This is a genomic window from Ruminococcus sp. AF17-1AC (assembly GCF_003461385.1).
Lineage (GTDB): Bacteria > Bacillota > Clostridia > Oscillospirales > Ruminococcaceae > Hominimerdicola > Hominimerdicola aceti.
Map to the genome: position 1 here is coordinate 1 of NZ_QTWZ01000013.1, position 57,671 is coordinate 57,671.

The window sequence follows — 57,671 nt, forward strand, 5'->3', positions numbered from 1 at the left end:
TCGCCTATCGAATTTCTTAATAATAGTGTCCAATATGATTGACAAACCTACAGTAAGGAAAATTTCTTTGAGATAGGGGGAGCGGAGGGTTTAAGTGAGGAGTGAGGAATGAGGAATGAGCATAGCTGAACAGAGTTGTGCACAAGCACCGAGCGTAGCGATTTTGCGGCATGACAAACTCTCCCGAATAATCTGTAGGGGCGAACAGTGTTCGCCCGTGCTCAGAATTTGCCATAATTCTGAATTGTAGATGCGGTGGGATAGTTATTACATCTACCGAACAATGTAATAATCAGGGTTTGCTACTTCGACAGGCGAACAGCGTTCGCCCCTACACATACATCGTGCAGATATCGCAAGTACAGCAAAACACCCCCTACAGGAACTTTGACAGATCAACATTCATGGCAAAGTCGTCATACCACGACAGATCGCAGCCTTGTTTGTTCTTGGGCTTTGCCGCAGTCTTTCTCTTTGAATCATTGTCAAGCCAGCCTGAGATTATGCGGTATGGGTCTGTGCAGTGCCTGCCCTTGGTAAACAGCCATTGAGATAATTTAGATATATAGCTCTCTAAAGACAGACCGACAGACCGACACCTGCTTTCAAGCTCGTTATACTGCTCTGATGTGAGCATTATATTTTTGTGTGTGCCGAAAGACCTGACGACAGACTCCGCTGTCCCTGCGTCTTTCTTTTTCTCTTTATCTATAGCTTTATCTTTATCTTTGTCTTTATCTATATCTTTATCTGTATCTATATCTATATCTGTATCTTTGTCTTTATCTATGTCTATATCTTTATCAGCTTTTTTTGCTTTTTCTGAAAACCTTTTGGTTTGTGAAAAAGCTTTTGGTTTTTCTGCGGTATCATTTATACCCTGAGGTTTTTCTTCTGCATTATCTGCTGATGCAGCTGTCTGCTCAGCTTTTTCATCAGTATTCCCTGACTCATCAGACTTTTTAGGTCTGCCGCCCTTTTTACCGCACTCGCTCCTTTGAGCACACGTCTCTTCCCATGCAATGCCGTCACGCTCGATAGCAGCCCTCATCATAAGAAACGCTATCTTTGCTCCCCCTGACAGCTTTGGTGATTCTCCCCTCTTTGCATAAGCAAACAGCGCCATGACAAGCTCCCCTATCTCTTCGCTGCTGTCAAGCGCCTGAAAAATGTCCTCCCAGTCTTTGTAAAGCATGAACGCTTTGTTGTCTGTGTGAAAATTCTTTGCCATTTTTATCGTCCTTTCTCTGTGAAGCAGAGGAAATTATCCCCCTCTACTTATCCAGAAAAAAGGGCGTTTTGTTGCATAAAAAATGCAACAATTGCAGAAATGTTGCCAAATTAAAAGATAAATCATTTGTTTGCACAAATCAAGCGGTGATATTTTATGCAATATGACAATAAAAATCATTGTCGCAGGCGGTACCTTAATTCCTCACTCCTAACTATAAAAAAAGAGCCGACCAAAGCCGACTCGTTTTTATAGAAAGAATTATCTGATAGCTTCCTTGACCTTAGCTGCCTTACCAACTCTGTCACGGAGATAATAGAGCTTAGCGCGGCGAACCTTACCGCTGCGTACAACCTCTACCTTTTCAACTACAGGTGAATGAACAGGGAAAACTCTCTCGATTCCACAGCCGTGAGCTACTCTACGAACTGTGAATGTCTCGTGGATTCCACCGTGCTTCTTAGCGATAACTGTGCCCTCGAATACCTGGATTCTGGACTTGTCACCCTCTGTAATTCTTACGTGTACCTTTACTGTATCACCAACATTGATAACAGGTGCCTCGGATTTAAGGCTTGAATTAGAAATCTGCTTTAAAGCGTCCACTTTAAATTCCTCCTTAATATTTTCAGACATTCATTCGCTTTATGGCAGCTATCGCTGCAAAGCCAGAGGACTGCCCGCTTTAATGTCGTGCCTTTCGTTCAAAGGCGTGGCATTAACTCTCGTCGGAAGAACCGACGGTAATTCAAATGCTTTAATATTATACCACATCTCAAAACCTTTTGCAAGGATATTTATATAAAATTTTCGCCGTTTGCCATGAGTATTTTTGTACGTTCTGTATAAATTTCCGATATTTCTATGCCATAACGCTCACAGAACGTGTCTATGACTACGTTCACATTAAGATTGAATGAGCTTCCGCAGGGCAGCTTTAATGTCACCTCAAAGCTGTCCTCTAGCTCTTTGCTGTCAAGCACTGTGATATGTGGCTTTATATCCACAAGATTGATAGTCTTTTTCTTGGTTCGCTTTTCTATCTCTATCTTGTCAAGTGCTATGAACTTGCCGAAAAGCTCCGCCACTTCATGTACGCTCTTATCTGTTTTCAGCCTTGCCACATACTCCGCCGCTGTAATATCGGTATGCTTATGCTCAGGCTTTGAAACGCTCACTATCTCCAGACCAACAGGCGTTTGTGCGTTCATTCGCTCCAAGACCTCGTTGTATGGGATATCCTCAGTGAGAGCAAAGTCCATTATCTCCACCCTGCTGTCAGTGCCAAGGGGCAATGCAAGCGGGAACATTATATACACATGAGGATTGAAACCCTGAGTGTGCCATATTGGCAGGTGCGCCCTTTTGAACACTCGCTGAAAGGCTCTCATAAGGTCAAGATGTGAAATGTATTTCGCCCTGCCTGTTTTTGAAAATACCGCTCTGTATTCAAATCTCTCCAAACGGAGATTTACATTCTTCGGCTCAGCGTTTGCCACAGTAAACACCTCCGTATTCGCATTTTATGCCACAGCCTGAACAGCCCTCTTTGCAGTTTCGTGTAGTCACTGCCTGATGTGCTTTCTTGTTCTCACGAACGAAAAACTCGTGGCTCACAAGATAATCAAGGTGCGACCATGGCGCTATCTCGTCATAAGAACGTCTGCGGTGAGCATAGAAGCTTGTATCAAGCCCGCACTCCTCAAATGCTTCCTGCCACTTGTCAGCCTTGAAATGCTCGTCCCAGCCGTCAAGATAGCAACCCTTTTTCCATGCAGTGTATATCGCCTTTCCAAGACGTCTGTCGCCCCTTGCAAGCACCGCTTCCAATATAGATGTATAGGATTGGTGAGTGCTAAGGCGTATCTTGCGGCTTGTAAGACTTTTGAAAAGGTGTTCCTGTTTCTCTTTTATCTCCTCGGGAGTTGCCTGTGGCTCGAACTCAAACGGAGTAAAAGGCTTTGGTACGAATGTTGCAGTAGAAACTGATATCTGCACGCTCTTGCCACGCTTTTCTTTTGGTGTTTCGTAATAAAGGTCAAGGACTTTCTGCGCAAGCTTTGCGATACCCTCAACGTCCTCCAGCGTTTCCTCCGGCAGACCAAGCATGAAATAAAGCTTTACAGTGCTGTAACCGCCCTCAAAGGCAGTGCGACAGGTACGCATTATCTCGTCCTCGGTGATGTTCTTGTTTATTACGTCACGAAGCCGTTGTGTGCCTGCTTCTGGAGCAAAGGTCAGACCGCTTTTTCTTACGGACTTTATTTTCTCCAAAAGCTCTTCGCTGAAATTATCTATTCTCAACGAAGGCAGTGAAAGGTTTATCTGCTCGCCGTCGGTGTATTCCACAAGATTTTCCAAAAGCTTGTTTATCTCTGTATAGTCGCTTGTTGACAAAGACGACAAGGACACCTCCTCATAGCCTGTCTGCTCACAAAGGGACTTTGTTTCGTTCTTTATGGTGTCGATGCTTTTCTCTCTGAAAGGTCGGTAGATAAAGCCTGCCTGACAGAATCGACAGCCTCTTATGCACCCTCTCAGTACCTCAACCACCGCTCTGTCATGGACTATCTGAGTGAACGGCACAACAAAGCCCTCAGGGTAATATACCTTATCAAAATCCTTTATAACACGCTTTTTGACCCTGGCAGGTGCCTCAGGAACGTTTGGCGTGATAGACTTTACAGTGCCGTCATCATTGTAATCAACGTCATAGAAAGACGGAACATAAACACCCTCCAGCTTTGCGGCTTCTCTTAGAAACTCCTGCTTTGAAGGGTTCAAAGGCTTCATTCTCTCGTAAAGTTCAAGAAGCTCCACGTTGACTTCCTCACCCTCGCCAAGAATGAACAGGTCGAAAAAGTCAGCCATAGGCTCAGGGTTGCAGGCACACGGACCGCCTGCGATAACAAGGGGCGTAAGCTCAGTTCTGTCCTTAGCAAGCACAGGCACGCCTGCAAGGTCGAGCATTTCCAATACATTATTATAAGAAAGCTCATACATGAGAGTAAAGCCGATGAAGTCGAAATCCTTTATAGGGTCAAGGCTCTCCAGTGCGTAAAGAGGGATATCGTTCTCACGCATGAGCTTGTTATAGTCCTCTTCAGGCATAAAAACACGCTCGCACCACCAATTTTCACGGGCATTTTTCAGACCATAAAGTATCTTCATGCCAAGGTGTGACATACCGACCTCGTAGGTATCAGGAAAGCAGAAGGCAAAGCGCACGTCCACCTTATCCTTATCCTTCACCACGCTGCCCACCTCGCCGCCGATATACCTTGACGGACGCTGCACTTTAAGCAGCAGCTTTTCTATTTTCTTTTTCAGTTCTTCCAAAGTTTTATCCTCCGATATTGAATGTCTGTACTATCTCACCGCACCCAGCAAAGCGAGAGCAATACACAAAGTGAGGTGAAACTGGCGAACACTGTTCGCCCCTACAGATACATAAGCATTTCATATTATTATACCAAAAATTTATTACAAAAGCAATAAGCAAAGTGTTAATATATGACTTCTGAGAGGACGATAAAACAAAAAGTTGCGGCGAAGGATATGCTTACGGTGCCGTGGAGTATCATATGTATCATAGCCACCGCTGTAAGCAGAATAAATACCGCTCTGAAAAACTCGCAGACCTTGCCATTGGCAAGCAAGGCGAGTATCCTGCCGCCGTCAAAATAGCGAAAGGGCAGTAGGTTCAGCGCACCAAGCAGAAAGTTTACCTGACAGAAAAAGCCACCACCATTTGCCATATATGACAGCAGGCAGAGGGCAAAATTTACTGCTGCACCACCGAAAAGCACAGCAAGCTCGTGGTATTTAGACAGCTGTTTATTATCGGGAGTAATGCGGATACCGCCTCCATAGACAACAATTTCCTGCGGCGAGCTTCCGAAAGCGGTCATGAGTACGAGATGACCCAGTTCGTGGAGTGCGCAGCACACAAGGGTCATGAGCAATTTTTCCGTTTGGGTCGCAGAGCATATCGTCACGAGGGCTATAACAAAGAAAAAGCTGAATGAAATTCCATAAGTCGTATTTTTGATTTTTAGCTTAAACAAGTTCATCACCGAAATATGTATATTCGGTATTTGCTCAAATAATGTGTAGGGGACGGCGCCCTCGACGTCCCGCTCGGAGAGATAACACCATAACTGTCATATCTTCGATATTGGGATTTTTTTGGTTGCTAAATGGAGGGGCAACGCTGTGATTATCACACCCCTGATGCCGAATTATTCGGGATACATTATTGTGACGTTTGCCAATAATTCCGCAGGCGAGGGATAGCGGGACGTCGAGGGCGCCGTCCCCTACATTTTGGCACTATGGTTTGCCATGCCGCAAAATCGCTACGCTCTTTGCGGGTTTACGTTATGCTGTAGGATAGAAAAAGCGGTGCAAAGTTTTTTCTCTGACACCGCTTTGATTATTATTTTGTTTGGTATTTTTCATTTCTGCACCCCTCTGCACCATATAGCAGAATAAACTCGGTGCATACATTTACCTCGTACTGAAGAGCCACAAGGGTCAGCTATGCCAATTCCTCACTCCTCACTTAAACTTGCCTACAGCATCTTCCTCAAATACTGTCCCGTATAAGACCTGTCGCAAGCCGCAATTTCCTCAGGCGTGCCTGTGCAGACGATAGTTCCGCCGCCGTCACCGCCCTCAGGACCTAAGTCTATGATATGGTCTGCGGTCTTTATTACATCAAGATTATGTTCGATAACAAGCACTGTATTTCCTCCGTCTGCAAGCTTCTGCAATACCTCTATAAGCTTATGCACGTCAGCAGTATGAAGTCCTGTAGTCGGCTCGTCTAGGATATATATAGTTCTGCCTGTGGCTCTTTTTGAAAGCTCTGTTGCAAGCTTAACTCTCTGCGCTTCACCGCCTGAAAGCGTTGTAGCCGCCTGTCCTATCTTCACATAGCCTAAGCCTACTTCATAAAGGGTCTCAAGCTTACGGCTTATTTTAGGGATAGCGCTGAAAAACTCAACGCCCTCTTCCACTGTCATTTCAAGCACGTCATAGATGTTCTTGCCCTTATATCTAACTTCCAGCGTTTCACGGTTATATCTCATACCACCGCAGACTTCGCACGGCACATACACATCAGGCAAAAAGTGCATTTCTATTTTGATTATTCCGTCGCCCTCGCAGGCTTCACATCTTCCGCCTTTGACGTTGAATGAGAAACGTCCTGCACCGTAGCCTTTCATCTTTGCGTCAGCGGTCTGAGCGAAAAGTTCTCTGATATCGGTGAACACTCCCGTATAGGTGGCAGGATTAGACCTTGGCGTTCTGCCTATTGGCGACTGGTCGATATCAATGACCTTGTCAAGATGCTCTATGCCCTGCATTTCCTTGAATGCTCCAGAGCGTATTTTCGCACGGTTTAATCTGCCTGCAAGCTCCTTATAAATTATCTCGTTCACAAGTGATGATTTGCCCGAACCTGACACACCTGTTACGCAGGTGAAAGTGCCGAGAGGTATCTCAACATCTATGTTTTTCAGATTGTTCTGTGTCGCACCGATAACTTTCAGATACTTGCCGTTGCCCTGTCTGCGTGTTTCAGGGACAGGTATTTTCTTTGCACCGCTGAGATACTGTCCTGTAATGGAACGCTTGCACTTCATTATATCGTCAACAGTTCCTGCGCAGACTATCTCGCCGCCGTGAATGCCTGCTCCCGGTCCAACGTCAACCACGAAATCTGCCGCACGCATGGTGTCCTCGTCATGCTCGACCACTATGAGAGTGTTGCCAAGGTCACGAAGCCTTTTCAGTGTGGCGATAAGCTTGTCATTGTCACGCTGATGAAGTCCTATAGACGGCTCGTCAAGTATATACAGCACGCCCACAAGTGACGAGCCTATCTGCGTTGCAAGCCTTATACGCTGGCTCTCACCGCCTGAGAGAGTACCTGCGGAACGTGACAGGGTGAGATATTCAAGTCCAACGCTTTTGAGAAAGCCAAGGCGTGACCTTATCTCTTTTATTATCTGCTCACCGATAAGCTTGTCACGGTCGCTTATCTCAAGGTTTTCAAAAAACTCCAGTGCCTTTGCCACCGACTTATGACAAAGCTCTGCGATATTTATTCCGCCAACTGTAACGCTCAGGCTTTCTTTTTTAAGCCTTTCACCATGGCAGGCAGGACACTTTTCATCGCTCATATACGCTTCTATATCAGCCTTTGCCCAATCGCTGTTGGATTCCTTATAACGTCTTTCAAGGTTTGGTATAACGCCCTCAAATTCAGCCTGATAGTCAGCCTTATAGAACTTATTGCCACGCTTTAGGTGAAGTTTCTGACCTTGAGTTCCATAAAGGAAAATGTCTATAGCGTCCTTGTCGAGATTTTTAACAGGCTCGTCAAGGGAAATGCCGTAAGTTTCTGAGATAGCGTTGAAATACATCATTGCGATAGAGCCTTCTTCAAGGCTGTTCCAGCCGCTTGCCTTTATCGCACCCTGCCTTATGGAAAGGTCTTTGTTAGGGATAATAAGCTCAGGGTCTATCTTTTTGAACACACCAAGACCAGTACACTTTTCGCAAGCACCGAAGGGATTGTTGAAAGAGAACATTCTCGGAGTCAGCTCGTCAATGGAAACGCCATGCTCAGGGCAGGCATAATTCTGAGAGAAAAGCATTTCCTCTCCGCCGATAACGTCAACGCCCACAAGTCCCCCTGTAAGCGAAGAAACAGTTTCGATACTGTCGGTAAGACGTGACTTTATGCCCTCCTTGATAACAAGTCGGTCAACGACTATCTCGATAGTATGCTTTTTATTTTTTTCTATCTTTATCTCTTCCGAAAGGTCATAGGTTATGCCATCGATACGCACTCTGACATAGCCTGACTTTCTTGCACGGTCAAGCTCTTTTGTATGCTCGCCCTTACGTCCTCTGACGATAGGCGCTAAAAGCTGAATCTTTGTACCTTCGTCAAGCTCCATTATCTTATCCACTATCTGGTCAACAGTCTGCTGACGTATCTCTCTTCCGCAGACAGGACAGTGAGGCACGCCTATACGGGCATAAAGCAGTCTGAGATAGTCGTATATCTCTGTGACAGTACCCACAGTAGAGCGTGGGTTTTTTGAGGTGGTCTTTTGGTCAATAGATATAGCAGGGGAAAGCCCCTCTATGCTGTCAACATCAGGCTTATCCATTTGACCCAAAAACATTCTCGCATAAGATGACAGCGACTCAACATAACGTCTTTGTCCGTCAGCGTATATGGTATCAAATGCAAGAGAAGATTTACCCGAACCCGAAAGACCCGTCATAACAACAAGCTTATCTCTCGGTATGGTAACATCAACATTTTTCAGATTATGCTCTCTTGCACCTTTTATAACTATCTCGTTAATTGGCATTATTAACTTTACTCTCCTTTTGGTATTGAAAAATCACATATTGGTATGCAGGTGGGCGAACGGTGTTCGCCACTACATTTTCTCACTAATTGTCATTTAGACCAAAATCTTTGGTCAGAAGTTTATTTTTCCACAAGGCTTCACAATTCAGTATTTTCTCTTTGCACTCATTCATTGAAAATATCTGAAGAATGGAAAACTGAAAATCTTTGTAGCTATCTGATGATATCGCAAGATAATCTCTTATACCGCTGTTTCCGCCGTGAAAAGTTTTTACATACTCTTTCCACCTACCGAAAAGTCCGTCAGAACCTGTGGCAGAGCCTATATATTGCTTGCCTGTTTTTCGGTCAGCGATAAGATAAACAGCTTTTACAGCACTCAGGGCTGAGATGTATTTATCATAGACATTAGGCTTTTCAACAATATCTTTAAGCTGTCCAAAGCTCAATATCAAGTTATCATAGCCCACAAAATCTTGTGAGTTCACAGCTATTATTTTCTTAGGGTTTGTGGCTTTTTGGTGCCATGCAACTGCGGCGTTGCCCCAATCTATGACTAATCTTCCCTGATAATCCGAAAGAAAATCGTTTGCTTCTAGGTCATATTGATAAACGTTTCTTTCAAACATCTCAGGCACAGGAAAACCTGTGGGCATATTATCAGGCGTGGCAGGGTGTTTGCCTTTTACTGTATAAGCCCCGAAAAATCTAGCACCTCTGCCCTTTTCGCCAATGAAAACCAGCCAATATTTAAAGCCGTCAGAAAAATGCTCCGCTTGCAGGCGTGTATACTGTTCAATGCTCTCAGAGCCGTTTTCATAGCATTTTGCAAATGCTATGTCGCCGACAGAGTGCCTTATAAGCACTGCTTCGTCAGGGTCGATACCGCCAAGCTTCATCAAATCGGATAAATAAAGCTCTGTCATTTCTTCTCACCCTTTAACTCCGCTATCTTATCACGCAGGAATGCGGCGTGCTCAAATTCAAGCAGCTTTGCCGCCTCTTTCATTTCCTTTGTGAGCTTTTCTATGAGCTTTGCAGTTTCCTGCTTTGAAAGCTTTGTTTTCTGCCTTGCCTCGTATTCCACCTCTTCCTTGGTGGATATTTCTATTACATCTCTTATATCCTTGACTATAGTTTTCGGAACTATGCCGTGTTCTTCGTTGAACTTCATCTGTATCGCACGGCGGCGTTCCGTTTCGGTGATAGCCTTTTCCATTGAGCGTGTCACCGTGTCGGCATACATTATTACCTTGCCCTCGGCATTTCGAGCGGCTCTGCCTATGGTTTGTATAAGTGCACTTTCAGAACGCAGAAAGCCCTCCTTATCGGCATCAAGTATAGCCACAAGAGTTACCTCTGGCAAGTCAAGACCCTCTCTCAGCAGGTTGATGCCAACAAGCACATCGAACTCGCCCAGACGTAGGTCACGGATTATCTCCATTCGCTCGATAGTGTCTATATCGTGGTGCATATATCTTACCTTGACATCAAAGCTCTTGAGATAATTTGTGAGATCTTCTGCCATTTTCTTTGTAAGAGTAGTAACAAGCACACGCTGATTTTTAGCTGTGCGCATATTTATCTCGCTGAGCAAGTCCTCTATCTGACCCTCAGTCGGCTTTACGATTATCTCAGGGTCAAGCAGACCTGTCGGTCTTATGACCTGCTCCACTATCTGCTGTGACTTTTCCTGCTCGATAGGTCCCGGGGTGGCGGACACGAACACCGCCTGATTGATATGAGAATAAAACTCATCAAAGGTCAGCGGTCTGTTGTCCATTGCTGAGGGCAGACGGAAGCCATAGTCAACAAGTGTCTGCTTTCTTGCCCTGTCGCCTGCATACATACCTCTCACCTGCGGCAGAGAAACGTGCGATTCGTCCACGAAAAGCACAAAATCATCAGGCAGAAAGTCAAGCAGAGTAAATGGCGTAGAGCCTGCGGGACGTCTTGCAAGCACACGGGAATAATTCTCGATACCGCTGCAAAAGCCTATCTCCTCCAACATCTCAATATCATAGTTGGTGCGCTGTGCAATACGCTGAGCCTCGATAAGCATATCGTTGTCTTTGAAATATTTGATACGCTCGTCAAGCTCCTGCTTTATCTCTTCGATAGCGTCGTGCATTTTATCACGGCTGACGATATAATGAGAAGCAGGGAATATCGCCGCATGGGCAAGTGAGCAAAGCACCTCGCCAGTCACCACGTTTATTTCAGTGATACGGTCTATCTCATCTCCGAAGAACTCCACTCTGATAGCTGTATCAGTAGAATTTGCAGGGAATATCTCCACCACATCTCCCCTGACACGAAACTTGTTTCTCACAAAATTTATATCGTTACGCTCATACTGGATACCCACAAGGTCAGCGATAAGTCTGTCACGGGATTTCTCCATACCACGACGTATAGACACCACCATGGACTTATACTCCTCAGGGTCGCCAAGGGAGTAGATACAAGAAACGCTGGCAACGATAATAACGTCACGGCGTTCAGCGATAGCGGAGGTAGCGGAATGTCGGAGCTTATCTATCTCGTCATTAACGGAGCTGTCCTTTTCGATATAAACGTCCTTGCTAGGCACATAGGCTTCAGGCTGATAATAGTCATAGTAGGACACGAAATATTCCACGGCATTGTTCGGAAAAAACTCCTTGAACTCAGAGCAAAGCTGAGCGGCAAGTATCTTATTATGGGCAAGCACAAGCGTCGGACGGTTTATCCTAGCAATAACGTTTGCCATAGTAAAGGTCTTGCCTGAACCAGTAACGCCCATAAGGGTCTGTTCTCTCATGCCGCTTTCGATGCCCTTTACCAGAGCGTCCACTGCTTCGGGCTGATCGCCTGAAAGTTTATAATCTGAAACAAGCTGAAACTTATCCATAAATGCCTCCTCAATCGAACAGTTGTTTTACTTATTATATTACATTTATTTTTAATTGTAAAGGCTTTTTTATCAATATTTTTTGAATTTGCGTATATGTACGATTTTTCGGACTGGTATTGTTACTCAACCTGCGGTATCAGCTCGATGTATGTGTAGGGGCGAACGCTGTTCGCCCGTCGAAGAAACAAACCCACGGTAACAACAAGGTTCGGCAGCAAAAAATTCACCCCGACAATTCTGAATTTACAGCAAATCCTGAGCACGGGCGAACGGTGTTCGCCCCTACAGATTATTCGGGAGAGTTTGTCATGCCGCAAAATCGCTACGCTCGGTGCAGGGGGCACAACTTTGGTCAGCTTTGCTCATTCCTCATTTCTCACTCCTCATTCCTCACTCCTCACTCCTCACTCCTCACTTAATACCGCTCCCCTCTTGCATTCTCCCACACTTTAGGTTATAATATCACTATAGTAATAATTTCAGGAGGACGTAACATGAATAGATCATATGACGAATACAACTACACCCTCTCAAAGCGTGAACTGGAAGAGCTTAAATTCTTGTTCATCTCTGATGATGTGGATTACAACGACACTGACAGCAACGGGCTTACTTTCCTGCTCACTGCGATCGAAAGTGCAGACCTCGTGGAGCAGGATGGTGTTCTCAAGCCTGACAAGCGAAGTGTTGATTTCATCAAATGGCTCATCGCTCAAGGCTCAGATGTGAACTTCCCTGCTGACAAAAAGCCTTTACAATATGCTATCAAATGTGAAGAGGAGATATCCCGCCGTAAAGGCAAAGCCTGCGATATGTCAGAAATTCTTCTGCTTCTCCGTGAAAGCGGTGCTGACAGCACGGGTCTTGACGAGCTTATTGACGGAGGATTCTCCGCTCGTGTGAAGCTCTGAGGTATGGCATGAGAGAATTTACCATAAATCAAAATGACGCAGGTCAGCGTGTTGACAAGTTTCTCACAAAGGCTGTGCCGAAGCTGCCTAAAAATCTGCTGTACAAATATCTGCGCCTAAAGCGTATCAAGGTCAACGGCAAACGCTGTGAGATATCCACACGGCTTGCTTGCGGTGACGTTATGCAGCTTTACATCAATGACGAATTTTTCGAGGGCGAAATTGCTGACAGACCTGCTTTTCTCAGTGCGCCAACGTCTTTGAATATTATTTACGAGGACGAGAATATTATCCTTTGCGACAAAAAGTGCGGACTTGTGGTGCATGAGGACGAAAGCGGTTCTGCGGACACGCTCATAAACAGGATACAGCACTATCTTTATAAAAAAGGCGAATATCGTCCTGAGGAGGAGCTGTCTTTTGCTCCTGCCCTTTGCAACAGGATAGACCGCAACACAGGCGGCATTGTAATATGTGCGAAAAATGCTGAAAGTTTGCGTGTGCTTAATCAGAAAGTTAAAGACAGAGAACTTGAAAAGCTTTATCTTTGCGTGACCGTTGGCATACCGAAGGAAAAGTCTGCTCGGCTCATGGCTTATCATCAGAAGGACGAGGCGACAAAGACCGTCAGGGTGTCTGACAAGAAATTTGAGGGCAGTCGCACTATGATAACCTCTTATCGTGTGCTTGCGGAAAACAAGGCTGATGACCTTGCACTTCTCGAAGTTGACCTTGTCACAGGCAGAACGCATCAGATAAGGGCTCACCTTGCTCACATCGGCTATCCACTTCTCGGTGACGGCAAATACGGAATAAATAAAGTCAACCGTGCATACAATGTGAAAACGCAGGCACTTTATTCGTACAAGCTTACCTTTAAATTCACCACCGACGCAGGTATACTTGAATATCTGAACGGCAAGAGCTTTCAGGTTAAAGACGTATGGTTTTGCGAAAAATTCTTCGGATATAAGCTCTGATATTTCGTTAAATCGCACTATTTCGACACTGTGGATTTGTCATATACGACAAAATAATATAATTTTCCTACAAATTTTGTGTAAATTGTTCAAAAGTGCTTGCAAATGTATATAAAATATGTTATAATTATTTAGTCAAATTTAACGGCTGTACTATATATACAGAAAATGACAGATATATTTTATAGATTTGGAGGAACAAAGGTATGACAGGAGATCTGCATTGTCACACAACACTGTCTGACGGCTCGCTTGGTATAGAAGAGGTCATTGTTCAGGCAAAAAGAATGGGACTTGACTTTCTTGCGATAACAGACCATGACACTCTTTCATCATCAAGCAGAGCGCAAATACTTGGTGAACGTTATGGGGTCAAGGTCATTCCTGCGGTAGAGCTTTCCGCATGGGACAAGAAGCGCAATTCAAAAGTACACATTCTTTGCTATGCACCGCAGAAACCTGACAGGCTGGAAGGTCTTTGCCTGAAGTCATGCCAGATAAGAAAAGACTGTGCAAAGGAAATGATAGAAAAGGTAATGGCAAGATATCCTATTCCTGCCGATGCTGTACTGCACTACACGAAAAGCTCAAAGAGCATTTTTAAACAGCATATCATGAGAGCATTGGTAAATTACGGCTATGCCACTGAGCTTTACGGCTCTGTGAACGACAAGCTTTTTGCATATCCAAACGGCGAATGTCTTGTGACCCGTGAATATCCTGACGTAAACTTTGTGCTTGATCTTATCCACTCCGCAAAGGGCATTGCTGTTATGGCACACCCTGTTATGTTCAACAACACCGAGCTGCTTCTTGAACTTATCGAGGCAGGCAAGCTTGACGGAATTGAAGCTTATCATCACTCTGCTACTCCAACTCAACAGCAGAAGCTTGTGGATATCGCAGAGGAACATGACCTGATAGTGACTGGCGGCTCTGACTTCCACGGTCTGTATAATGAGACTATGACACATATCGGAAGCATGACCACTGATAAGGAAAATCTTGATAAGCTGTTCAGGCTCATTCATATAAATTCACAAAAAGCTAACAAAGCGGCTGTGAAAACAGAGAAATAATATGGTATAATAAAGGGACATTATCATGCGGTAATGTTCCTTTAATGCGTAACAAAGCCTAGTTTGGCTGTAATAGAGAGGACTGTATAAAATGAACGTAATGGAAGAATCCCTACAAAAACACAGAGAATGGAAAGGCAAGATAGAGGTCTGCTCAAGAGCAAAGGTAAACAATGCAAAAGACCTGACGCTGGCTTACACACCTGGCGTTGCTCAGCCTTGCCTTGAGATACAGAAAGATCCTGACCTTTCATATGAGCTTACAAGACGTGCAAATCTTGTGGCTGTTATCACAGACGGCTCTGCTGTGCTTGGTCTTGGCAATATTGGCGGTCTGGCAGGTATGCCTGTTATGGAGGGCAAGTGTGCGCTTTTCAAGGAGTTCGCAGACGTTGACGCTTTTCCGCTTTGCATAAAGTCCAATGACGTTGACGAAATAGTAAACACTATCGCTATGATATCAGACAGCTTCGGCGGAATAAATCTTGAAGATATTGCCGCTCCAAGGTGCTTTGAGATAGAAGCTAAGCTTAAAGAAAAAGTTGATATCCCTGTTTTCCATGACGATCAGCACGGAACTGCTATCGTTGTCGGTGCGGCACTTATGAATGCCTGCAAGGTAGCAAACAAGAAGATAGAGGATATTACACTTGTTATAAACGGTGCAGGTGCAGCCGGCTGTGCTATCGGAAAGCTTTTGCTTTCTCTTGGTATCGGCAACCTTATCATGGTAGACCGTGAGGGCATAATCTGCGAGGGCGATGATTATCTTAACGAGGCTCACGCTGAAATGGCTAAGGTCACAAACAAGAACAAGCTCCACGGCTCTCTTGCTGACGCACTCAAGGGCGCAGACGCTTTCGTAGGCGTTTCCAAGCCAAAGCTCGTTACAGCCGAAATGGTCAAGTCCATGAATGACAAGCCTATACTTTTCGCAATGGCTAACCCGACTCCTGAGATAATGCCTGACGAAGCAAAGGCGGCAGGTGCGTTTATCGTTGGCACGGGACGTTCAGACTTCCCTAACCAGATAAACAACGTTATCGCATTCCCTGGAATTTTCAAGGGTGCGCTTGCAGTAAGAGCTTCTGACATCAACGAGGAAATGAAAATGGCCGCCGCAAAGGCTATCGCAGGCTGTGTGCCTGAGGACAAGCTCAGTGCGGAATTTATACTGCCTAACTCTTTTGACAGATCTGTACCGATCGCTGTGGCTGAGGCTGTGGCAAAGGCTGCAAGAGAAACAGGCGTAGCAAGAATTTAGGAGGTTTTTCAAATGGCAACGATAAGCTACACTCCAAAGGGAGTATGTTCAAGAAAAATAGATATCGAAGTAGAGGACGGTATCGTAAAGAAAGTGCATTTCACAGGCGGTTGCAACGGCAACACACAGGGTGTATCAAAGCTTGTTGAGGGCATGAAGGTTCAAGACGTTATTGACAGACTTGAGGGTATCGACTGCAACGGACGCGGCACATCATGTCCTGCTCAGCTTGCTGAGGCTTTGAAGTCTGCACTCTAAGCTTTCGTACTGAACATTACACGGATATAATAACGGGCGAACACTGTTCGCCCCTACAAAAGAAAACGGACTGCATTTTGCTTGCAGTCCGTTTTTTTGTACATATTCTAATTCCCTGACGCTGCGCCTTGAGTGAAACTCATTGATACAAATCCCGTTCCATTCACCGTAATATTGGTATGATTACCGTCAGACCACTGCTCCGCACTGTTAATGCCGTTCGTTCGATAGAACTGAATATCATATTGATTTTTCTCGGCAGAATTCACTTTCATAGTTGCAGTGGCAATTTTTGTATTTACATCTGTAGAAACATTTAGGCTGTAAGTGTTTTTAAACCATGGGCTGATATCAACATAGTTCGTATTCCAAGTCAGGGTGACAGTACCCTCGCCACTGCCTGACAGACGGTAGTTGAAGCCGTCAAGGTCTTTAGGCGAGGTAGCATTGTCGATGAATGTGCCTGTCCATGTTGATGATGTGTTATCATTTATATAGATAACGCCAAGCTTTGCGGAGAGCGTTTTCAACTCTGCCTGATCTGTAGGTGCGGCTGTCACTTTCATGTATATATCAGACTTTGTGAGCTGCGACTTATCAAAAGTCAGCACAAATTCATGCTTGTTGAAATCATCTGATTTAAGCACAAGTGAAGAAAATACAATTTTTGAATTACCTTCAAAAGTCTTATTTTCACCGCCATATTCAACCGAGTATTTAGCAGCTTCTTCTCCGGTAACGGCATTTCCGTCGCTGTCCACAAGCTCAACTGTAATGGTGTATGTGATATCCTTATCATTGTGCTTTATCATTGTTTGCGGATAGTTGCATACATTGACTGTCACACAAGGCGAGGTTTCCATATTGCTAAATGTTATCGTCCTTGGAAGATCATTTTCATCTGTTGTAAGATAATTAGATGAAAACAGCATACCTGCTCCCTTTTGTGTGGACACAACTCGCTTTACACTTGAAACGCTGGTATAAGCCGCCAAAACGCCAACAGTGCTGAGTGCGGCTGCCACAAAAGCTATCCATATTGCAAGCCACGATCTTTTAAGCTTTTTTATAAATTGGTCTTTCATAACAGCCACCCTCCTCTCTATTTTGTGATTTATTACTTTCTTTGAACTGTAAGGTAGACCATATCAGTTTCTTTATTGTTTTGGACATTTTCATTCCATTTTACTCTTATTATAAAATAATCGCAAAACGGGTCTTTATTGTCAATTACCGTCAGTGCGTCCGACTGCCAATAAAGTGCTTCGGCATTTTTCTGAACATTGCCGTAACTGTCATAAGACTTTTCATGAAGCGTGCTGTCAGCAATGATCTCCGAGCCTTGCTGATTGAGATATCTTCCTGAGATCTTACTGCCGTCTATATTGTAATAAAACGTTTTATTCTCTTCATCAGAAACATAAACTACAGTATCATTATTTTTATCAGCTTCCGGTACGTCTTTCGCACGGTATATCTCATACTCAAAAGGGATATTCGTTGTATGTGCAAGCTGTATTTGATATTGTTGCACGTCTGCCCCGCCTATTCCAAAAACAAAGTCTTTATATCTGCCGTTCTCAACGTCAATATCTGCCATTTCAAGATTTGCCACAGATTCTTTATTGCCTGCGGTGATATAAAGCTGAGTAGGGGCATTTATTTTTGTTGTAAGAGCAATAGAACGTTTGTGAGTAAACCACGCATAAACAGGCAGTGCCACAAGCAGTACCGCCGAGAGAGATACTGCTATGACCAGCTGGAGCTTCTTCTTTTTTTCTAATTTTCTGAATTTTCCAAAAATACTTTTTGTCATATTTTTCTCCTGAAAATGCCTGCTTATTATGAATTTATAAAGCCTGTTTCTATTTTTGCGTTTGTGTAAACAACATAGTCGCTTGCGGTAGTTCCATTAACAACTGAGTTGTTGTCATTAAGCAATACTGCGGTAAGCTCAACTCTGTAGTTCGCATAGGTAAGTCCCTGCTCCTCAAAAGCCTTGCCTGTTTTTACTGTAAATTTCGTAACGGCTGTGTTTTGTTCTTCGCCATTATAGTCAGTGGTAAAAACGCACTCCTTGCCATTCAGACCGCTGTTTGATGCGGCGTTTTCCAAAGTAAAGCTGCTGAGATATTTGCTAATATCGTTTGTCTGCTTATAATCGCCACTATTGTCCTTCACATACAACCTCATTGTATACTGTATTTTTTTGCCGCTGTCCCTTGTTGACCGACTCAAAGCAGACAGATCATAGATAGCATTTGCTGTTATTGCCATTTCTTCTGTAGTCATATCTTTGGCATTGATACCAAGCTGCGAAAATGGTGAATCCTTCGACTCAAGAACCGTTGACTCTGCAACGTTATAGTTTAGCTGTGCCACCGTCATTGCCTTTCTATAGTAGCGTCTGGCAGGCATATCTCCACTTTTAGAGATAGAGCTGTTCTCAATATTGTTCTGACTATATGCAACATAAGACGCCGCATTTACGCCGATACCGGTTTTTGTATCCCCGTCCTTACGCTCAGGAAACTGATCTATGATCCCCGCAGTACCGTAAGTTAAGCTGATATCAGCCTTGACAGTTATAGAGCCATTTGTGTCATTGTTGATATAATCGTAGACCGAATCGGGATACATCAGCATATAGCTGTCTTTAGCTTCTGAAAGTGTCTCAGTCTTGCTTATTTTTGCGTTTGATAACTCTGTGTCTGAACTGTTTAAAATGCTGTAATCAACATTCACCGATGTTCCTGCAATGATCTTTGCATTAGCTCCCGCATCGTTTTCATCAAAGCTCTTCATAGAGAATTTAAACGCCTGATACATATTGAAATCGTCACTCTTATAGCCATTAAATGTATCTCTAAGACTCTGATCAATGCTTATCTTTGACGTCATTGTCGCACGGACAAAATTATTTGACGCTGTTATCTCCTCTGGGTCATGAGCCGTCACACTTACTAGCTGTGTAAAAAAGTTTGCAATAACATATGCACCAGTGTCATTATTTGTCACTTGGACAAGATTTGTAGGAATATTGCCATTGAGCTTTCTTGGCTTATTACCGCTATAATAATTCACAAAGTTCTTGATGACCTTTTTTGAACCTTCATTTTCCGGAATGATGATAGTGAGATAATAGCTTTCGCTTATTATCATTTCGTCATTAGCATTTTTCGGTGTATCACTGTTCGCTGAAACAATTATCTTATAAGTGCCTGTTTCACCCTCGCCGGCAGGTCTATAATACATGCCGTCGCTTGTTTTCACGGTAGCTGTAGCTTCATCAGCTGCCTCAACAAGTGTTCCGTCAGATGATTCTTTAGCTGTTACCGACGCATACCTTAACAGAACATCATTCATTGTGACCGGTTTAAAGCCACTTATATTTGTCAAGTCAAGCTCACCGGTTGTTTTATTAAACTTAGCATCACTTGCGGTAGAATGATAAGTCTTGTCATTGTTATTTGCATCAACAAGAGTTAGCTTTGTATCATCGGTAAGCACACCACTGTCAGTGGCATTATCACCAATAAGGTAAAGCTTTTTATCAAAGCTCCAAAGCAGGCTGTCACCATTATTGAGCATTTTTTCCCATTCGTTAGCGGATTTGTAATAGGAATACTTAAAATAAGTAGTAACAGGTGCATCAAAGCTCTCAAAAGCAAGCTTTGTTTTATCCGTATAATGAGAATGGTTATAGTCTGTGCCTGAGATAACGTAAGATTGGAAGCTGAAATCAAGCACCTTTCTTACAAAAACAGGAATATGAAGTCTAAGAGTAGTTTTACCGCTTCCCGTTGGGTCGATATAATCAAGAGTAATGACAGTAAATCTGTTTGTGCCGTCATTGTCGTACTGACCGTCTGTGACCTTGAAATATCCTGTCTTGCTGTTAAATGTAAGAGTTGTTTTGTCTGATTTTGTTAAACTGCCGTTATCATACACATAGGTCGCTGTGCTTACATTCATAAGATCTGTTGTTTTCAGCTTATTTGAACTGCTGTCTAAAACATCACAATTTGTCACAACTGAGATATACTTTGCGAGCATTTGCGTGATATTCAACGATGAGTTATCATCTATAAGCAAAACTGGAAGATCATTCAGCTCCTGAACATCAAGCTCGGAAGCTTGCTTGAATGTTGTAAGCTTTGAATTACCCAGATCCTCTGCATATGTCTTTATGGTACTGTTTATGCCATAGGATTTTATCTTTGTGCCATTCGTATAGGAAGCAGCGTCACTGATGATAGTCTGCATATTTCCGCCAACAAGATCACCTGCGAAAGTCTTACCGCCGACAGTAACGCTTGGGTTTATATTGACATAAGGTGAATAGATATCAACGTGCGTGCCGCTTCCCTCACCGATATTATGGGTATTATCCTGAGTACCTTTGTAGTCGGAGTGAACAGCGGTAAAGCCGGCAGGTATCTGTGAAGCATTATACTGTATATCAGGTAAACAATCCGTGTTATTTACTGATACTCCGATAAATTCAGATGATAGATTTTTATATTTGTTCCAACCTATCAGGTTAGAAACAGACACACTGTTGTTGCCTTTTATATAGCTTAATTTATTTATGAGAATATCATAAGCATAAGTGTTGCCGCCGTCATTATGACCGATCACACCGCCTGCACCTGCACCATTGGACTTATCTTCTGCTGACAGCGTAACATTATTGACTTCACAATCAGTTATCTTCAGATCACCGTTAGCTTTTATGCCAACATAACCTCCGATACCTACATTATCATTTTTAGCAGCTGGTATACCTATCGCTGCATTTTTTACAGCAGACTTTGATATGTTCACAGCCTCATTCTGTGTGCCGACCATTCCGCCTGAGCTTGCATAACCATAGACGCCGCAAGCTGATGTGTCAGACGTTCCACCATAATAACAGTTCTCATTGACAGACAACTGTTTTTTGTTTATTCCAACGAATCCGCCGGCATTACTTCCATAAACATCGACGCTGACGCTTGTGTTTTCTATTGTGCATACTTCGTTGGACAATCCTATAAGACCGCCCTCGTTCATTGTCTGGGTAGCAAGGGGTTTATTGTCTTTTTTTGAGCCGATAAAGCTGTCTTTATTATAAGGTGTAAGCCGAACATTGCTTATTGTCGTTTTGATATTTGCAGAGCCTACGATCCCGCCTACGCCAAACCAAGTACCTGTGCCTTTATCAAGATTAGCAAATTCAACTTTATTAATAGTAATCTTGGAATCCTTAACATTAAATTCGCTGCCTTTCTGAGAATTTCCCACAAGGCCGCCTGTTTCAAATCCGCCATACACATATATGCCGCTGTTTTCAGACTTAACGCCACTTATATTGATATTATTTGTTGACTTTCCTATAAGTCCTCCCACAGTATATGCGCCAGATACCTCAAGATCATTCAAGGTTATTCCGCTAAACTTGCATTGACCCTGTACTCCGCCAACAATACCACCTGTAGAAAGGTCTTCATTAACATACGATTTTCCGTCGTTGTTATACGTCTTAACGCTGATCTTGCCGGAAAGCTTAAGACTATCTACAGTTAGAGCATACGTTGAACAGTTTATCAGCCCAACTCCTTTCACTTTGTCGAATGCGGTACGATACTTGTAGTTATCCACATTTTCAAACTCAACAGTGTTAGCGCTACCGCCCTTGTTATCTGTTATTTTCACAGCATAGGCTTTTATATCTGTATCGAGCTTTATAGTCTGATCATTTCCCTGGATAGCTGTCAAAGACAAAGTATATCCACAGTCAATGCCGCCCAGGTTACTATCTGCTGCATCAAACAACTGATTTATTCCACGAAAACCTGTGTCGGTGAGGTCATAGGTTTCATTTCCTGTGAGCTTAACAGTAAATTTCTTACTTTGATCGTGTGCCCATTTTGCTTCATAAAGATTTCCACTTGGCTTTGTATATTTTTTTAGCATTACAGAATTTTTCTTTTCATATTCCCTGCTTGTAGCCTTTTCAAGTCTTTGATAATCTGAGATCGCAGTTTTGTAATCTTTATCATCAGAAGTCAATGCAGCTGTACCAACTTTTGAATAGTCTGCATTTCGAGTGAAAGTATAGTGACCATAGCCGCAAGTGTTTTTATATTTATCTGTATATCCCATACCGGACTGTGATATGACAGACAGCATAAACAATGCCTGTGCATTAGGCACTTCAATAGTATTTGTCGTGCCGGCAATAACATTTAATTTCTCAGCATCATTAAGCTCGCTCTTAAACTGCGTGATGAGATAATTTTTCCTGCCATTGTCAAGGTTAGTTGACTTACCGAACTTTGTTCCCTCTTCAATAGCAAAGCCGTTTACAACTCTGCCTATATATGGATTGATAAAGAGGTTGGTAGCTGCGTTTTCGCCCACTGCCTCAGTATTGTTGGTTGTAATCGCACTATCTTTGGCAACGTTGTTCATATTTCTGAAAATAACTCCGCCGTAAACTATGGCGCCAACATATCCGCCTGCAGTAATGAGATGTTGTTTGCTGTTATCGTTATTTGCAAATGTTATATTAGGATTTGTTACCTTGACATTATCAATGATATTATCTCCACCGAACACAACGCCCATAACACCGCCATAATACTCTGTCTTTCCGGTACTGTAGTTTAATTTATTATTATTGTTTTTTGAAAGCGTTACATTATTAGCATATACTATATTGATATTTTTTACAACACTTCCGCTGCTGAACCTAATGAGCGGACTTGCAGAATTATTGGTGATAGTTGGATATGTTCCGTCGGATTTCTTCTGTCCAACAATAACGCCTCTGAAAACGTAACTATTTGATGTTCCGCCAAGACCTGCAAAAGAACTGCCGAGAACTATATCATCATCTATCTTGTAATAAGCTTCGCAAAGATATTTGATCATGTTATCTTTTGAAACTGAAACTTTTTTCGTTCCGCTTACAAAATTGCCTGCACCATCATAAGTATAGGTTTCATGCTTGGTGCCTTTGCAAAAAGCACTATTAGCATTAACAGTCGATTTATCGGCAGAAACATTTGCATTATAGTTTACTTCCCAGCCATTTGTAGGTGCGGCTGTACTGATAACTCGTGCGACCTCGGCAAGAGTAGAAGCGTCAAGGATATATGGATCAGAGTATGTTCCGCAGCCCTTTATAAGATATGGTCGCTCAAGGTTTACGTCTATCTCATCATAGTTTTGAGTGGTATCATACGATTTAGCAACATATGGCTTGTATTTAGTAAAGCTATATTCCTCTGTTGCGTTATTTTGGATAGGAGAAGTATACCTGTCATCCATACTCCAATCACCATGATATTTATTCTGCCTGCTATTTCCATAATCATCAACATTCTTCTTGGTGTCAGACACTTCTTTTCCGTAGGTTACATTATGCTTTGCTTCTGTTCCCCAATCTTCTTCCCATTTATAGTTGTATATTGCAGAAGAGCCTGCGCCGTCAGAATGCTGAAAGCTTTCAAGCAAAGTAGCATTTTTGAAAATTGAATTTACATCACTTGCATCAAGCTTGATGTTTGAGAAAGTCAGAGATATATTTTGACCCTTTTCGCTTCCTACATTGCCTATAAGGCTTGTTGCAGCATAATTCTGACCGCCTTTGTAATATTGTTCAGCGGTCATACTGTGTTTTTTCTGTGACACATTCTGTATAGTGATCTCTGTCATGTTGCCTATCTTATTTATAAGCAAAGGGGCATAAGAATTTTCACCATTTAAACTTAAAGAAGTATCATTCACATACAGATCGTCAAGAACGATACTGCCGGTAATTTTGACAGATTTCTTTGTAGTATTGGTGTCGTCAGCAACCGAGCCGCAAACCAATGCACCTGAACCATTATTAACTTTACCGATATTTCCCTTAAAAGTCAGTTTACCACTTATGGTAACAGCTCCATTTTCATTTCTGAAAAGTCCGCATTGCATCATGTAATGTTGATTATGTACATTATTTAAGTTTGTTCCATCCATGCCTTCTGTTGTACGGGCATAATTGTCACTATTACTGCTTGATACCATTTCAGACTGATTAAAACCATTATTTTCAAAAGTAATAGTTGAATTTGATTTTATATTACAACCATTTGTATCAACAGGATAAAATGAATATCCTGTCAAATCTATTTCTGCATCTGTTGGAAAATCTATATTTGTGCTATTAATATAATTTTTTATATTATTTGCCGCAAAAAGCTTTGCGCTCCATACAGTAGCCCTAGCTCCGCCTGTGATGGCTTTACCGTTTTTATATACATCAAGGTTATAATAATATCTTGCCCAAGAATTATTTTTCCAAACAGCACCATTATTTGTTGTTTGATTTTGATAGGTATTGCAGTTCTTTCCGTCCATATAAAGCAAACGCTCTCCGTCCGCTGTAACAGCAGGAATTGAAATTATGGCTTGACGATTAGACATAAAACTAGCTGAAGAAGAATAATAAATACTACAACGAGCTATCTCATCAAAATACGAATAGCTTGGGCTTATATTTATCTTAGTATCTTGTGAGATCTTATATCCATTAGGTTTAGTAAGTTCAAAATAAGTTGCATCTCGTGAGCTTCTGTAATTATTGACATTTTCACCTTTAAAATAATCAAAGCCATAAGAGTCATAATCTCTACCAAAAAGAGTTGAGGCAAGCATGCCGAAATTTATACATTTTGTTGCTTTCACTTTCACACTGTCAAAGCTAACCTTATTTATGCTCCAATAACCTGTTGTGGAAAGTACAAGACCGCCCAGTTCTGTGCCATTATTCACTGTTAAGCTTGAATTGTTTACATTCAAACTACTCAGATCAATTTCTACTCTATACCAGTTATGCCCTAAAAATCCACCGCTATTTGATTTACCACTAGAATTTATTGTTAAAGCATTAATATTAACATTGGTGATAGATATCTTATTAGGTACAACAGAAGCTGAATTATCCTTAGCACCGACCTCTGCAATAAGTCCGCCAACTCTAGAGTTACTTCCTGTGTGTTTATCCGTTATACTTCCGCCAACAGTGAGATTATCAAACTTAATAACGGGTGCAGGCGTTGATGTAACAGCACCTACCATTCCGATAACTCCGCCAAGACAAGTACAGTCTTTCTTTGTTGTGCTATTATCGTATGTAAGATTTGCTGTTACAGCAGAATTAGTGAATGAAACTTCGCTTGTGGCGTCAGCAACATACCCAACCAGACCTCCGACAAAATTCGTATACGCTCCACTTGGGGCTGCGGTCACATCAGCGGTCACATTGGAGATAGTCAAAGCTCCGCTGTTGTATGCAGATACAGAACCAATATAACAAGCATCACCGCCGGAAGCATTGTCACCAACAATATTAAAGTTTGAAACAAGCTTTAAATTGCTTATTTTTGCACCGCTTGTCTTTGCAAAAAGTCCATTATGAGTATGGAAAACTATCTTATCATTTTCTGTTCCCACTGTAATGGTAAGTTTATGACTATTGCCATTCAGAGTGCCTGTGAAAGTATTCTCACCATTATCACGCATAAAGCCGGTTAGACCTGTGTCGCTTATATCAACATCTGCACTAAGGCTGATATTTGCCGCAAGCATATCTGCCCTGCTAGCACCGCTATACTTAACAAAATCATTGCTATCATGCTGCATTATCAAAGCCGCACGGGCAAAATCCGCCCTATTGCTTATGGTTATATTATTATTAGGAAATCCATTTATTGTAACAGTATGTCCTGATCCATCAAAAGACAGAACACCGTCAGCACTCTCAAGCAGATTGGAATCGTTAAGGCGAAGCACTCCGCCCCAATCCATATCGTCTATGACTTTTGAAGATGTCCTTGTAAATGACCAGCCGCTTAAACTATAGATCAAAGCATTGCCTCTATTTCCTACTATCTGACATCCGTTTTTGTTAGGGTCTTTAGGATAAAAGCCTGAAAGGTCTGTTTTACCGCCAAGCCTTACAACGCCATTTTTATTAAATTTGCCAACAATGCCACCTACGCTCTGGTTTGCAGAAACATTATTTGCAGTAACTTTGACTTTGCCGCCAACATCTATAAAAGCCTGATCTGCATAGCCCACAAGTCCGCCATAATTATTTTGTGATGATGTGGAATTTTTAATACTTATAGTGGTATTCTTGACGCTTACATAAGCCCTGCTGTTATCACCTATCTTACCAATAAGGCCGCCAAAATCAAGGGCATTGCATGAACCGGTCACATCTACAGTAACATCACTGATTTCAAGTTCAGAGCTAAGAGCATTGGCAGAATATCTTCCGACAATACCGCCATAAAAGCCTGCCGTGACAGTGCCATTGAAGTTTGAAGTAATAGTATCATTAGCTGTGCCTTTGATACTGATTTTTGCACTCTCCGTCCCATTTGTAAGCAGTCCGAAAACAGAACCAACAGCCGCACTGTCAGCGGTGCTTCCGCTTGGACAATCAAGGGTCATTTTCATGCCGCTGAATTTTGAAATATCAAATGTCTTTTCGTTGGCTTTACTGTATGTATAAGAGCCGAAAAGACCGCCCGCAGTTACAGAACCTGTAACGCTTCCGGTCATGGTAATGGTGACACCTTCGCCAACATTTATTTCTGCATTCTCTGCACTACCCACAAGTCCGCCTGCGTTGTTTGCGGATATATTTACGCCCGTCAAGGTGTTGTACTTGTCAATGTTCAGTGTTGCACCAGCACTCATTTTTCCAACAAATACACCTGCATTCGATTTGCCAAAAACGTCAAGCAAATTACTTGACAAGCTTACATCAAGACTTGCGTTTTCGTCCATAGTGCCACAAGCAAGACCTGCATTATCCCCACCTGATACTTCCGCCTTGACACCATTACTTAGAGTGATATCCAGATCGACATTTGCTCCATTTTTCATATTGCCTATAACAGACGTGAAGGATTTATAAATTGTAGCACCTGAATCATCTACAGGATCAGCTTTTATTTTCCACTTATTAGCTGAAGCCACATCACCGTGTACAACATTCTCAGCAAGCAAAGCTGAATTTTTATCTTCCGGTCTAGCAAAAATAATAGAATCTAAATTTGCACTGTCACTAAGATATTCAAACAGAGCAAAATTAATAGGAAGATTAATAGCTGAACCCTCATTTGCTTTGACTGTTCCCATGAAAGGATAATTTTCATTGCCAAGTCCTTTTTCTATTCCTGTAAAATCAGAAGACTTAAACTGAGATTGGTTGTTTGAAAACAATATTGTGATTTTCTGATAGTCAGCAGGATCTGCATTAAGAAGCTTTTTAAAATCGTCTGCATTCTGTATGGTATAAACGTCATTTTTGATATCGTTAGTTATGTCAGTATATGTATCTGCCGCCATAGCCGTAATAGCGTTGGTGACAGTTGATACCATTTTAGACACAACACCTGAAATGTCTGCAAGAGGCATACTTGTAACAAGCAATACGGCAGCGGTAACTAAAGAAATAATATTCTTGCGATACTTGCTGTAAAGCTTGTGGCATATTCTATTAATTTTCTGATTTCTATTAGCTTTCACTTTCAACTGCCTCCGTGCAAAGTTAATATTCTTATCTATACGTTTAGTTCAACAAGGATATATTGCACCTTTGTACCTATCTTTTCGTCAGCGTCATTATACATTGAGCTTAGTGACGATAACTGAGCTGTGCTGTATTTTTCACCTTTAAGTATTTTCTCAATAACTGTTTTATTTTGTTCTTTATCAGCATCACCTGACAAGAACAAGCTTAAATTACCCTTTATATATTCCGCAAAATTCAAACGCTCTTCACTGTTATCACCAAACAGCACATTTTTCTCTGTCAGATTTTCATCTGTGCTTTTCATTAGTATCTGACCAAGCGTGTTCGGCCACACCCAATATACGTTCACTTCCTGTGGAACATCTGCCTTACAATCTTTAAACGTCCTTGTGAATGTTTCATCACTAAGAAAATCGGAATATGTGTGATTGTTCTCATCATATTTCTCAAAAAACATGATGTGTCCATTCAAAAAGCTTGTAACATTTCCATCAGTTACCTTTTCATAAGAAACAGCGTCTTCGTTTTTATTCTCTGCATACCCCGTGATACTCAACTTAAACTGTATCTCCATTTCCCCCGACTGCTTCGGAATAACATAAAAAGTAAGCTTTCCGTGACTGCCTGGGTTGATACCATTCGTCATACCGCTTTCTTCATCAAGAAGCCAGTAGATCCTGTTGTTCTCGTCAGAAGTGATGTTGCTACCATCAGACACCTTAGAGTAGTCATTGCTGTCAAGTATCTCAGCTTTAAGCATATTGGCACTGCCTACTGTTTTCAGTTCAAATGGCGAATCTACGCTTTTCATTCCAAATGAATCAAGATCAAGGGCTTTATCAATGGTAAACCAAGCCAGACTGACCGCAATAAGTATAAATGCCAGCACTGCAACTGGTATTATTTTTATAATAAGCAGTTTGCGTTTCTTCTTTTCTTCCTCGCTGTCTGCTTTCTCTATCACTTTATGCTCAGCCACTTTGGCGACCTCCATTATTTCATCGAGTCAAGCTCTTTTTGCAATTCTATCATGTGGTTTCTGCAAGCGGTTATCTCGCCTGTGTATTTGTTGAACCACTCAACGTCCATTTCGTTAGGCTCTTCCTGCAAAAGAATCGCCTGAACAAGCGCTGATTGCGAACGTGATCTCTTACGCTCTATCTCCTCGATAGTAAGTCTGCATTTCTTTATTTCTCTTTTAAGCTGCCCTTTACTGCTCACGTTATTGTCCTCCTTGCATTAATTTCCCATTTTATCAACCGAATCAACTATCTCGTTGACTTCCCTATAGCCTTTGTCAAGATTTTCGGTGATATGGTCAAGTGCTTTTTTTACGTCCTCAAGCTTGCCCTGCATTTGTTCGGGGTACTTCACAAAGCAGTAATGAAGCTCGTTTATAGCCTTCTGCTCCTCCGTATAATCGTCGATAAGAAACACCAGCGACCTTGCCGCACCCATATCCGAAAGTATCATGTTATATCTCGTTGGAAGATCCTTGCCGCTTTCAAGATAAGTGTCTATCTCCTCAGAGGCGGCAGACAGATTTTCCATATACTTAGCAATGTAAGTCTTTCTGACTTCCTCGGACTTGTCCATATAAAGCCCGATAAAAACGAACAGCCCTGCAAGTGCCGCAATACAAATAACGATAGCCGTTATCATTTTAGCCTTCATTATCTTTTCCTGATTCAAAGCTGTTCGCCTCCTTTTTCTCATTTTCCTGCATTTTCAGCCGCTGAACTTCCTTTTCAACAGCCTCACGCATAAGCTTTTCTTTTTCTTCCTCAGCCGCTTTCAAGGCTTCATCACGGTTTGAATATATTTTTATCTCAGCGATAGTTTTTACCTCATACACCGCCATGCAAACTGTTGGGATTATAACAAACAGTATGAGGAGCTTTTTGGTTGATGCAAATGATCCAAGCCACTTGAAAAATCTGAGCTTTCCATAGTATTTTCCAATAATGCTGACTTTTTGCACCGTCACGCTGTCCTCTATTTTGTTAGCATCGCCTTTAGTAACAAAAGTGCCGTCGCTCAAAACCTCAGATATCCTGTGAGTATTTATCTCGCCTTTAATACTATCATCTTGAGAGTAGAACGAAATGATATCCCCTGCCTTTAAGCTGTCAGTATCCGTCCTTTTAATGTAAATATAGTCGCCCTCATGTATAGACGGCTCCATACTTCCGCTCACGACTTTCAGTACGCTGTAACCAAAAATGCTTGCTGTTTTGCCGATACAGCCGCAGACCATTATGTACACCGTCACACTCAGCAGTGCCGCAAACACAGCAGAGCCAAGTATTGTCAAAGCTATTTTTACTATCCTCAACGCCTTGCCGATGATACCGACGCTCCCTCCTGCACTAAGGTTTCTTTCTGTACTTTTCTTTCAAATGTCTTACCAGTCTGCCCGCAGCCGAAACGTGATACTCCTTGTAAAGCCTCTTCATCTCAGTGTCGATAGCTTTCTGCTCCTCAGCAGTGCGCTGTGGCGGAATATATGGTCTTGGCGGTCTGTTCTTTCGCTCAAGACGTTTTCTCTTTTTAAACTGCCTGTTTTTGATACGCCTCTTTACATCATATTTCAGATACGGAGCATATTTTTCATAGATAATCTCGATTTCACGCTCTGCACGTTTTCTCTCTGCCTCAGCCAGTTCTTTTTCCTTCTTGACTTTGAGCATTCTGATATAGTCCGGATTATCCGTCACAACAGGTATGATCCCAAATGCGTGAGCCAGAACATATGTTATGCCACGTTTTGCCATGTAATATGGATTTTTGGAATATTCTTTAAATATCTCATTGATATTTTTATTTTCAAAGCTTTCACGTTCAGCTTTAAGACGCTCAGCACGTTCACGCTCACGACGTTCCTGCTCACGCTGCTGTTGTGCTTCTTTCGCCTTTTTTGCAGCGATCTCAGGGGACTCATACTCTGACACAAAGCTTGAAGACACGGCTTCTTCATTCGTGCTGATCTGCTGATCCATAGCAGATCCAAGGCTGCTGCGGACGAGCTTTTTCTCCTCTCGGATCCTGGCTCTTTCCTCACGGACACGCTGCTCCTCTTCACGGCGTTGGCGCTCTTCCATTTGCCTTTTGCGTCTTGCGATCTGCTTGATCTCTTCCTCTTTTTCACGGCGTTCACGTTCCTCACGCTCCGCCTTTTCTCTTGCAGCCTGCTCCGCCTGCTGTTTTTGGATAAGCTCCAATCGTCTGCGTTCTTCTTCCTCATGCTCCAGCCTTATGCGCTCTTCTTCCTCACGCCGCTGACGCTCCAGCTTTTCCTGCTCTGCACGCTTTCTTTCAGCTTCTGCAGCCGCAAGCTCCTCAGCCCTCTTACGGTCTTCCTCGTCTTTGAGAAACTGCTTTTCTATCTCAACTATACGGTCAAGCTCTGCCGTAAGGTTTCCTGCCTCTTCGGCAGTCATACCCATATCTGTATTGCTTGCACTACCTTGTTCACCCTCGCCAACTATGACATCATATTTATCAGACGTCTGCTTATCAAAACGCCTGACAACCTTTGGTGCGAGGGTCTTGCTCTTTATGGTTTTAAGCTTCTCCGACTTGTCTGCCCCATGGGTATATGAGCGGAAAAGCATATAGTTCATTGCCGTCAGACCGTATATATCCTCAATATAAGAATCATCAGGTCTTTGTGCAGTATCGGAAACGTTGACCTCGTAGCCTGCCTTATCGTAGCTTTCGATAAACTGCCAAAGGGTAAGACACGCCATAAGGTCCACATTTTTGGTGATAGCGTTTGTTCTCATAACAGGCGGTCTGATAAAAGCGTTGCCAAGAGTGGTACAAAGCACTGAGCCTTTATAGCCCTCGATAGCCTTTTTGACCCTTTCAAGCCTTGCCCAAACGTCAGTATCCTTGCTGCCGCCGACAAGACTGTCAACAGTTTCTATCTTAAAACTTATGTTGACTTTTCTGCCGTCGCCGCTGTCAGCCATGGTATCGTAATTAAAAGAATAAGCCTCCTGCGCCTCTGCGGTCTGGACAAGCTTATTGTATCTTATATTTATAAAAATGTATAGCCTGTCGATAAGGGTATTTACAAATCTATTTTCATATGTATCGAGAGTTTCCTCTTTATGAATGTTGAGTATCTTTGACGGAGTTATCTTTCCTGTCTTTTTGTCGATATCCTGAATAAGATCGGTATGCTGTCCCAGATGTTTTATGGACTCTACCGTTATCTTCCTTGACATAGCGATAGGCACGATCTCTTCCACTTCTTTAATGGTGTTTCTTGGATTTCTTATTACTGTATCAAGATGTGGCAAAGCTTTTTCTATCTCTGTGAGCCAGGACGAATCTATATTTTTCTCGATTATCTTACGATTAAAAGATACAGTTTTTTCGCCCGAAAGAAGCAAGGCACGGGCTGCCGCAAAGCTGTTATTGCCGTCAAACGTCTTTACAGCTTTGTCAAAAGCTGCACGCTGTTCGTTGTATTCGCTCATGCCCGTCCCTCCTCTCAAAATTTATGAGTACAAATTTTAGTACAGTTTCTGCAATCTTTCAAGATATGCTATAGATTCTTTCATAGTGTTTCTGCCGAAAAGTTTCTGCATATAGGTGCAAAGCTCTTTCAGCTCTTCTCTTAGCATTGCCAAGTTAAGCGACTCAAATTTTCTGAATATCTTAGTTGCCAGCACATAGTCAATGCCGTCAAGCTCCTCGCCACCGCAGGCAACATATACAGGAACAAACAAGTTCATCTGTTTAAGTATACGGTTACCGAAAGCCACTCTCAGCTTTTCAATTACCCAAAGGTCAAGCTGCTGGATCTTTTTCAGACTGTCCAGTGAAACAGGATACATTTGAAAAGCTTCCTTGAAGAGTGTATCAAGATGTTCAAAGCTTAAATTCATAGGCGGCGTGTCAGGTGCGTCAAAGGCAACTCCCTTTGCGTCAAGATTGATAGGCTGTGCACGGTCGTATACCTTATCTGAGATAGTGAACGTGGAATCGTCGTTGTTGGCAGTACCGATATACCAAATGTTCTGCGGAATACGCAGCTTGCCTTTATCAAGGCGAACAGGGTCGGTACTCCACACATTAGGAACAAGATGAAGCTCCCACTCGGCAGGATCAGGCATTTCAAGAATCGAGAGCATTTCCGCAAAGTAATATTCTACTCTCGCAATGTTCATCTCGTCGAGGAGTATGAAGTTTACATCGTCATTGTATTCAGAAGAATAAATTCTTTTGAGGACTTCTGTTTCATTAAAGTTCTTCGTGAACTCGTTGAAGTAGCCGAAAAGCTCAGTTCTGTCACGCCATGACGGCTGAACAGAAGCAATAGTGGTATCTTTCTGCAAGAACTTACCGAATGAATATGGCAATGATGTTTTACCTGTACCAGAGATACCTTGAAGGATAATGAGCTTTGTTGAAGCCATGCCTGCAATGAAAAGTCGGATAGTTTTTATGTCATAATAAAGGTGCATTCTTGAGCAGGCAAAGTTTCTGTATGCTTCGCAGATACCGCTAAGGGTGATGTCATTATTGTAAGCAGGCGGCTCGTAGGTCTTGTAGAAATTGTCCACCTCGATAAGCTTTGAAAAACGGCAGTCTGCTGTCTGAACAACGCCGTCCACAGTGGTTTGAACTTCGCCCTGTGCAGGCATCTGCTCGCCCTCTGCAAGCTTTTTTTCACCCTCTGCAAGAGCGGTGTTATCATATACGCCAAGCTGTGCCACCTTCATTGCCATGATCTCATCTTTTTCCTTGGTCATTTTGACCACCTGACGCTGCAGGTCAGATATTTCTTCGATAAGATCCTCATTGCTGACGATAGAGTGTCTGAATCTTATGTACTTTCTCACAGCAAGCACTATCATAAAAATAATAAGCACAAAGATAGCCACAACAACGATAATTGCAAGCACAGAAAGTATCCAGCCCAGCGCACCAAAGTCTGCCGAGTAGGTCTTGAATATCCTTATGTAGTTTTTTATATTGAAGATCTGTTTTATGCCGTTCCACAGACCCTTGAAGATCTGCCCAAAGCCTGCAAGCATTGACGACATGAAAACAAAAAACCATTTCAGAAATCCATTCATAATGTATCACCCAAGCAGCAGTTATTCGTCACTTTTCTCCTGCTGTGCATTTTCCTCTTCCTTTTTCTTCTGCTGTGCAAGGTATTCCTCAACTGCACGTCTTTTTATTTCTTCCTCATCGCTCTCTGTGATAGCAGGACGCTTTACCTCGATTATGGTTGCGATAAGCTTATAAAGCTCAAAGAGGAAAAACAGTGCTATCGGCAAAAGTATGCAAATGAAAAATCCCGTTTTTGTTCTGAGAAAATCCATTACCTTGCCGAAACCGCCTATTTTTGCACCATTCCACTGACCGATTATATCGCCTGCATAAACAGTGTATGTATCATCTACGTTATTAGCGTCGCCTCGTGTGATAAAGCCTACAGAGCCGTTATCATTGAGTACCTCTGCGATACGGTGGGTATTCTTCACCTTTTTGCCCTCTATAAGAGTCCAGAAAGTGATAACGTCGCCCTTTTTCAGAGAATTGATATCGTCTATTTCCTTTGAGATAATAAGGTCGCCTTTTTTGAAAGTTGGCTTCATTGAGTCAGATTCAACTGTGAGCGGGATATATCCCAGCAGACTTGCCGTACCATTATTCTTATCAGACGAGAACACGAGAATTGTTATAAGCAGTGCAAAGATAAGCACCACCCATGCGATAACATTAAAAACGATCTTCAAAGCTTTTTTCATAATTCAAAACCTCGGAAACCCGAGGCTTCCTCCCTTCTAATTTTTTAAGTTGTTTCAACGATCTTGAAATTCATACCAAGCTTCATTGTGCCACCGATTATTTTGTCAACACAATCAGGGTCATTTCCCTCAAGCCATATAACTACTGTATACTTGTCTTTATCACCGGGACCAAGCTTTTCACGTCGGTCCTTCATGACCTCAGTAGAGGAGGCGAACTCCTTGTCGCAATCGCTTTCCTTACCGCTGCCGTCAGACTTTGTTTTACCATAAACAGTTTTCTCGCCATTCACGAAAAGCTCCACTCTGACAGCTTCATCAACACCGTTCGTGACGTTCTCGATAGTCATTTCGCTGTCATAGCTAAGTGTGTCTTTACCGGAATTTATGAGATAGAAAGTATAAGCTATATACCCCCCGCCATTATGACTGCCGTTTATCTTGTCGATATTATCAGGGAGATCTTCGCCACTGATATTTGTCATATCATAGAGGATATCCGCATTGAGCCTTGAATTGCTCGTGGTATAGTCAGGAGTTTCCGAAAGAGTAAGCCCCTGATCTATCATATCATACTTACTTATCTTAACTGTAAAGCTACCATACTTGTCGTAAAAATAAGACACCGCATAAGCCGCCGCCACGATAGCGATAAGTATAATGGCAAGTATTTTAAGCAATCTCATCAATACCACATAGCGTTTAGCTTCCTTGGCGGTCCTGCGAAGTGCAAGGGTATCGACTACTCTTGTATTTTTATCTATATTTTTACCGTCCAAAACCGTATCACCCGTTTATTACTCATTTCTATTGCGAACGTATCTTTCCGCAATATATTTTCCTGCATTTTCTCCCGAATAGTAAAGGCACTGCATACCGCTAAGCTGTTTCACCTGCTTATCATCAGTAATTCCGTCAGCTATGACCTCAGCATTAAGGTCAAAAACAAAGCTCAGCAGAGAGTTCACGCAGGTATTATACCTATCGCTCTTACCAAGAACCTGAGCCACTGAGCCGTCAAGCATGATATTATCCACCTTGAACTCAACTGTTTTCAGCATTTTAAAGCCCTCTGTGCCGAAGCCCGTGAGCAGAAAATGAAAGCCCTGTCTTCTCATAAGAGCCACGTTATCTGCCGCTGTGCTGTCAGCTTCATCAAGCACATCAGGCGACAACTCAAAGCAGACACGCTCATACTTCACGCCAAACTTATCGCAATAATCTGCCACAACTCTCGGAGCTTCCGTCTGCCTTAAAAATCTTGCAGGCATGAACACGCTTGCCCAATCAACGTCCACTTCCCTTTCGTGAAACTTGCCCAAAGCCTGCAAAAGCTGAACGAAAGCAAGCTTGAAAATGCTAACACATCGGTCGGAAAGCTGAGCCACAGGGAGATAATCCGCAGGCATGAGCGTTCCCATAGCAGGAGAATTGAGCCTTGTTTGCGACTGCAAAAAAGTGACCCTGCCGCTGTCGGTATTTTTTATAGGTCTATAGAAAAGCTCAACGGCACGAACGCCGTCAACTGTTGAATTACCGCTCAAAGCAAGTCACTTCCTTTCCTGTTCCAATGTATTATTATAGCATATTTTCGACAAAAAGTAAAGAAAAATCGGGATATTTCCCCAAATATGGAAAATTATTTTTTATGCCCATTTACCAAAAAACGCCGAATTTCTTCGGCGTCTTTTTTTGTTTTATTGATTAAGATTATTCTGTTACGTCTTTACCTGTGAACTTGAGAGAAATATTCCAATCCTGTGCAGCAGTAGCGTCATTACAGAACTTGCTTTCACCCTCAAGCCATACTCTGACAACAAATGACTGTACTGAATAGCTATCATCTCCAGCCGCATCAAGTGTAAATATTTCAGCAGTATCATCGTGGTTTTCATCACCTGTAACAACAGACACAGTATTAGCAGAAATCGAATCAAGCAACTCACTGTACGTAGTTTCAGTTGTTTTTGCTTTGCTTATACCCTCATTAGCACCGTCTTTCTGTGAATAGCTATCAAATGTCAAGCCATAAACATTAAGATTTGTCGTTGATGAATCATAAGAATCAGCCTTTGTAATCTTTAAAGTATTTGTATTAGCTGTCGTTGTGATATTTGCATTTCTAATCGGTATAACAGAAACTCTTACTGCCTTTTTAAGCTCTGTACCATCATTAACCTTTACAGACTCACCATTTGAAGCATCAACTATATCAACCTCGCAAGAAACCTTTGTTTTGTCTTTTTTTGATGTTCTAATCCACATAGGAATATCAAGATAACGACCATTCTTTGGAGTAGCAGCAGTCACAAGAGTTGTGTTTGTCCCAGTAGCATCATATCTTTCTTTAACGCTCAAACCAACCTCGTCAGTTGTTGCGGTTGCCTTTACATCTGTACCATTCTGAACTACTTTACCACCGGCGATAATACCATTATCATCAGCATAGAACAAGTTATTACCATTAACTGAAGAAGCAGGCTGAAGCTTACCAATATTTCCATAGTATTCACCAAGCTTAACTGTACTTTTCCAAGAAACATCATCCATGCTAGGTTCTTTAATACTACCAAGTGTGCCACTGCCGATTTCACCAAGTGAAATTTCAATTCCACCGCCTGCGGTAGCAGCCATTTCAAGACCAGTTACCTCAGCATCTCTGCTCATAGTAAACCAAGCGTAAGTAGCAGTAGAAAGCATTACAGCGGAAGTTGTGAGCATTGCAACTGCAGGTATAAGCTTCTTCTTAGCAGAAGTATTCTTCTTTTCATTAGTTTTCATATCTCTTCGTCCTTTTCATAATAATTTGTCGTTTTATACTGTCCGATACAGAGGGCGCTCGTTATAGCCGATTTGCGGTAACATGACCGCCAAGCACCTTTTGTTTATGTCAATATTATACTAAATCTGACCCGCTTTGTCAATAAGCTACCAGCTTAGTATACATTATATTTATCTTAATACTTATTAACCGTTCAGACACATTTCATCATTTTCCGACATGATAATACGATGTAATAACAGCAGAAAGCACGGAATAACGTCATTTGTTATTCCGTGCTTTTTAAAACGATTATTCAATAAATTTTTTTGTTAAACTTCAAACGTTTTTGTACATATTAAGTTTATATATGTACACAAAAGTTACCATGCGTGAAATTTACAAAATATTTATATTCATTCTGCGCTGTCGAGCATTTTAACAGCCTTCATCATGATAGCACATTCAAGACGCTTCTTCTGTATCTGACATGACAGCTTATGCGCATTGTGGATATCACCTGCGTAAATGTAGTTGTTTGCATTGCAACCGCCACTGCAATAGAACTTTGCCCAGCACTTTTTGCACTCTGGCTTGTTGTAAACGTGTGCGTGAGCAAACATATCTTTCATTTCCTCGTTAAATGTGCCGTCATAGAGATTGCCCATTTTGAACTCGGTGATACCAACGAACTGATGACATGGGTAAATATCGCCGTCAGGAGTAACAGAAACATACTCGTTTCCGCTTCCACAGCCCCTAAGTCTCTTTATCGCACAAGGACCTTGGTCGAGGTCTATCATAAAGTGGAAGAAATTTATGAACTTGCCCTCGTCCCTTATCTTCTGTATCTTCTCGGAAAGTATCTCATACTCCTTGAAGATCCTCGGCAGGTCAGCCTCCGTGATAGCATAAGGCTCGCTAGGGTCTGCCATAACAGGCTCAACAGATATCTGGTCGAATCCAAGGTCATAAAGGTGCATTACATCATTTGAGAAGTCAAGATTATACTTTGTGTAAGTGCCTCTTACATACCAATCCTTGTTCTTAGGACGCTTCTCAACAAGCTTCTTGAAGTTAGGGATAATCCTGTCATAGCTTCCCGAACCGTCAACACGCACTCTCATTCTGTCATTGACTTCTTTTCTTCCGTCGATAGACAGAACAACGTTGTACATTTCCTTGTTGATGAAGTCTATCATCTCGTCAGTGAGGTGTACACCGTTTGTGGTAACAGTAAATCTGAACTTTTTATTGTGAGGCTCCTCCTGTGAACGTGCATACTCAACAAGCTTTTCTACCGTACCGAAATTCAGTGACGGCTCACCGCCGAAGAAGTCCACCTCAAGAAATTTTCTGTCTCCTGAACGCTCTATAAGAAAATCTATAGCACGCTTGCCTGTTTCATAGTCCATAAGCATTCTGCCCTGACCGAAATCGCCTGTTGAAGCAAAGCAATACTTACATCTCAGGTTGCAGTCGTGAGCAATATGCAGACACATTGCCTTGATAGGCGAAGCCACAGCAGACAGGGCATACTTCTCATAATCATCCTCGCTGAACAATATCTTGTCATTATAAAGAGAAACTATCTCCTCATAGCAATCCTCGATATCCTTGCTGTCATACATCTTTGACAGCTTTCTTACAACGTCCTCAGGACATTTCTCCGTAAAAGGCGGCTCAACATTGTCTAACAGATCGTATGTCAGATCGTCTATAATATGTACTCCGCCGCTGTTAACGTCAAGCAGTGCATTAAAACCGCCAAGCTTAAACTTGTGTATCATTTAAAAATCACCTTTCGCTTTTATATTCATATACAAATTTATACAAAAATAAAGGGACATAAAAATGTCCCTTTAGCAAGGCGTGTGTACGCTCGCACGCCTCAGAAAGATCGGAATATTAAGCCTCTCTCTCGCACTTCTGGTTAGCAACTGTGCAGGAGGTCTTGCAAGCTGACTGACATGATGCCTGACACTTGCCGCAGCCACCCTTAGCAGCAGTCTTCTTGAGATTAGCCTTATTGATCGTCTTGATATGTTTCATAGGATTTTACCTCCAATAATTGATTTACACTAATTATACCACATATCCCACCATGTTTTATGAACGAATAGTTAATGCAGTATAAATATTTATCCTTATCAAAAACGGCTGCTTTTAGAATTTACCCCTACAACTCCGCCTACGCCTGCACACACAAGGGTAAGCACAAGCTTTGCAGGCACGGAAAAGCTTTCGGCAGCTTTTGAAAACAGTGCACTGAGTATAACAATGATAAGAAAAATGAACACTCCGCACAGCACACCTGACAGCAGACCGTTTCTACGTTGCCTTTTTCCGCAGACATATCCCCCTGCATACGCCCCGATACCAAGTGCCGCTGTTGACATCACCGACAGCATAAGGTCGGTGGCATCTATCTTAGTGATAACATACGCAAAAGCAAGCACAGCAACAAATATCGCACCGCACCCCACGCAGGCAGAAATTGCCGTAGATGACAGCACAGAAAGCTTTCTACCCCCAAAAAGCCTGTTATTTTTCATATCCGCACCCCCACACTGAATATCCTAAAGAAATTATATTCAAAGCCACGGACAATAAGAACACAAAAAGGGACGGATAAAACTACCCGTCCCTCAACAGCGATATTTACTTTACGTCACCGTCATGAATTGTTTCGTTCTTAGCGATAGCCCACTTTTTAACACGGATCTTGCTTCTGTCGCCGCCTGTTTCGATAACAACAGTGTCGTCCTTGATAGAGAACACGATACCAACGATTCCGCCGTTTGTAACGACCTCGTCACCTATCTCAAGGTTATCTCTCATCTCAGCGTCTTTCTTATCCTGCTTTTTCTGCGGACGGATAATAAAGAAATAGAAGAACACGATTATGAGTACCAGTGGGATAAAAGTCATGGCAAGTGATGCAGGTGAACTCTGCTCAGCAGCCAAAACTGAAATAATTGCTGACAAATTCATCAAAAGACCTCCAAATCTAATAATACTATATTAGTATATCAGATATTTGCACAAACTTCAAGCCTTTTAACAAATAATTTTCATTTACAAGAAATTATTTCTTGTTCTTGATATACTCGTCGATAGCAGCGGCAGCCTTTTTGCCTGCGCCCATAGCGAGGATAACAGTAGCAGCGCCTGTAACAGCGTCACCGCCTGCGTAAACGCCTTCCTTAGTTGTTGACTCGTTCTCGTCAACGATAAGGCAGCCGTGATCGTTTGTTTCAAGACCGGGAGTTGTACTTCTGATAAGTGGGTTAGGTGATGTACCGATAGACATGATAGCTGTATCAACGTCAAGAATGAAGTTTGAACCTTCGATAGGGATAGGACGTCTTCTGCCGCTTGCGTCAGGCTCGCCAAGCTCCATTTTGATGCACTCCATGCCTTTTACATGACCGTTCTCGTCGCCAACTATCTTAACAGGGTTATTAAGAACGAGGAACTCGATGCCCTCTTCCTGAGCGTGATGAACCTCTTCCTTTCTTGCAGGAAGCTCGTCCATTGAACGTCTGTATACGATATAAACGTGCTCAGCGCCAAGTCTCATTGCAGAACGAGCAGCGTCCATAGCAACGTTACCGCCGCCGACAACAGCTACGTTCTTAGACTTCATGATAGGGGTATCATAATCGTCCTTGTATGCCTTCATAAGGTTGATTCTTGTAAGGTACTCGTTAGCTGAGTAAACACCTACAAGACCTTCGCCCTCGATACCCATGAATCTTGGAAGACCTGCACCTGAACCTACAAATACAGCTTCATAGCCCATGCCCATAAGCTCATCGATAGAAAGAACTCTGCCGATAACCATGTTTGTCATGATATGTACGCCCATGTTTGTCAGATTGTCTATCTCGTGCTGAACGATAGCCTTTGGAAGTCTGAACTCAGGGATACCATACATAAGAACGCCGCCTGCTGTATGGAATGCTTCATAGATAGTTACGTCATAACCAAGCTTAGCAAGGTCGCCTGCAACTGTAAGGCTTGAAGGACCACCGCCGACAACAGCTACCTTGTGACCGTTTGGCTCAGCCTTTTCTACGGCAACTGCCTTGTCCATCATATAGTCTGCACAGAATCTCTCAAGTCTGCCTATACCGACAGGCTCACCCTTGATACCTCTTACACACTTACCCTCACACTGATGCTCCTGTGGACATACACGTCCGCAAACAGCCGGCAGAGCGTTTGTTGTTTTGATGATAGCATAAGCCTCTTCAAACTTGCCCTCTGCTACCTTTGCGATAAACTCAGGGATCCTAACGCTTACAGGACATCCTGTCATACAAGGCTTGTGCTTGCAGTTAAGACATCTCTGAGCTTCTTCTATAGCCTGCTCAGGGGTGTAACCCAAAGTAACTTCCTTGAAGTTTCTAGCTCTTACCTTTGGCTCCTGCTCTGCGATAGGAGTCTTTGTCAAACTCATATTAGCCATTATCTTACACCTCCAGTAAGTCTGCACAAGTGAGCCTTTTCCTGCTCCTTATAAGTTGAGTTTCTTCTCATAAGCTCGTCGAAATCTACCTTCTGACCGTCAAAGTCAGGGCCGTCAACGCAAGCATACTTGATCTTGCCGTCAACAGTTACACGACATCCGCCGCACATTCCTGTGCCGTCGATCATGATAGGGTTGAGTGAAACGAGTGTCTTGATATCATAAGGCTTTGTTACCTTGCAAACGAACTTCATCATTGGAACAGGTCCGATAGCGATAACTTCGTCAAACTTAGCACCACCGTCAATAAGCTCCTGAAGCTTGTTTGTAACAAATCCGTGATAGCCGTATGAACCGTCGTCTGTACAGATATGAAGATGTGAAGATGCCTTGCCCATTTCGTCCTCGAGGATAACGATATCCTTGCTTCTGAAGCCTGCGATAAGATCAACTTCAACGCCCATGCTGTGGAGTTTCTTAGCCTGTGGATAAGCGATAGCACAGCCAACGCCTCCGCCTACTACTGCAACTCTCTTGATACCCTCGTCATACTCTGTGGCAACGCCGAGAGGACCAACAACGTCATGGATATAGTCGCCCTCATTAAGTCTTGCAAGCTCAGTTGTAGATGCACCTACTACCTGGAAAATAATTGTGATCGTGCCCTTTTCTCTGTCATAGTCAGCGATAGTGAGCGGAACACGCTCGCCCTTCTCATCAACTCTGTAGATGATGAACTGACCAGCCTCAGCCTTAGCGGCAATGTAAGGTGCGTCGATCTCCATAAGAACAACAGCGTCGTTGAGCTGTCTTCTTGTTACGATTTTGTACACTAAAATCCCTCCCTGAATAATTAGCAAAATAATATTGTTTTAGGCAAATAATACAAAAACATTTTCTATTATCGCCTTACAGCATATAACATTATACTATATTTAAAAAGAAATTTCAATAGTTTTTTGTTTACTTCCATAAATTTTATAATAATATATCACAATTTGTTTACATTTAACATACCATAATTTATATATCGCATATCATTTTACAGATGTATCAAGTTTATCAAAAGCAATTTCGATACACTCCTGCTCCTGACAGCCTCTTTCACTGCCGCCGAACAGACTTCCATAGCCGTAGACCGCCGCTCCTGCGTAGTTATAACTAACTACAGCGTCATTTATCTGCCTGCCGATAATGCCAATATTTTCAGAAAATTCACTCTCGCTGTCTATCTTATAAGCCCCCAGTCCTGCCACCAGCATAACATCAGTTGTGCAGATATCAGCCCACTGCTGTAGGGTATCCTTATAAGGCTTGACAGAATTTTCATAACCGAAGTATATCTGCGGACAGATATAGTCTATATACCCCTCCTCACTACACCACTTTTTCACATCAGCGTACATATACTCATAGTTGTTTTCCATATTTCCCTGAGGCGAAACTCCCACCAGAATATCCTTATCCACTGCTTTTACCGCACTGTATATCTCCCCCACCATAAGGGAGATATTGTTCAGCCGCCATTTCGCAAGATCGTCAAACTCCGTCTGAGCAGAAAAGCACTGTGCGTCAAAATCCTCGTCAGTTGTGGGATAAAAATAATCGTCGAAGTGCAAGCCGTCAATGTCATAATTCTCCGCAAGTTCCGCCGCACCCTCTGCTATAAGCTGTCTTACCTCATCATAAGCAGGATCGAGCCACAAATGGCTGTCGCCCTCGACCTTCTCCAAACAGCCGTCGCCCTCGTCATACCATTTTTTCAGAAGAAAGCTATCGTCATAATTCTGAAAACATTCCTCATTCTCACACCTGAGAGGATTTATCCATGCGTGAAAAGAAAGTCCCTTATCATGTGCGGTCTGTATCATTATATCAAGCGGGTCAAAGTCACCCTGTTCACCTGCCATGCCTGTTATATATCTTGATGCAGGATAAAGTTCCGAATCATATATAGCGTCCCCGAAAGGTCTGACGTGAACATACAGAGTGTTGCAGCCTATGCTCAAAGCATTTTCACACGCCTGAGAAAAGTTCTCACGAAATTCCTCGGCACTTTTCCCGGTGAGCATATCAGCAAGGTCAATATAGGATATCCATATAGCTTTCTGCACAGTATAATTAAGCTTGTGTGACGTTTCCACATCAGTGTAGTTTTTCTCTCCGCACACAGGTATCACCGAAGCTTTTTCCATAGTCACAAGCCTGTCCCTCTGGGAATTTACCTCACCTCCGCAAGAGCAAAGGGTCAAAAAACAAATAAGTAAAGTAAGAATTTTTTTCAAGAATATCAGTCCTCCGAATCAGTATCATTGAATTATACTATTCTTATTGGACAAATATTCTGCTTTTATACAGCCCCGACGTACCGCCTTTTTGCCTTATCGCAAAAGCACATAAAACGAACATTCGATATGCTGACGACCTCAGGTCGCCATACAAAAAAGAACGGACAGACCTGCCCGTTCTTTGATAAACATATTTTCAGACTATGGAAGAAGTCTGTTGATATCTCTTGGGAACAGTGATGTTTCCCTGATGTTGTTCTTGTTAAGAAGCTTCATGAGAAGTCTTTCAAGACCGATACCAAGTCCGCCGTGAGGTGGCAGACCATACTTGTGAGCCTCAAGATAGTTCTTGAAGTCAGCAGGGTCAAGTCCCTGAGCCTTCATCTTCTCTACCTGCTCGTTGTAATCGTGTATTCTCTGACCGCCTGAGGTTATCTCAAGACCTCTGAACAGCAGGTCGAACTTGTATGCTTCTCTTGGGTCTTCTCTGGAGTTCATTGCATAGAACGGAGGCTTTGATGACGGGAAGTGTGTAACGAAGATAAAGTCTGAATCGTACTTTTCTTTAGCATACTTGCCGAGGTTTACCTCGTCCTCCGGGTCAAGATCGAACTTCTTGCCGCTTCCCTCGCCGCCTCTCAGCAGTTCGATAGCGTCAGCAAACTTGATAGACGGAACTTCCTTTATCTCAGGAACGTCAGCCTCAAGTATTCTAAGCTCGTTCTGATAGTTTTCCTTGATATACTCGAAAATGGACTTGAGCATTGCTATCTCCATTTTCATAACGTCATACATACTGTCGATATAGCCCATTTCAAAATCAAGACCGATATACTCGTTGATATGACGTGAAGTAGCGTGCTTTTCAGCTCTGTATACAGGTGCTATCTCATAAACTCTGTCAAAGAATGCCACAGCCATTTGCTTATAGAACTGCGGTGACTGGTTAAGGAACGCAGACTTACCGAAATAGTCAAGACGGAAGATGTTAGCGCCGCCCTCAGCACCCTGAGCAACTATCTTTGGCGAGTGTATCTCAGTGAAGTTGTTTGCCTGCATGAACTTGTGCATACCCTGAACAAGACCCTCCTGGAGCTTGAATATAGCTCTCTCATAAGGGTTTCTCAGTGAAGCCGCACGGTTGTCAAGATTTACTTCTATTGTGCAGTTAAGTCTGCCCTGTGATATTTTTAAAGGAAGTTCAGCGGCGTTCGTTGAGATAAGCTTGATAGAATCAAGCTCTATTTCAAGACCGTTGAAATCCTTAGGGTTTTCCTTAACGATACCCTTTACGTTTACAAAGAAGCCCTCTCTCAGACCCTCGATAGAATCCTTGCAGTTGTCGGCAGAGTAAACTGTCTGTATAACATCTCTTGAGGTTCTTACAACGATAAAGGCAATACTTCCCATATTCTTTATTCTGTGAACACAGCCTGAAAACTCAACTTCCTTGCCCATGTTAGCCTTAGCGTCAGCAAGCATAAACTCTTTCTTGACGTCAGCCGTATCTATCATAAGCATTTTGCCGTCATTTTCAGGTACATACTTATCAGCGTTCTCATACTTTGTGAGCTTTGAAGTATCTATAACGTTGTCTTTTACGTCCTCTTTCTTCTCTGCGTCAGAAGCAGCGCTTGCAGCGGCAGCTTTCAGCTTGCTTTCAAGAATTTCCTTGATTATCTTAGGTGTTGCAACGCCCTTGAGAGCCTTTGTACACTGACCCATGATAAAGCCGAATACCTTTGTTTCGCCGTTCTTATACTGCTCTACCTGTGCGGCATTTGCGGCGAGTATCTCGTCAACGCCTGCCTCAACCTTTGCAGTATCCACAGTGATTATCATACCCTTGCTCTTTGCAATGTCCATAGGCTTGCCGCCCTCTTCTACCATTGCTCTGAACACGGTCTTAGCGTCGTTCTTTGATACCTTCTCTGTATCAGCCATTTCAACAAGCTCTGCGAACTCCTCAGGTGTGAAGCTGATATTGTTTATATCTATCTCGCCCAGATTAACTCTTCTCATAAACTCGCCGAGAATGAACACAGCCACGCTCTTAGGATTGTTATATCTCTTAAGTGCATTCTCAAAGAAATCTGAGATTATCTTTGTTTGGATAAGCGTTTTTGCGTCTATCTCAGAAATACCGTATTCCTCAGTGTATCTCTTGAATCTGCTGCTTGGCATTTCAGGGAGCTTAGCCTTTATCTCATCAAGCTGAGCGTCTGTAAGGTTTACCTGAAGAATATCAGGCTCTGGGAAATAACGATAATCGTTAGCGTTTTCCTTTGTACGCATTGAAGTTGTCTTATCTCTGTTTGCGTTGTAACGTCTTGTTTCCTGAACGACCTTTTTGCCAGCTTCAAGAAGAAGCGCCTGTCTTTTTTCCTCATACTTGATAGCTCTGCCAACAGACTTGATAGAGTTGATGTTCTTTATCTCCGCACGAGTACCGAACTCAGTTGCGTCAGGTCTCATAAGAGAGATATTAACGTCGCATCTCAGTGAGCCTTGCTCCATTTTACAGTCGCAAACGCCAGCATACTGCAAAAGCAGAGATATCTGCTCAACGAAAGCCATAGCTTCTTCTGCTGACGCTATATCAGGCTCAGTAACTATCTCGATAAGCGGGATACCGCATCTGTTATAGTCAGCCATTGAGATTCCGTTGAAAGCGTCATGAACGAGCTTACCGGCGTCTTCCTCAAGGTGGATATGGTTTATTCTGATATTCTTCTTCTGACCGTTCACCTCGATAGGCACATATCCGGGACCTACGATAGGTCTGTAAAGCTGTGATATCTGATATGCCTTTGGCAGGTCAGGATAGAAGTAGTTCTTTCTGTCGAATACTGAAAATTTGTTGATGCCGCAGTTGAGCGCATATCCTGCCTTTACAGCATACTCTACAGCCTGCTGATTGATGATAGGCAGAGTACCTGGCATACCTGTACATACAGGGCAGCATCTTGTATTTGGCGCACCTCCGAACTCAGCGGAGCAGTTACAAAAGATCTTAGTTTTGGTAAGCAGCTCGGCGTGGATCTCAAGGCCGATGACCGTTCTCCATTTTTCCATTTGTCTTACCTCCCTTAAAGCTTTGGCGCAACAGGCTTGAAGCCCTTTTCGTATGCGTCGGCAGTCTTGATGATAGTTGCCTCGTCGAACTTTCTGCCTATAACAGACATACCGATAGGCATACCCTTGCTGTCATAGCCGCAAGGAGTTGATATTGCAGGCAGACCTGCGATATTTACTGTAACTGTGCATATATCAGCCTGATACATCTGAACAGGGTCGGAAGTCATCTCAGGGCTGTATGCAACAGCAGGAGTTGTCGGCGTAAGAATAACGTCGCACTTCTCGAATATATCATTATATTCTTTTCTTATAAGCTGTCTGAGAGCCATTGCCTTCCTGTAATAAGCGTCATAATATCCGCTTGACAGGCAGTAGTTTCCAAGAAGTATTCTTCTCTTTACTTCCTCGCCGAATCCCTCTGAACGTGACTTGATTATAAGCTCCTCATAGCTGTCGGCTGTGAGCGTTCTGTGACCATACTTGATACCGTCATATCTTGACAGGTTAGACGCAGCCTCAGCGCAGGCAAGAAGATAATAACAAGGAACAGCATATTTAAGCGACGGCATTGAACACTCGATAAGCTCAGCGCCCATTGCCTTATATTCCTCAGCAGCCTTGAGCACAGCAGCCTTTACCTCATCATTGATGCCCTCTGCATAGAACTCCTTAGGGAGTGCTATCTTCATGCCCTTCATTGACTCGCCTATCTTTGCGGTGAAGTCAGGCACTTCAAGCTTTGAGCTTGTGCCGTCATGGAAGTCATAACCGCATATCTCGTTAAGGAGTATAGCACAGTCATGAGCGTCAAGACCGATAGAGCCTATCTGGTCAAGAGATGAAGCGAAAGCCACAAGACCAAATCTTGAAACTCTGCTGTATGTTGGCTTGATACCTGTTACACCGCAGAAAGCAGCAGGCTGTCTGATAGATCCGCCTGTATCAGTACCAAGAGCAACAGGTGCAAGTCCCGCAGCAACTGCCGCAGCAGATCCGCCTGATGAGCCTCCAGGTACACGGTCAAGATCATAAGGATTCTTTGTCTTTGCAAAAGCGGAGGTCTGTGTAGAGCCTCCCATTGCGAACTCGTCCATGGAAGTCTTGCCGAGCATTACGATATTCTCAGCGTCGAGCTTTTCCATAACGGTCGCATTATAAGGTGGAACAAAGTTTTCAAGCATTTTTGACGCACAGGTGGTCTTTACGCCCTCTGTACAAATATTGTCCTTTACTGCCACAGGTATTCCTGTGAGAGCCTTTGCCTCGCCCTTATCGATAACGCCCTGAGCCTTTTCAGCCTGCTCCAAAGCCTTTTCCTCAGTAACAGTGATAAAGCTCTTTACCTTATCGTCATATTTCTTTATTCTCTCAAAATATGTCTGTGCAAGCTCTTTAGCGGAAATTTCCTTACTGTCAAGAGCCTTACGCATATCACGGATTTTCATTGAAGAAACGTCCAAATTTCACACTACCTTCCTGTTAAATTTACTCTACGACCTTAGGCACTACAAAGCAGTTGTTTGTATTCACTGCATTTGAAAGGACCTTTGAAGTAGGCATAGATTCGATGACCTCGTCTTTTCTCAGATCGTTGAGGTAAACATCATGATTGTCCTTGAGATCGTCATAGGTAATGTCGATTTCCTTTACGGTATCCATAAGATCAATAATATCAGTCATCTGCTCGGCTGTGGCTGCAAGCTCTTTATCGGAATATTCCAGCTTGCTAAGCTCTGCCAGATACTTGACCATGTTCAAATCCATATATAATCCCTGACCTTTCTTAATATTAAGGCAACGCCTTAGGTGCAAAAATACACCAATTCAATTTAATATTATACTACATCTCATACTATTTTGCAAGCAAAAATCACATAAATTCCGATTTTTTTAATATTTGCTCACCAAACGCCCCAAAAACAGCAAGACCCACAGAGAAATTCCCTGTGGATCTAAGCGTCATTACTTATTATTCTTTGTATATTTATCGAAAATATCAGTGAAATCAAATGTTGCGAAATAGTCAGCTGGAGTTTCGGCACGTCTTATCATGTCGAAAGAGCCGTCCTCATGAAGAAGTATCTCAGCTGAACGGAGCTTTCCGTTGTAGTTATAACCCATTGAGAAGCCGTGTGCGCCTGTGTCGTGGATAACGATGATGTCGCCCGTGTCTATCTCAGGCAGCATTCTGTCGATCGCAAACTTATCGTTGTTCTCGCAAAGACCGCCGGTTACGTCATACTTGTGGTCGCATGGAGCGTTCTCCTTGCCAAGAACTGTAATGTGATGATATGAACCGTACATAGCAGGACGCATAAGGTTGCAGGCACAAGCATCAAGTCCAACATACTCCTTATAAGTATGCTTGTGATGTGTGCAGGTAGCAACGAGATGACCGAACGGAGCGAGCATATATCTGCCAAGCTCTGTGAAGATAGCAACGTCACCAAGACCGGCAGGAACCATTATATCCTCAAATGCCTTGCGAACGCCCTCGCCGATAGCGAAGATATCGTTCTGTGGCTTGTCAGGCTCATATGCTATGCCAACACCGCCTGAAAGGTTTACGAACTTGATGTCTGCACCCGTCTTTTCATGAAGCTCAACAGCAAGCTCAAAAAGTATTCTTGCAAGCTTTGGATAATAAGCGTTTGAAACAGTGTTTGAAGCAAGGAAAGCGTGAAGTCCGAAATGCTTTGCGCCTTTCTGCTGAAGTATCTTGAAGCCCTCAAAAAGCTGCTCTCTTGTGAAGCCGTACTTAGCCTCACCAGGGTTGTCCATTATCTGAGTTTCTATCTCGAAATGTCCGCCCGGATTGAAACGGCAGCAGATAGTTTCAGGAATACCGCAAAGGTCGTCAAGATAATCTATGTGAGTGAAATCGTCAAGGTTGATATAAGCGCCAAGCTCTCTTGCCTTGAGAAAATCCGCCTTTGGAGTTACGTTTGAAGAAAACATGATGTCGCTTCCGCTGAATCCGCAGCAGTCGCTCATCATAAGCTCAGTAAGAGAAGAACAGTCAACGCCGCAGCCCTCTTCCTTGAGTATTTTCAAAATGAATGGGTTAGGGGTAGCCTTTACAGCGAAATACTCTTTGAAGCCTTTGTTCCAGCTAAATGCCTTGTAAAGATCTCTGGCTCTCTGTCTGATACCCTTTTCGTCGTAGATATGAAAAGGTGTAGGATACTGCTTGATTATCTCCTCAGCCTTTTCCTTGGTTATAAATGGTGTTTTCATTATATATCAATCCTTCTGCAAATAATATATTTTATAAAAATACATATTTATCATACCATTTTAATACGGATTAGTCAAGTGAAATATCTGATTTTAAGAAATAAAATACACTTTATTGTCATTTTTCAATACAGCCACACCACTGTCACACCCATTTTAGTAAAAAAAGCACAAAGCACACAGCCGTAAAAGCCGTGTGCTTTGCATATAAAAGCCTGCTTTATGAAGCCTGATCGAACTGGCTGTTATAAAGCTCGGCATAAAATCCGCCCTTTGCCATAAGAGTTTCATGGTTTCCGCTTTCGATAACGTCGCCGTCACGCATAACAAGTATCAGGTCTGCGTTTTTGATAGTCGAAAGTCTGTGTGCGATAACAAAGCTCGTTCTGCCCTTTGTAAGCTTATCCATTGCCCTTTGGATAAGAAGCTCCGTTCTCGTATCGACAGAAGATGTGGCTTCATCAAGTATGAGCATAGGCGCATTCTGGAGCATTGCCCTTGCGATAGTGAGAAGCTGTTTCTGTCCTGCGGATATTGCCACGCTTTCTGAAAGCACTGTATCAAAGCCCTCAGGGAGCGTATGAACGAACTTATCCAGACCGCAGGCTTTGCACACTCTTTCAAGGGACTCGTCGCTTATGCCCTCCATGTTGTAAACAAGGTTTTCTCTCACAGTGCCCTCAAAAAGCCATGTGTCCTGCAAAACCATGCTGAACATATTGTGGACAGTTTCACGGCTCAGCTGTGAGATAGGCGTGCCGTCTATGGAGATACTTCCGCTGTTTATCTCGAAAAATCTCATAAGCAGATTTACCATTGTGGTCTTACCTGCACCGGTAGGTCCAACGATAGCCACCTTCTGACCTGCCTTTACCTCTGCGGAAAAGTTCTTTATTATCACCTTGTCAGGAGTATCAGGATAGCTGAAACGTACATTTTCAAAACTTACGTTGCCCTTTACCTCAGGCATTTCACTGCTCTTGTCGCTCTCGTCTGAAAGTTCCTCGCTTTCGATAAAGTCAAATATTCTCTGAGCTGAAGCGGAAGCTGTCTGCATATTTGTCATGCCTTGAGCTATCTGACCAAGAGGCGATGTGAAAAGTCTTACATAAAGAATGAACGATATTATAACGCCGAATGTGATAGTGCCGTTAAGAGCGAGCATCGAGCCGAAAACACATACCGCAACGTATGCAAGGTTTCCGATAACGTTCATAAGCGGTTGCATGATGCCTGACAGAAACTGTGACTTCCAGTTTGCGTTGTATACAGCTTCGTTAAGTCCGGCGAAATGTTTCTTTACATTATCTGCTCCACGGGATATCCTTACTACCTCGTGACCCGAATACATCTCCTCAACATAGCCGTTGAGCTTACCAAGGCTTTCCTGTCTGTCTAGGAAGAACTTCTGTGACTTTGACATTATGAAAACTATCAGGAAAAGTCCGAAGAATGTGATGAACAGTGAGATGAGTGCAAGTCGCCATTCTGTAACGAACATCATTATAAGACAGCCCACAAACTGTGCCGCCGCACTGATTATGGTCGGAAGACTGTTTGTAAGGCCCTGTTGTAAAGTTGATACATCATTTGTGATACGGCTGAGGATATCGCCTTGCGAATGAGAATTGAAATATTTCTGTGGAACGCAGTTTATCTTTCTTGAAAGGTCGCTTCTCATTCTGTATGACATTTTCAGGGTGACTGTCGCCATTATATACTGCTGAATGAATGTGAACAGCGAGCTTGAAATATATATCGCCCCAAGGAAAATTCCTACCCTTGCCACCGCTTTAAGGTCAATGCCTGTCATAAGTCCGTCTGCCATAAGGTCGGTTATCTCACCCACCTTGTCAGGCCCTATGATAGTCAGCACCGCACCAAGCGCCGCAAGAACCAATGCCACTGCAACGATACCTACACTGCCTTTCATATACTCTATTATTTTTTTCATAGCGGACGCCATTTCGCCCTTACTAGCCTTTTCGTATTTTCTCATTGTGCAGTCCCCCTTTCTATGCAAGCTCTGCCGCACTTAGCTGTGAAAGCGCTATCTCTTTGTATACGTCGCAGTTTTTCATAAGCTCATCATGAGTACCCATGCCCACGGCTTCGCCACGGTCAAGGACTATTATCTTGTCTGCATGACGGATAGTGCTTATTCTCTGCGCAACGATTATCTTTGTTGTGTCCTTAAGTTTCTCGTTAAGACCCTCTCTGAGCTTTGCGTCTGTCTTGTAATCAAGGGCTGAGAAAGAATCGTCAAATACAAGTATCTCAGGCTTTCTTGAAAGCGCTCTTGCAATAGACAAACGCTGCTTCTGTCCGCCTGAGACGTTTCTGCCCATTTGAGATATCATATGCTCTGTGCCATCAGGAAGCTTATCCACAAACTCCTCCGCCTGAGAAAGCCCGATAGCGTTTTTAAGCTCCTCGTCAGTTTCAGGAGCGGCACTTTCGCCGAAAAATACGTTTTCTCTTATGCTTCCTGCAAAAAGCACAGCCTTCTGTGTGACATATCCAAGCTTGTCATAAAGGGTGTCAAACTTGTAGTCTTTTACGTTTACTCCGTCAACAAGAACTTCGCCCTCTGTTGCGTCATAAAATCTTGGAATAAGGCTTATAAGCGTTGTCTTGCCGCTTCCTGTTGCACCGATTATGGCAAGGGTCTGACCCTTGTTTATCTTGAAGCTTATGTTGCTCAGCTCGTCTTCAGAAGCATGAGGATATCTGAAAGAAACGTTTTTAAATTCCACAGTACCCTGCTCATTGCCTTCGCTGACGCTTCCCTCTTTTATGTTCACGTCACGCTCAAGCACTTCGTTGATACGCTCTGCTGATACCTGAGCCGCAGGAAGCATCATGAATATCATAACGAGCATCATAAACGACATTACAACGTATGTGGCATATGTGCTGAAAACAACAACGTTGCTGAAAAGCGTTATCCTGTCCTGAACGGCCGTCAGGGCTATCTGCTGGATAAGCACTGCACCAAGCCAGTAGATAGCAAGGGTCAGACCATTCATTCCGATATTCATAACTGGCATCATAAGTGCGAACATTCTTTGGTTTTTAAGCTGTGTGTTCATCATCTCCTTACTTGGAACATCGAACTTGTCGTTCTGATATTTCTCAGCATTGAAAGCGTGAACAACGTTTATACCTGTGAGATTTTCTCTTGCCACACGGTTTATCTTATCAGTTAGCTTCTGAACGATACGAAAACGTGGTATGCAGGTCGCCATAACTGCAAGAACGAATACGCATATCACCACAACGAACGCCGCAGTCACAGCCGAAAGCTCCCAGCTCTTGCCAAGTATCTTTATAACAGCCCAAACCGCCATGATAGGCGATTTTATTATCATCTGCAAGCCCATTGATATTATCATCTGTATCTGTGTAATGTCGTTTGTTGTCCTTGTTATAAGACTAGGTATAGAAAAGTCCTGCATCTCCTCGCTGCCCATATCCATAACGTGGTTAAAAAGCTTTTCTCTTACAGTGTAGCTGAATCCTGAGGCAGTCTTTGCGGAAAGATAGCCGCAGCCGATAGCAAGAGCGGCACTGGCAAGGGTACAGCCAAGCATTTTAAGTCCGACGTTCAGAATATCGGAAGTTTCACTGCCTGCCGTGTTGAGCATCATGGTCAGGTCAGTCATATAGTCAGGCAGCGTCAGGTCAAAATACACCTGTCCCAGCACAAGGATCGTACAGAGAACAGCCATAAGCACCTCACGCTTTGCCATCTTTTTAAGCAGTTTTATCATAGTTGTTACCTCCTTCTACAAACATTCTTTAATAATGCTGTCTATATTGTCGCTGACGATATGCAGGCATTTTCTGAAATGCGCCATGTCATCGTCCGAAAAGCCCTCGATAAGCTTTTGTGCAAACTTTTTCTGTAGCTCTCTGCCCTCTTTTATAACAGGCTGGGCCTTTTCTGTGCAGACCAGACGGCATTTTCTTCTGTCGCCCTTTACCGCCTGCCTTTCAACAAAGCCTGCTTCCACAAGCTTTTCTACATGGAAAGACACAAGCGCCGCCTTGATATTCCTATATCTACACACATCACCCGCTGTGTTGAACTCAGGATTGTTCGCAAGGAACATGAGCACGTCAAGCGCCGTCTTTGGCATATCGAGCTTTTTACAAAGGGGCTGCATGACTTTTTCATATGCTTCTGCAAGCTTCTTTGAATGATCAAACATATGCGTTGCTGTTGTCATATTATCGTTCATTGTCAAACCTCCAATATTAGATATTTCAAATTTGAACAATCTAATATTAACACTTTTCAACAGATCATTCAATGAACATTTTGTAAATTCAGCTTCTTATAATGTCGTTTTTGTAACAATGCAACAAAAATCAAATATACGGACTATAATATTTGTACAGCAATAAAACCGCCCTCTCCGCTATTGCAATAAAGGGAGAAATGTGTTATAATAACGATGTATGGGCAGAGTATTCGCTCTGCTTCACCTTTTAAGAAAGGAAAGTGGTGCAAAATGGATATTGTAAAAGGCGATATTCTTGTAATGAAGAAAAGTCACCCCTGCGGCAGCAACAGAATGATAGTTCTGCGCTCAGGCATGGATTTCAAGCTGCGCTGCGAGGGCTGCGGACGAGAGTTCATGATAGTACGCAGCAAAGCCGAAAAGAACGTAAAAACTATTATCAGAGAGGCTGAGTCATAGCTATTCTCGCAATTTATGATATATAACAAATGTATGATATGAAATAAAAATGACAGGAGAATATAACTATGTTTGAAAAACTCAAAGCACTCGAAGATAAATTCAATGAAATAAACGAAAAGCTCATGCAGCCTGAAACTGTAAACAACACTTCACTGTATACGAGCCTTATGAAAGAATACAAGACACTTACGCCGATAGTTGAAAAGTTCGGCGAATACAAAAAGGCAAAGGCTGCCAATGACGAGGCTCTCGAACTTCTTGACGCAGGCGGAATGGATAAGGACTTCAAGGAAATGGTGCAGATGCAGCTTGAGGAGTCCAAGGAAGATATGGCTAAGCTTGAGGAAGAGCTTAAGCTTCTTCTGCTGCCGAAAGACCCTAACGATGAGCGTAACGTTATCATAGAGATAAGAGGCGGAGCAGGCGGTGAGGAAGCTGCGCTGTTTGCAGGCTCTCTTTATAGAATGTATTCAATGTATGCCGCTTCAAAGGGCTGGACTATAGAAGTCATGAACGCCAACGAAACAGAGCTTGGCGGCTATAAGGAAATAACTTTCAGCGTGTCAGGCGAGGGAGCATATTCAAGACTTAAATACGAAAGCGGAGTACACAGAGTTCAGCGTGTACCTGAAACTGAGTCACAGGGCAGAGTTCACACGTCTACTGTTACAGTTGCCGTGCTTCCAGAGGCTGATGAGGTGGAGCTTGACCTGAATGAAGAAAAAGACCTGAAAATAGACGTGTTCCGTTCATCAGGCGCAGGCGGACAGCACATCAACAAGACATCTTCCGCTATCAGAATAACTCATCTGCCTACAGGTATGGTAGTTGAGTGTCAGGACGAGCGTTCACAGTTCAAGAACAAGGAAAAGGCTCTGAAAGTCCTCCGTTCAAGACTTCTTGACCAAAAAGTTCAGGCTCAGAACAAGGAGATCGCAGACAACAGACGTTCACAGGTGGGAACAGGTGACCGTTCCGAAAGAATAAGAACTTACAACTATCCTGAGGGAAGAATTTCCGACCACAGAATCGGTCTTACTATCTACAGACTTGAACAGGTGCTTAACGGCGCACTTGATGAAATAATCGACGCACTTGCAACAGCCGATCAGGCTGCCAAGCTTGCAAGTCAGGAAGAAGAATAAAAAATGTTTGACACAAAAATACTTGGCACTGACGAGGACAGCATAGCATATGCCGCAAAGCTGCTCTCACAGGGTGAAGTCGTTGGTATGCCGACGGAAACTGTATATGGTCTTGCGGCGAACGCTTTTGACGAAGCGGCTGTAAGAAAAATATTCGCCGCAAAGGGCAGACCTGCCGACAATCCTCTAATAGTGCATATATCTGACATTTCTCAGCTTGAGGGACTTGTGGATAAGATACCGCCCCTTGCTGTAAAGTGCGCAGAAAAATTTTGGGCAGGACCTCTCACAATGATAATGCCAAAGTCTGAAAAAATACCAATGGTAACGAGCGGAGGACTTGACACAGTGGGCATAAGAATGCCGTCACATAAGGTGGCAAGGGCGCTTATCTCAGCCTGCGGCTTCCCTATCGCCGCACCGTCGGCTAACCTTTCGGGCAGCCCGTCGCCTACAACAGCACAGCACGTCCTTAACGATATGCACGGCAGGATACCCGCCATAATAGACGGCGGAGCTTGCGGAGTGGGCGTTGAATCAACTGTTATAAGCTTTGAAGGCGAAGACGGCATCAGACTTCTGCGACCTGGTTTTATCTCAGCCGAGGATCTTATGGAGATCACCCCGAACGTTCTTATCGACAAGGGCGTTTTGGAAAAGCTGGGTGAGAACATAAAAGTTCGCTCCCCTGGTATGAAATACAAGCACTATGCCCCAAAGGCTGATGTGACTATCATTGACAGCAGTCTTGAAGCTTTCAGAGAATATGTGAAAACTCACGCTGACAATGACACCACTCTTATGGTGTTCACTGACAACGATTGTGATGGGCTTGATATCCCGCATATCTGCTATGGCGCAAATGACGAGGAACAGGCAAAAGAGCTTTTTGACGTTCTCAGAGAGCTTGACGATATAGGTGCAAAGAAAGTTTTTGCACGCTGTCCTAACAAAGACGGCGTGGGGCTTGCAGTGTATAACCGACTTTTAAGAGCCGCAGGCTTTCAGGTGGTGAAACTGTGAAAAAAACAGTAGTAGGGCTTACAGGTCAAAGCGGTGCAGGCAAGACAACTATATCGGACGCTTTCAGAGAAAATGGCTTTGAGATAATAAACTGCGATATAGTCGCAAGAGAAGTCACAAACGCCGATAGCGAATGCTGTAAAGAGCTTGCAAAGCTTTTCCCAAGCTGCTTTGACGAGAACTATTCTCTTGACAGACAGAAGCTCGGGGAGATAGTTTTTTCAGATAAGAATAAGCTTCAAATGCTCAATGATACCATATACCCTTTTATAAACAAGCTTATTGACGAAAAGATAAACGCCACAGAGAGCGAGTTTGTTCTTCTTGACGCACCAACCCTTTTTGAAGCAGGTGCGGATAAGCTTTGCAGTGTTATCGTAAGCGTTGTGGCAGACTTTGGCATAAGGCTTGAAAGGATAACCAAAAGGGACGGCATTTCGGCGGAGCTTGCAAAAAAGCGTTTTTCTTCTCAGCATACTATGGAATTTTTCAAGGCTCACAGCGATTTCGTCATTGAGAACAACGGCTCTGTGAATGACACATTCCAAAAGACCTGTGAGGTCATAGAAACAATAAAGGAAAGA

44 protein-coding genes (1 of these 44 running past the window's edge) are annotated in these 57,671 nt (G+C 43.0%); 9 read left to right on the forward strand and 35 right to left on the reverse strand.

Features of this window, described 5'->3' with window-relative positions; translation table 11 throughout:
* Nucleotides 1-376: 376 nt before the first annotated feature.
* The 8 genes from DWW81_RS13270 to uvrB form a co-directional block, all read right to left on the reverse strand.
* Nucleotides 377-1,231 carry a DUF6291 domain-containing protein gene (locus DWW81_RS13270; protein ID WP_181982716.1) on the reverse strand — a complete coding sequence of 285 codons (855 nt, stop codon included), beginning with the start codon at nucleotides 1,229-1,231 and terminating at the stop codon, nucleotides 377-379.
* A gap of 261 nt (nucleotides 1,232-1,492) precedes the next feature.
* Nucleotides 1,493-1,837, reverse strand: coding sequence for a 50S ribosomal protein L19 (rplS, locus tag DWW81_RS09235; RefSeq protein WP_022286692.1), 345 nt, complete (start codon nucleotides 1,835-1,837; stop codon nucleotides 1,493-1,495).
* 191 nt (nucleotides 1,838-2,028) lie between these two features.
* Entirely contained in the window at nucleotides 2,029-2,730 is a 702-nt protein-coding gene (locus DWW81_RS09240) for a TIGR03936 family radical SAM-associated protein (protein ID WP_117897556.1), read from the reverse strand.
* A complete protein-coding gene (locus tag DWW81_RS09245; protein WP_117897557.1) occupies nucleotides 2,717-4,570 on the reverse strand; it encodes a TIGR03960 family B12-binding radical SAM protein in 1,854 nt (617 codons plus the stop codon). The genes DWW81_RS09240 and DWW81_RS09245 overlap by 14 nt, the downstream gene beginning before the upstream one ends.
* A gap of 167 nt (nucleotides 4,571-4,737) precedes the next feature.
* Nucleotides 4,738-5,304: a peptidase M50 gene (locus DWW81_RS09250; protein WP_147339784.1), complete on the reverse strand. Its 567-nt coding sequence runs from the start codon at nucleotides 5,302-5,304 to the stop codon at nucleotides 4,738-4,740.
* A 501-nt stretch (nucleotides 5,305-5,805) separates the two neighbouring features.
* Nucleotides 5,806-8,628 carry an excinuclease ABC subunit UvrA gene (gene uvrA / locus DWW81_RS09255; protein ID WP_117897559.1) on the reverse strand — a complete coding sequence of 941 codons (2,823 nt, stop codon included), beginning with the start codon at nucleotides 8,626-8,628 and terminating at the stop codon, nucleotides 5,806-5,808.
* Nucleotides 8,629-8,713: 85 nt separating this feature from the next.
* Complete coding sequence (locus DWW81_RS09260; protein WP_117897560.1) at nucleotides 8,714-9,556, reverse strand: GIY-YIG nuclease family protein; 843 nt, start codon at nucleotides 9,554-9,556, stop codon at nucleotides 8,714-8,716.
* Nucleotides 9,553-11,523, reverse strand: coding sequence for an excinuclease ABC subunit UvrB (uvrB, locus tag DWW81_RS09265; RefSeq protein WP_117897561.1), 1,971 nt, complete (start codon nucleotides 11,521-11,523; stop codon nucleotides 9,553-9,555). Before uvrB ends, DWW81_RS09260 begins: the two co-directional genes overlap by 4 nt.
* A gap of 497 nt (nucleotides 11,524-12,020) precedes the next feature.
* On the opposite strand from uvrB, the gene DWW81_RS09270 reads away from it, so the two are divergent.
* The 5 genes from DWW81_RS09270 (at nucleotide 12,021) to DWW81_RS09290 (ending at nucleotide 16,018) form a co-directional block, all read left to right on the forward strand.
* The gene (locus DWW81_RS09270) at nucleotides 12,021-12,437 is read left to right on the forward strand and encodes a hypothetical protein (protein ID WP_117897562.1); all 417 of its coding nucleotides are present in this window, start codon (nucleotides 12,021-12,023) and stop codon (nucleotides 12,435-12,437) included.
* 8 nt (nucleotides 12,438-12,445) lie between these two features.
* Nucleotides 12,446-13,417, forward strand: a complete 972-nt coding sequence (locus DWW81_RS09275) for an RluA family pseudouridine synthase (RefSeq protein WP_117897563.1) — start codon at nucleotides 12,446-12,448, stop codon at nucleotides 13,415-13,417.
* Nucleotides 13,418-13,623: 206 nt separating this feature from the next.
* Nucleotides 13,624-14,496, forward strand: a complete 873-nt coding sequence (locus DWW81_RS09280) for a PHP domain-containing protein (protein ID WP_117897564.1) — start codon at nucleotides 13,624-13,626, stop codon at nucleotides 14,494-14,496.
* Nucleotides 14,497-14,587: 91 nt separating this feature from the next.
* A complete protein-coding gene (locus tag DWW81_RS09285; RefSeq protein ID WP_117897565.1) occupies nucleotides 14,588-15,760 on the forward strand; it encodes a malic enzyme-like NAD(P)-binding protein in 1,173 nt (390 codons plus the stop codon).
* 12 nt (nucleotides 15,761-15,772) lie between these two features.
* Complete coding sequence (locus tag DWW81_RS09290; RefSeq protein WP_022286682.1) at nucleotides 15,773-16,018, forward strand: TIGR03905 family TSCPD domain-containing protein; 246 nt, start codon at nucleotides 15,773-15,775, stop codon at nucleotides 16,016-16,018.
* 107 nt (nucleotides 16,019-16,125) lie between these two features.
* Here DWW81_RS09290 and DWW81_RS09295 read toward each other — a convergent pair whose 3' ends face one another.
* The 27 genes from DWW81_RS09295 to DWW81_RS09425 all read right to left on the reverse strand — a co-directional run bounded on the left by DWW81_RS09295 (nucleotide 16,126) and on the right by DWW81_RS09425 (nucleotide 54,454).
* Complete coding sequence (locus DWW81_RS09295; protein WP_117897566.1) at nucleotides 16,126-17,103, reverse strand: hypothetical protein; 978 nt, start codon at nucleotides 17,101-17,103, stop codon at nucleotides 16,126-16,128.
* Between the two features lie 32 nt (nucleotides 17,104-17,135).
* Entirely contained in the window at nucleotides 17,136-17,834 is a 699-nt protein-coding gene (locus tag DWW81_RS09300; RefSeq protein WP_117897567.1) for a hypothetical protein, read from the reverse strand.
* A gap of 26 nt (nucleotides 17,835-17,860) precedes the next feature.
* Nucleotides 17,861-27,592, reverse strand: a complete 9,732-nt coding sequence (locus DWW81_RS09305; protein ID WP_117897568.1) for a hypothetical protein — start codon at nucleotides 27,590-27,592, stop codon at nucleotides 17,861-17,863.
* A 35-nt stretch (nucleotides 27,593-27,627) separates the two neighbouring features.
* The gene (locus DWW81_RS09310; protein ID WP_117897569.1) at nucleotides 27,628-28,578 is read right to left on the reverse strand and encodes a hypothetical protein; all 951 of its coding nucleotides are present in this window, start codon (nucleotides 28,576-28,578) and stop codon (nucleotides 27,628-27,630) included.
* Nucleotides 28,579-28,592: 14 nt separating this feature from the next.
* A complete protein-coding gene (locus DWW81_RS09315) occupies nucleotides 28,593-28,820 on the reverse strand; it encodes a hypothetical protein (protein ID WP_022286677.1) in 228 nt (75 codons plus the stop codon).
* Between the two features lie 18 nt (nucleotides 28,821-28,838).
* Nucleotides 28,839-29,291 (reverse strand): hypothetical protein, encoded by a 453-nt coding sequence (locus tag DWW81_RS09320; RefSeq protein ID WP_117897570.1) that lies wholly within the window; start codon nucleotides 29,289-29,291, stop codon nucleotides 28,839-28,841.
* Nucleotides 29,263-29,934, reverse strand: coding sequence for a signal peptidase I (locus DWW81_RS09325; RefSeq protein ID WP_117897571.1), 672 nt, complete (start codon nucleotides 29,932-29,934; stop codon nucleotides 29,263-29,265). The genes DWW81_RS09320 and DWW81_RS09325 overlap by 29 nt, the downstream gene beginning before the upstream one ends.
* Before the next feature lie 34 nt (nucleotides 29,935-29,968).
* Entirely contained in the window at nucleotides 29,969-32,086 is a 2,118-nt protein-coding gene (locus tag DWW81_RS09330; RefSeq protein ID WP_117897572.1) for a DUF2357 domain-containing protein, read from the reverse strand.
* Nucleotides 32,087-32,122: 36 nt separating this feature from the next.
* Nucleotides 32,123-33,691 (reverse strand): hypothetical protein, encoded by a 1,569-nt coding sequence (locus DWW81_RS09335; RefSeq protein ID WP_117897573.1) that lies wholly within the window; start codon nucleotides 33,689-33,691, stop codon nucleotides 32,123-32,125.
* Between the two features lie 21 nt (nucleotides 33,692-33,712).
* Nucleotides 33,713-34,372: a signal peptidase I gene (locus DWW81_RS09340; protein ID WP_117897574.1), complete on the reverse strand. Its 660-nt coding sequence runs from the start codon at nucleotides 34,370-34,372 to the stop codon at nucleotides 33,713-33,715.
* 44 nt (nucleotides 34,373-34,416) lie between these two features.
* Complete coding sequence (locus DWW81_RS09345) at nucleotides 34,417-35,151, reverse strand: hypothetical protein (protein ID WP_242989599.1); 735 nt, start codon at nucleotides 35,149-35,151, stop codon at nucleotides 34,417-34,419.
* 18 nt (nucleotides 35,152-35,169) lie between these two features.
* The gene (locus DWW81_RS09350; protein WP_117897575.1) at nucleotides 35,170-35,916 is read right to left on the reverse strand and encodes an EAL domain-containing protein; all 747 of its coding nucleotides are present in this window, start codon (nucleotides 35,914-35,916) and stop codon (nucleotides 35,170-35,172) included.
* A gap of 166 nt (nucleotides 35,917-36,082) precedes the next feature.
* A complete protein-coding gene (locus tag DWW81_RS09355) occupies nucleotides 36,083-37,153 on the reverse strand; it encodes a hypothetical protein (protein WP_117897576.1) in 1,071 nt (356 codons plus the stop codon).
* A gap of 396 nt (nucleotides 37,154-37,549) precedes the next feature.
* Nucleotides 37,550-38,923, reverse strand: coding sequence for a thioether cross-link-forming SCIFF peptide maturase (gene scfB, locus DWW81_RS09360; protein ID WP_117897577.1), 1,374 nt, complete (start codon nucleotides 38,921-38,923; stop codon nucleotides 37,550-37,552).
* A 118-nt stretch (nucleotides 38,924-39,041) separates the two neighbouring features.
* Entirely contained in the window at nucleotides 39,042-39,185 is a 144-nt protein-coding gene (gene scfA / locus DWW81_RS09365) for a six-cysteine ranthipeptide SCIFF (protein ID WP_013498654.1), read from the reverse strand.
* A 98-nt stretch (nucleotides 39,186-39,283) separates the two neighbouring features.
* Entirely contained in the window at nucleotides 39,284-39,688 is a 405-nt protein-coding gene (locus DWW81_RS09370) for a TIGR04086 family membrane protein (RefSeq protein ID WP_117897578.1), read from the reverse strand.
* A gap of 106 nt (nucleotides 39,689-39,794) precedes the next feature.
* Nucleotides 39,795-40,127, reverse strand: coding sequence for a preprotein translocase subunit YajC (gene yajC / locus DWW81_RS09375; protein WP_117897579.1), 333 nt, complete (start codon nucleotides 40,125-40,127; stop codon nucleotides 39,795-39,797).
* Nucleotides 40,128-40,221: 94 nt separating this feature from the next.
* Nucleotides 40,222-41,607, reverse strand: coding sequence for an NADPH-dependent glutamate synthase (gltA, locus tag DWW81_RS09380; protein ID WP_117856330.1), 1,386 nt, complete (start codon nucleotides 41,605-41,607; stop codon nucleotides 40,222-40,224).
* Nucleotides 41,607-42,440 carry a sulfide/dihydroorotate dehydrogenase-like FAD/NAD-binding protein gene (locus DWW81_RS09385; RefSeq protein ID WP_046440370.1) on the reverse strand — a complete coding sequence of 278 codons (834 nt, stop codon included), beginning with the start codon at nucleotides 42,438-42,440 and terminating at the stop codon, nucleotides 41,607-41,609. Before DWW81_RS09385 ends, gltA begins: the two co-directional genes overlap by 1 nt.
* 204 nt (nucleotides 42,441-42,644) lie before the next feature.
* The gene (locus tag DWW81_RS09390; protein ID WP_242989602.1) at nucleotides 42,645-43,802 is read right to left on the reverse strand and encodes a family 10 glycosylhydrolase; all 1,158 of its coding nucleotides are present in this window, start codon (nucleotides 43,800-43,802) and stop codon (nucleotides 42,645-42,647) included.
* A gap of 294 nt (nucleotides 43,803-44,096) precedes the next feature.
* Entirely contained in the window at nucleotides 44,097-46,970 is a 2,874-nt protein-coding gene (gatB, locus tag DWW81_RS13760) for an Asp-tRNA(Asn)/Glu-tRNA(Gln) amidotransferase subunit GatB (RefSeq protein ID WP_117897581.1), read from the reverse strand.
* Between the two features lie 14 nt (nucleotides 46,971-46,984).
* Nucleotides 46,985-48,418, reverse strand: coding sequence for an Asp-tRNA(Asn)/Glu-tRNA(Gln) amidotransferase subunit GatA (gene gatA, locus DWW81_RS09400; RefSeq protein WP_117856442.1), 1,434 nt, complete (start codon nucleotides 48,416-48,418; stop codon nucleotides 46,985-46,987).
* Between the two features lie 40 nt (nucleotides 48,419-48,458).
* Entirely contained in the window at nucleotides 48,459-48,737 is a 279-nt protein-coding gene (gene gatC / locus DWW81_RS09405; protein WP_038671608.1) for an Asp-tRNA(Asn)/Glu-tRNA(Gln) amidotransferase subunit GatC, read from the reverse strand.
* A gap of 198 nt (nucleotides 48,738-48,935) precedes the next feature.
* Nucleotides 48,936-50,210: a diaminopimelate decarboxylase gene (locus DWW81_RS09410; RefSeq protein WP_022287279.1), complete on the reverse strand. Its 1,275-nt coding sequence runs from the start codon at nucleotides 50,208-50,210 to the stop codon at nucleotides 48,936-48,938.
* A 220-nt stretch (nucleotides 50,211-50,430) separates the two neighbouring features.
* On the reverse strand, nucleotides 50,431-52,209 hold the full coding sequence (locus DWW81_RS09415; protein ID WP_117897582.1) for an ABC transporter ATP-binding protein: 1,779 nt from the start codon (nucleotides 52,207-52,209) through the stop codon (nucleotides 50,431-50,433).
* 16 nt (nucleotides 52,210-52,225) lie between these two features.
* Nucleotides 52,226-53,983 (reverse strand): ABC transporter ATP-binding protein, encoded by a 1,758-nt coding sequence (locus DWW81_RS09420; protein ID WP_117897583.1) that lies wholly within the window; start codon nucleotides 53,981-53,983, stop codon nucleotides 52,226-52,228.
* Between the two features lie 15 nt (nucleotides 53,984-53,998).
* Nucleotides 53,999-54,454 carry a MarR family winged helix-turn-helix transcriptional regulator gene (locus DWW81_RS09425; RefSeq protein ID WP_117897584.1) on the reverse strand — a complete coding sequence of 152 codons (456 nt, stop codon included), beginning with the start codon at nucleotides 54,452-54,454 and terminating at the stop codon, nucleotides 53,999-54,001.
* A 273-nt stretch (nucleotides 54,455-54,727) separates the two neighbouring features.
* On the opposite strand from DWW81_RS09425, the gene DWW81_RS09430 reads away from it, so the two are divergent.
* From DWW81_RS09430 to coaE, 4 genes are all read left to right on the forward strand, one after another.
* Nucleotides 54,728-54,916, forward strand: a complete 189-nt coding sequence (locus DWW81_RS09430; RefSeq protein WP_022287283.1) for a DUF951 domain-containing protein — start codon at nucleotides 54,728-54,730, stop codon at nucleotides 54,914-54,916.
* A gap of 68 nt (nucleotides 54,917-54,984) precedes the next feature.
* A complete protein-coding gene (gene prfA, locus DWW81_RS09435) occupies nucleotides 54,985-56,064 on the forward strand; it encodes a peptide chain release factor 1 (protein ID WP_117876181.1) in 1,080 nt (359 codons plus the stop codon).
* 3 nt (nucleotides 56,065-56,067) lie between these two features.
* Nucleotides 56,068-57,087 carry an L-threonylcarbamoyladenylate synthase gene (locus tag DWW81_RS09440; protein ID WP_117897585.1) on the forward strand — a complete coding sequence of 340 codons (1,020 nt, stop codon included), beginning with the start codon at nucleotides 56,068-56,070 and terminating at the stop codon, nucleotides 57,085-57,087.
* On the forward strand, nucleotides 57,084-57,671 hold the 5' portion of the coding sequence (coaE, locus tag DWW81_RS09445; protein WP_046440356.1) for a dephospho-CoA kinase. 15 nt of this gene lie beyond the right edge of the window; only the first 588 of its 603 coding nucleotides appear in the window; it begins with the start codon at nucleotides 57,084-57,086; the stop codon falls past the right edge of the window. Before DWW81_RS09440 ends, coaE begins: the two co-directional genes overlap by 4 nt.

Excerpts from the sequence above, each read along its gene's own strand:
- DWW81_RS09430 (WP_022287283.1), top strand. The coding sequence starts at position 54,728 with ATGGATATTGTAAAAGGCGATATTCTTGTAATGAAGAAAAGTCACCCC.
- DWW81_RS09290 (WP_022286682.1), top strand. The coding sequence starts at position 15,773 with ATGGCAACGATAAGCTACACTCCAAAGGGAGTATGTTCAAGAAAAATA.
- DWW81_RS09280 (WP_117897564.1), top strand. The coding sequence starts at position 13,624 with ATGACAGGAGATCTGCATTGTCACACAACACTGTCTGACGGCTCGCTT.
- yajC (WP_117897579.1), bottom strand. The coding sequence starts at position 40,127 with ATGAATTTGTCAGCAATTATTTCAGTTTTGGCTGCTGAGCAGAGTTCA.
- DWW81_RS09300 (WP_117897567.1), bottom strand. The coding sequence starts at position 17,834 with ATGACAAAAAGTATTTTTGGAAAATTCAGAAAATTAGAAAAAAAGAAG.
- DWW81_RS09295 (WP_117897566.1), bottom strand. The coding sequence starts at position 17,103 with ATGAAAGACCAATTTATAAAAAAGCTTAAAAGATCGTGGCTTGCAATA.
- DWW81_RS09390 (WP_242989602.1), bottom strand. The coding sequence starts at position 43,802 with ATGGAAAAAGCTTCGGTGATACCTGTGTGCGGAGAGAAAAACTACACT.
- gatC (WP_038671608.1), bottom strand. The coding sequence starts at position 48,737 with ATGGATTTGAACATGGTCAAGTATCTGGCAGAGCTTAGCAAGCTGGAA.
- scfB (WP_117897577.1), bottom strand. The coding sequence starts at position 38,923 with ATGATACACAAGTTTAAGCTTGGCGGTTTTAATGCACTGCTTGACGTT.
- DWW81_RS13270 (WP_181982716.1), bottom strand. The coding sequence starts at position 1,231 with ATGGCAAAGAATTTTCACACAGACAACAAAGCGTTCATGCTTTACAAA.
- uvrA (WP_117897559.1), bottom strand. The coding sequence starts at position 8,628 with ATGCCAATTAACGAGATAGTTATAAAAGGTGCAAGAGAGCATAATCTG.
- DWW81_RS09285 (WP_117897565.1), top strand. The coding sequence starts at position 14,588 with ATGAACGTAATGGAAGAATCCCTACAAAAACACAGAGAATGGAAAGGC.
- DWW81_RS09370 (WP_117897578.1), bottom strand. The coding sequence starts at position 39,688 with ATGAAAAATAACAGGCTTTTTGGGGGTAGAAAGCTTTCTGTGCTGTCA.
- DWW81_RS09335 (WP_117897573.1), bottom strand. The coding sequence starts at position 33,691 with ATGAATGGATTTCTGAAATGGTTTTTTGTTTTCATGTCGTCAATGCTT.
- gatA (WP_117856442.1), bottom strand. The coding sequence starts at position 48,418 with ATGAAAATCCGTGATATGCGTAAGGCTCTTGACAGTAAGGAAATTTCC.
- DWW81_RS09440 (WP_117897585.1), top strand. The coding sequence starts at position 56,068 with ATGTTTGACACAAAAATACTTGGCACTGACGAGGACAGCATAGCATAT.
- gatB (WP_117897581.1), bottom strand. The coding sequence starts at position 46,970 with ATGGAAAAATGGAGAACGGTCATCGGCCTTGAGATCCACGCCGAGCTG.
- DWW81_RS09425 (WP_117897584.1), bottom strand. The coding sequence starts at position 54,454 with ATGAACGATAATATGACAACAGCAACGCATATGTTTGATCATTCAAAG.
- DWW81_RS09420 (WP_117897583.1), bottom strand. The coding sequence starts at position 53,983 with ATGATAAAACTGCTTAAAAAGATGGCAAAGCGTGAGGTGCTTATGGCT.
- DWW81_RS09270 (WP_117897562.1), top strand. The coding sequence starts at position 12,021 with ATGAATAGATCATATGACGAATACAACTACACCCTCTCAAAGCGTGAA.
- scfA (WP_013498654.1), bottom strand. The coding sequence starts at position 39,185 with ATGAAACATATCAAGACGATCAATAAGGCTAATCTCAAGAAGACTGCT.
- DWW81_RS09275 (WP_117897563.1), top strand. The coding sequence starts at position 12,446 with ATGAGAGAATTTACCATAAATCAAAATGACGCAGGTCAGCGTGTTGAC.
- DWW81_RS09415 (WP_117897582.1), bottom strand. The coding sequence starts at position 52,209 with ATGAGAAAATACGAAAAGGCTAGTAAGGGCGAAATGGCGTCCGCTATG.
- DWW81_RS09340 (WP_117897574.1), bottom strand. The coding sequence starts at position 34,372 with ATGAAAAAAGCTTTGAAGATCGTTTTTAATGTTATCGCATGGGTGGTG.
- DWW81_RS09355 (WP_117897576.1), bottom strand. The coding sequence starts at position 37,153 with ATGAAAACTAATGAAAAGAAGAATACTTCTGCTAAGAAGAAGCTTATA.
- DWW81_RS09250 (WP_147339784.1), bottom strand. The coding sequence starts at position 5,304 with ATGAACTTGTTTAAGCTAAAAATCAAAAATACGACTTATGGAATTTCA.
- gltA (WP_117856330.1), bottom strand. The coding sequence starts at position 41,607 with ATGGCTAATATGAGTTTGACAAAGACTCCTATCGCAGAGCAGGAGCCA.
- DWW81_RS09410 (WP_022287279.1), bottom strand. The coding sequence starts at position 50,210 with ATGAAAACACCATTTATAACCAAGGAAAAGGCTGAGGAGATAATCAAG.
- uvrB (WP_117897561.1), bottom strand. The coding sequence starts at position 11,523 with ATGGATAAGTTTCAGCTTGTTTCAGATTATAAACTTTCAGGCGATCAG.
- DWW81_RS09330 (WP_117897572.1), bottom strand. The coding sequence starts at position 32,086 with ATGAGCGAATACAACGAACAGCGTGCAGCTTTTGACAAAGCTGTAAAG.
- DWW81_RS09260 (WP_117897560.1), bottom strand. The coding sequence starts at position 9,556 with ATGACAGAGCTTTATTTATCCGATTTGATGAAGCTTGGCGGTATCGAC.
- prfA (WP_117876181.1), top strand. The coding sequence starts at position 54,985 with ATGTTTGAAAAACTCAAAGCACTCGAAGATAAATTCAATGAAATAAAC.